This window comes from Xanthocytophaga flava, assembly GCF_030068545.1.
Taxonomy (GTDB): domain Bacteria; phylum Bacteroidota; class Bacteroidia; order Cytophagales; family 172606-1; genus Xanthocytophaga; species Xanthocytophaga flava.
This window is the reverse complement of the sequence record NZ_JASJOR010000021.1, coordinates 1-57,671: the sequence shown is the minus strand read 5'-3', so window position 1 is coordinate 57,671 and position 57,671 is coordinate 1. Positions and strand designations below refer to the sequence as shown.

Here is a 57,671-nt window from a genome sequence, read left to right as displayed (position 1 = left end):
TATTTCCACTCAAATTATGAGTAATCTGACTCTTTTGAGGGAATTTATGATATGTCTGTTCTCAATCTGTTCTGTTATTTATTTATACAACTCTATGGAAATATATTTCGATAATGCAGCTACAACACCTCTCGACTCGCAGGTATTAGAGGCTATGTTACTTTATTTAGGCCGGCATCATGGTAACCCTTCATCAACACACCAATATGGAAGGATAGCTAAAGAAGCTGTGGAATCTGCCCGAAACAAGATCGCAAACCTGTTACAGGCTTCACCTGAAGAAATTTTTTTTACCTCTGGAGCCACAGAGGCAAATAATCTGGCATTAGCAGGAAGTATACACACATTGCGTTTTCGCCATTTTATAACAAGTCCTTTAGAACATGATTCAGTGTTAAAGAGCCTGGATTTTTATCGGAAGAGTTACCAGATACGTGTTAGTCTGGTGGAAACAGATGCATGGGGTAGAGTTAATCTTGGTCACCTTCAATACTTATTACAAAAGAATCCTGCATCCTTTGTAAGTCTGATGCATGGAAATAATGAAATTGGGAATCTGAATGACATAGAAGAAATTGGAAATATATGCCGCACTTATAAAGCTGTATTTCATTCTGATACGGTTCAGACGTTAGGGAAACGGCGGTTAAATCTGTCAAAGATTCCTGTTCATTTTTTGGTTGGCTCTGCTCATAAGTTTCACGGCCCTAAAGGAATAGGCTTTTTGTATGTTAATAAACAAATTCATTTACAACCATTAATACATGGTGGCTCCCAGGAAAAAAGTTTGAGAGCAGGAACTGAGAATGTAGCAGGTATCGTAGGACTGGCAACAGCTTTGGCTCTAGCTTATGAAAACCTGGATGACACACAACATTATCTGCAAAAATTAAAAGGGTATCTGATTCGTAGATTGAAAGAAGTATTTCCTCAACTGGTTTTTAATGGTGATAGCGATCAATTAGATAAGAGTCTTCCCTCTATAGTGAATATTGGATTTCCTGCCTTGGGTGATAGAGCATTGGTGGATATATTAAATGAAAAAGGTATCTATGTATCAGGAGGTAGCGCTTGCTCAAACTTGGTTGAGCATGGCTCACATGTACTCCGGCAGCTGGGCCGTAATCTGGATCTGGAAAATATTCGTTTTTCGTTTAGTAAGTATAATACACTTGCAGAAGTAGAGTATCTAGTTAAAACTTTGTCTACTATTTATAAAAACCAAAATGTATTGCAATATGCTGTTGTGTCTAAGTAATTGTTTTTTAGGTTGTTAGAATAGTTTGAAAATTTTTTATCTTAATCTCTATAAATTCTATAGGAATTATGTATTTTTGTGAGGCAGAATCAAAAGATCTGTTTTGAATGCCCTGAGCAATGGCTAAATGGAATAAAAAATATATGGTGGTAAATGTATTCTTCTTATTCACGGGCTGTTGCCAGGGTATTAAAAACCGTCAAGAAGAGTATCTGCATGTATTACTAAGGCCTTGTTTACTATGAAATTAAATTATCTGGCATTTGCAATTCCTCTTTTTTTGTTGTTCACAGCATTGGAGTATTGGGTCGCAAGAAGACAGCAGAAAGAAGACTATTTCCATTTTGATCGGTCTATTGTCAATATAAGTATTGGTATTGCAGAAAGACTTGCGGATTTATTTACAGTTGGCATTTTCTACTATTTCTACACATACATTCATACTCACTTTGCTGTATTCACTATTAAGCCAAGTGTTTTATTGTGGCTGGCATTGTTCTTATGTACAGATTTTGTGTGGTACTGGTATCATCGCTTAGCTCATGAAATCAGCTTGTTATGGAGTGTGCATGTAGTACATCATCAGAGTGAAGATTTTAACTATACTGTTTCGGCCCGTATTACTGTTTTTCAGGCATTGGTTCGAGTTGTTTTTTGGTCTGTACTTCCCTGGATCGGATTTCCACCAGAGATGATTACAAGTATTTTATTAATTCATGGTGCATATCCTTTCTTCATTCATACACGCACTATTGGCAAACTGGGAATACTGGAATATATATTGGTTACTCCATCACATCATCGGGTACATCATGCTTCAGATGAACATTACCTGGACAAGAACTATGGAGATGTTCTTATTATCTGGGATAAGATTTTCGGGACTTTTGTTGAAGAAAAGGAAGAACCTCATTATGGTTTAACGAAGCCATTGAACAGTCATAGCTTTTTATGGCAGCACTTCCATTTTATACTGGAACTATTGTATACAGTCAAACATACCCAAGGGTGGGGCAATAAAATAAAAATCATTTTTGGTGGTCCTGATCTGGTTCCTGAATATGTAAGAGAGAAATTGGAACAAAGATTCCTTTTTAATAAGTCAGTAAATGCTAGTGGTATACGATTTAAAAATTATGTCATATGGCAGATTGGATCTGTACTACTTAGCTTATTTCTGGTGACTTTATTTGAACATCAGATCTCGCTTAGTATACAAATTGGAATAGCATTTCTAATCCTGCTGACACTTATTAACTGTGGAGCAATTCTGGAACAACGGAAGTGGGTTTTTTATCTGGAATACACAAGGTTAATCACTGCTATATTGTTTGCCTATATTTATTTTGGATCAACAACTATTGTAGTGTTCGGTTGGGTGTTTGTAGTGGCTCTGATTTGTTTCTTTACATGGTTTGAAAAACAGTATCTGCGTTTAATTTATGGTTCTGCTGTTGCAGCTTAATTCTTGTCTGAGGTTTATGTTACATTATTTTGCCTCTTATGCTTGTTATTGTTGTTGGTGATTACCAACGGACTTTAACATTAATTTAAACAGTTTATCTGAGGGAGTTTGGGAAGAACTGTTTTTCAGTCCTATATCTGAGGACATTATTTATAAACTTATCTGTAGACTTTAAAAAACGACATATATGCAATCTTATATAAATGCCCGCTCTCTTCCTTTTATTCCTGATTTTCAACCTGAATTTGCATTTGAAAATTCAATAGCAGATTATTCCACACGTTTTTTTGCTGAAAAGACTTTTATTCCTCAGCCATTAACAGTTGGAGAAAAGGCTCCGTCAGCTGAATTATCGCGTCAGCAAGGTGTATGGCAACAGCTACCTGGACACTTATTCTCGCATTCAACAGTATCTATTGCTGATTTGGTTGAGTACAAACCACTGGTGATTAGCTTTTATACTCCGGCTTGGGGAGAATATAGCAAGTTACATCTAGATTTATTAGATAGATCACATCAGAAAATTTCAGGGCTTGGAGGACAATTGCTTGTATTAACTCCTTTGGAGACAGATGAAATATCAAAGCTTATAAAGGAGACCGGATTACAGTTTAACTTCATTCATGATCAGAACAATCAGGTAGCAGAGCGATTTGGGGTATACTCCTCTACTTATCCTTTCTGGCAACGTATTTCTGGTATTAATGGAGAAGTACCATTTCCGGCTACATTTGTAATTGCACCAAACGGAGCTATTGTACATAGTTTCTATACAGAAGATCTTAGTAATCTATATGATATTCGAGAGGTCCTTACTGCTATCTATACAGTGAGAGATATTCGACAAAGTGCCTGATAAAAAGGGAATTAGGCCTTTTTATTTTTAGGGATGTTTTGCGCTTAGTAAAACCACAGATGCCTCATCTGTGGTTTTATTTATTTAGAAGCATAAAATGCTGTAAAATAGTTAATTGTGATTTTTTCATGATCTATAGGAATGTGAATTTCTGTGCTTTATATTGTGGATTTGAACAATTGCACGTTTCTTTGAAAGCTGAAAGTCTTACAAATTCTTTGTCTATACGTAATGACATAAAGTCGTTGAGAAAATATCAAACTAAAAACCACTATCAATTTTATTTCTGAGTCTTATTCTATGAATGCAGAATCGTACTTAAACTATCATCTGACGCAGCTTCCTGAAAGATCTGTAAAGCCTCGTGAGGCAGGTTTGACAATGGTTATGGATAAGGGATTGAGTTTGCGGGAAGCAGGTGACTTTATAGAAAAAGGATCTGAATTGACAGATCTTGTAAAATTAGGTTGGGCTACTTCTTATCTGACACCTAATTTGAGGAAGAAACTGGCTTTATACAGAGATGCAGGATTGCCTGTCTATTTTGGGGGAACTTTATTCGAAGCATTTGTAATCCGTAATCAGTTTGATGATTATCGACGATTACTGGATGAGTTTGGAATGACACACGCTGAAGTATCGGATGGTTCTATTGACATGCCACATCAGGAAAAATGTTATTATATTGAAGCCCTGTCTCAACAGGTAACAGTCATCTCTGAAGTAGGATCAAAGGATGGCGAAAAGATAATTCCACCTTATAAGTGGATTTCGATGATGAATGCCGAAAAGCAGGCAGGAGCATGGAAAGTGATTGCAGAGGCCCGAGAATCTGGAACTGCAGGTATTTTCAGAAGTAATGGTGAGGTTCGTCCTGGTCTGGTAGATGAAATTTTATCTCAAATTCCACCAGAATATATCATCTGGGAGACACCACAAAAAGCACAACAGGTATGGTTTGTCAAGTTGTTGGGTGCAAATGTAAATCTGGGAAATATTGAACCCAATGAAGTTATCTCTCTAGAAACAATCCGATTAGGGCTACGAGGTGACACTTTTCTTACGTTCATTAATTAATATGAAATAATTACACTAAATGCAAAAGGTTAAGTAGGATCCTACTTAACCTTTTGCATTTAGTGTAATTGATCAATCCATTTGGTGACAAAGAAAAAGAGTGTACATATAACCAGAGATATTGTCAGATTTACAACAGCCATAATAATTGTGTACTGTATTATATTGGACAGTATATAGCCTTCAGATATATCCAGTGTAATTACCAGATTATAGATCTGGAAGAACAATAGAGGTAATATTGAAAGATGAATAGTGAACAATACTACTACCTCGTAGGTAAGAGCAATTCTTTCCTGTTTTTTTAGATAATATAATCCTATTAACAGAATTAGAGAGAATGAAGCCAGCATAATAATTAACCTGCTAGCACCTTCCATTTGAGCTAAAAATCCAGTTCTCAGATAATTGAATATAATAAGTATCAAAGTATCTGCAAGAACAAATCCCCATCCTTGATTCAATACTTTTGCGGCAAGCAATTTGCGCTCAGCTAAGAATTTCAAAACCAATCTGCGTTAAATAGTAGAGTAGAGCCATAAGGCCTTCTTTTCCTGAAACTTACGTATGAAACTTTGGGCTGGTTTTGTATGGGAAATATGTCTTTACAGACTAAAAGAATATTTCTTTGTGAAAAGTGTTTGTATAGGACTACAGACAGCAATTTCTATATATATGGATGGATTTGCAACGTTATGTAAGATATTATTTCTTTTTTATGATTTTTTTGGAAAAAATAAGGACAGATGCTTGCTAACTGATATTGGTGACAGTACTAGCAATAGAGGAGATGTAAGATGAGTCCCTACTAATAAGCTAAAGAATAGTATATTGTTACTGATGATGCTAATGTTGGTACACTATCTGCATCATCAGTAACAAGACTCTTATCTATCTTTTATGTTAGCTATGTCTGTTTGAAGTTGATAGTCCATTCTTTGATGTGAAATAGATCGTATCGAAAGTTCGTACACAATGCTTTTTTGTTTTGTGTGAATCAAAAGTGAGTATTCTCCTGCTGGTAAGGCGCTTATATCCAGTTTCTGATTAAAGGTGGTATCAAATAAAGACTTCTCAAAAAAATATTCCTCTTTATCATTCATTAACCTCATATAGATGCGTTTACTGGCAGGATTTCTGATTTGAATATATAACTTTTTGTTTGAGGCTAGAAGGCAGTCAATTTGTTGAAATCCTTTAGATGTATTGGTATTTTGTTGATTCACAGCTTTGGTCCGTTCATTTGATTTGTGTCGCGCAGATATCAACTGATCAGATAATAAATGACTATGCAGTTGTTCGCCTAGTAACTTATTTCTTACCAACTTATGGAGTGTGCTATCCAATAAACGAGTGTTGTGCGTGTTAAGTTTGATATACTGACCCTTCAAAATCTCTCTGTAAATCAGATTATCATCTTCATCAAAAAACTTAATTGTTGTAGTAAGAGTTTGGGCGTCCGTCTTTACTTCCCAATGTGCTCCTGTTGAATCTATGCGTGCCCAGTCAAGATCTTTTTCTTGTGCATAGGAAGTTATAGAGTAGATAAATAGAAATGCCAGCATAAGCCAGCCAGAAAGGAGTGTTTGTTCTATAGTTTTCATAGTGTAAAATGATGGGAAAGTTGTAGGTATTTACTATTCAAGATGGCAAAGGATTTGCCAAATGCTTGGAAAAAAGAAAAAATGAGGTGAAAAGTTGTTTTTAGCGAGTAGTATAGAAGACTTTTCGCTAAAAAGTGAATTCGACAAATGTTTTTCTTGTAAACTGTCTCTATTTTGATAGATATAAATGGAAGCCTTTTTTGTCTGATTTGAAAGCTCCGTTGGTAGTTGTCCGCTAGTGAACGGTTTGTTGTTCATTAGCGGACAACATTCTTTATATAATTTGCTGTATATGCGTGTTTTAGCCTTAATAGAAGGCTGTTCTCATTTTGGCAAGGCATTTGTTTAGCAAATATGAAGATAATAAATCTGGAGCCATGAATAGAGACTATCTGGGTGAATTTGAAGAACTGATATTATTGACTGTTGCTTTTATGGATGGGGCAGCTTATGGAGCCGCAATCCACCAGGATATCCGGCAACGAACAGGGCGATCCGTTCAGTTAAGTGCAGTGCATATTGCCTTGTATCGGTTGGAAGAAAAAAAACTGGTTACATCTGAGATTGGTGGAGCTACTGCTCAGCGAGGTGGCAGAAGGAAACGGTTCTTTACAATTACGCACGAGGGGAGGCATATTCTGAGTGAAATCCGTCAGGTGCGTGAACAACTCTGGCAACTGATTCCCAAGATGATCTGATCCGTTACTATTTATGGAAAACATACCACAGCCACCTAAATGGGTTGATCGCATTGTCAAATGGCGTTTATCTGACTCTGACTATGAAGATATGCTGGGCGATTTGCATGAGCTATATGAGATATGGGTTGCTGAAATGGGTGTAAGGAATGCACGCTTTCAGTATCTACGTCAGGCAATGGGATTCATACGACCATTACCAGTCAGAACACAAAAGCAATTACCAGAACTTCCGCCTTCTCCGATACACACATCATTTAACCCAAATCCAATGAATATGCTTCGTAACTATTTTAAAGTCACATTTCGGAATCTGACCCGAAACAAGGGATATTCCTTTATCAACATTGGTGGACTTGCTATAGGAATGGCTGTAGCTATGCTTATTGGACTATGGGTCTATGATGAAATATCATTTAATTCATATCATAAAAATCATCATTCTATTGCTCGGGTACTTCGAAACGGTACTGCCAATGGAGAAACATTTACAGTATCGTACTTGCCCTATGCACTAGGAGAAGAACTCAAAACCAAGTATGGTGCTAATTTTAAACAGGTTCTTATGGCCTGGGCTGTGCAGGATCATATTCTTTCTCTTGGAGATAAGGTGCTTTCACAAAAAGGCGAATTTATTGATGCTAGTGCACCGGAAGTATTTTCCCTGAAAATGTTAAAAGGAAACTACAATGGATTAAAAGACCCCCATTCGATTTTTCTCTCTGAGTCGTTTGCCAAGGCCTTATTTGGAGGACAAGATCCTATGGGAAAGGTATTGCAGATCAAGAATTATAGTCTAATGGATGTAAAGGTAACGGGTGTATACAAAGATCTGCCTCACAATTCTCATTTTGCCGGAGTTCAGTTTTTTGCACCCTGGGATTTGTTTGTCTCCGCTAATTCCTGGATGACCACACAAGGGTTTAAAAATAACTTTCTGGATATTTATGTACAGCTTGCTCCTCACACTACATTCGAAAAAGCTTCTCTTTCCATCAAAGATGCTATTCTAAATAATATCAGAGATGATAAAGAACATGTAAGCTTTAATCCGCAGATCTTTCTTCATCCAATGGACAAATGGCATCTGTATTCGGAATGGAAAAATGGAGCAAACATAGGAGGTATGATACAATATGTGTGGTTGTTTGGTATCATTGGTGTATTTGTATTGGTATTGGCCTGTATCAATTTCATGAACCTGTCAACTGCCAGAAGTGAGAAACGCGCTAAGGAAGTAGGAATCCGTAAAGCAATTGGTTCTGAGAGAACACAGCTAATCTGGCAGTTTTTTAGCGAGTCGTTTCTGGTTGTAGTATTGGCCTTTGTGATTTGTCTAGGTCTGGCAAGCATCGCTATTGGTTTCTTTAATGATTTGGCTGACAAGCAGATTGTCATGCCTTGGAGAAATACATGGTTTTGGCTGATCTCACTGATATTTATTCTGTTTACAGGCCTGATTGCAGGTAGTTATCCTGCTCTGTATTTATCTTCCTTCCATCCGGTTAAGGTATTAAAAGGAACATTTCGGGTAGGAAGATTTGCCTCTATTCCACGTAAAGTCTTGGTTGTTGCACAGTTTACAGTTTCCATCACTCTTGTTATAGGAACCTTGATTGTGTATCAGCAAATCCAGTATGCTAAGAACAGACCGGTTGGGTATAAGCGGGATGGTCTCCTGATGGTTCAAATGAAGACAGCTGAATTCTATACTAAGTATGATGCAATTAAAGATGAATTAAAGAGGACAGGGGTTGTTGCTGAAATGGCTCAATCTTCCAGCCCTGTTACAAATATCTGGTCAAGTAACGGCGGATTCTCCTGGCAAGGTAAAGATCCTTTTTTACAAACGGATTTTGCAACGTTGACAGTTGCTCCTGCCTATGGAAAAACAGTAGGCTGGCAATTTGTAGCTGGCCGGGATTTTTCTCAGGAACTTGCTAGCGATTCTACCGGATTTGTGATCAATGAAGCTGCATTGAAGTTTATGGGACTGAAACAACCCATTGGAGAAGTTGTTACCTGGGCACCTTCTAGTAGTGAAGCAAAGAACTATCGCATTATTGGTGTTATAAAAGATATGGTGATGGTTTCCCCTTTTGACCAAGCGGTCCCTACTGTTTTTTATCTGGATGGAAATCTGAATTGGATCAATATCAGATTTACCCCTCATGCAAATACAAGTGAAGCATTGAGTAAGATAGAAGCTGTTTTTAAGAAACTCATTCCTTCCGCTCCATTCAACTATACATTCGCTGATCAGGAATATGCATTGAAGTTTGCAGTAGAAGAACAAATAGGAACATTAGCCTCTGTATTTGCGAGTCTAGCCATTTTTATCTCCTGTTTAGGTCTATTCGGCCTGGCTTCTTTTGTAGCCGAACAACGCACTAAAGAGATTGGTATTCGTAAGGTATTAGGAGCCACTATTGTCAGCCTATGGCAATTACTTTCCAGAGAATTTGTATGGTTGGTGTTGATTGCCTTTGCAATTGCTACGCCTTTAGCCTGGTATTTTCTGAATGATTGGCTGGCAAAGTATCAGTATCATACTCGGATATCCTGGTGGATTTTTGCAGTGACAGGTATGGGGGCTTTGCTGATTACCTTGCTGACCGTGAGTTTCCAGGCTATCAAAGCAGCACTTATTAATCCAGTGAAGAGTTTGAGAAACGAGTAAAAGAGAAATAGAATTTCTTTAGCAAACTAACTTACCTATACCCATGAGTTCTGAACAAAAACCACAGCCTCCCCGATGGGTACAAAGGTTGCTTCAATATCGCTTACCTACAGGATTGTCCGAAGAGGTTCAGGGCGATCTGGATGAACTCTTTGACTTGTGGGTAGATGAAATGGGTATTCAAAAAGCTCGCTGGAAATACATTGGGCAGGTTCTCGGATTTCTCAGACCCTTGCCAGAAAGAAAACAATCCTATATACCAAGAGATGTTTTGCCACCATCTCTTTTAACCACACCCTCACCTATAACTCAGATAAGTATGTTCCGTAACTACTTCAAAATCGCATTTCGGAATTTGACCCGCAACAAAGGATATTCTTTTATCAACATTGGTGGACTCGCTATAGGGATGGCTGTGGCTATGCTTATTGGGTTATGGATTTATGACGAAGTTTCGTTTGATAGATATCATAAAAACTATGATCGCATTGCACAAGTAGTACAAAATCAGACTATTGATGGACGAGTGCAAACCTGGTTGGGACAGGCAATGCAATTAGGACCTGCCATTGAAAGTTCTTATGGAAATTACTTCAAACATATAGTCCGAACTTCATGGCCTGGCGATCATATCCTTAAGGCTGGAGATAAGACACTGGTGAAGAGTGGTATGTATATGGAACCAGGTGGTCCGGAAATGCTTAGTCTGGTTAAGATAAGAGGATCGATGGATGGTTTAAAAGATCCTTATTCTATCTTATTATCTGAGACTGTTGCTCAAGCTATTTTTGGAGATTCAGATCCTATAGGTAGGTTAATAAAGATTGACAATAAGATGGATGTAAAGGTAACAGGAGTATATAAAGACCTTCCTGTCAATTCTACATTTGCTAACATAACTTTCATTGCTCCCTGGGATCTGCTTATTAGTAGTGAGAACCTGAAAGACAAGGTAGGTTGGGGGAATAGCTGGTTCCAGACATTTGTACAAGTTTCTGATAAAGTGGACATGAATCAGGCTTCTGAAAAGATTAAGTACGTGAAGCGGGATAATATAAAAGTGGATAGAGACGATCTTCGGTTTAAACCAGAGATGTTTCTGCATCCTATGAGCCAGTGGCATTTGTATTCAGAATTCGAAAATGGTGTTAGTGTAGGAGGAAAGATTCGGTTTGTATGGTTATTTGGCATTATCGGAGCATTTGTATTGATACTGGCCTGTATCAATTTCATGAACCTGTCCACTGCCCGTTCTGAAAAACGTGCCAAAGAAGTGGGTGTTCGTAAAGTTGTAGGTTCTGAGCGAATACAGTTAATCTGGCAGTTTTTAGGTGAATCGCTACTGGTGGCATTTTTTTCTTTGGTTATTGCAATACTTTTGGTAGTCCTTACTTTGCCTTTGTTTAATGAGATAGCAGATAAAAAGATATCCATTTTATGGGTAAGTCCCTGGTTCTGGCTGTCGTGTATAATTTTTTGTTTGTTTACAGGTCTGATTGCAGGTAGTTATCCTGCTCTGTATTTATCTTCCTTCCATCCGGTTAAGGTATTAAAAGGAACATTTCGGGTGGGAAGATTTGCTGCTGCTCCACGTAAAGTGCTGGTCGTGTTGCAGTTTACTGTCTCAGTATTTTTGATTGTAGGCACCTTGGTTGTATTTCGGCAAATTCAGTTTGTGAAAGATAGACCACTAGGTTATGACCGAAACGGGCTGTTGACTATTCCTATGAAAACTCAGGAGAGCCATGATCATTATAACGCTTTCCAAAATGACTTAATGAACACCAGAATGGTGAGCTCAATGGCACAATCCGAAAGTGCTATTACAAACGCATGGGTTACCAACGGAGGATTTCAATGGAAAGGAAAAGATCCAGGTTTACAGGATGAGATTGTCACCGTAGGAGTTACCCATCATTTTGGAAAGACAGTAGACTGGAAGATAAAGTCAGGAAGAGATTTCTCAGAGGCATTCTCTACAGATTCTTCCGGATTTATCCTCAATGAAGCGGCTGTAAAATACATGGGATTTAAACAACCTCTTGGAGAAGTAGTCAAGGCGTTTGGAGGAAAGTATACTGTCATAGGAGTTGTAAAAGATATGGTTACCCAATCTATCTATGATCCCGTTCGGCCAACTATTTTCTATATTGATACCTTCAAACGACTAAGCTTGATTGATATTAAAATCAGCCCGCAAGCCAATACGTCTCAAGCTATTGATAAAATTAAAACGTTGTTTCTGAAACACAATCCAGCTACTCCTTTTGACTATCGATTTGCAGATGAAGAGTTTGCTGCTAAATACAAGGAAGAAGAACGTATAGGTAAACTAGCCTCTATATTTGCTACGTTAGCCATTTTCATCTCCTGTTTAGGTTTATTCGGATTAGCTTCATTTGTGGCTGAGCAGCGCACAAAAGAAATAGGCATTCGTAAGGTATTAGGAGCTACAGTGATCAGCCTATGGCAATTACTTTCCAGAGAATTTGTATGGCTAGTGTTGATCGCCTTTATAATTGCTACACCTCTAGCCTGGTATTTCCTCAATAGTTGGTTACAGGATTATCAATATCGTACCAACATTCCCGGATGGATCTTTGCCGCCACTGGGTTGGGTCTTCTCTTGATTACCTTATTGACAGTAAGTTTCCAGGCTGTTAAGGCGGCTTTAATCAATCCAGTGAAGAGTCTGAGAAATGAGTAATTACAGACACTGCTTCTAAGCAATTGTATTATGGCGCATGAACACAAACCACAGCCACCTCTTTGGGCGCAAAGATTACTTCATTTCCGTTTGTCTGAGGGCTTATCCGAAGAGATACAAGGTGATCTGGATGAACTTTTTGACCTATGGGTAGAGGAAATGGGTATTCAAAAAGCTCGCTGGAAATACATTGGGCAGGTTCTCGGATTTCTCAGACCCTTACCGGAAAGAAAAGAGCAGTATGTACAAACCAGGAATGGAAAATTGCCACCTGCACAAATAGACGTATCATCCAACTCACTCCAAACTTTTCAGGTTATGCTACAAAACTATATCAAAATTGCCTGGCGTAATTTGCTTCGCAATCGAACTTCATCGGCTGTTAATATCATCGGGTTAGCTGTTGGGATGGCTACTTGTTTATTACTTGTGTTGTTTGTTTTGAACGAATTAAGTTATGATCGCTATCATACAAATTCAAGGCAGATGTATCGGATGACCATGCATGGACAAATGGGTGGAAAAGAAATCAATACAGCCTTTGTTAGTGCTCTTGCTGGTATTGTACTGGCAAAAGAATATTCTGGGGTTGAGGCGGCGACTCGTTTACGAACAGAGGGTTCTGTTATTATTAAGTCAGGCAATGAAAGCTTTAAGGAAGAACATGTAGCCTTTGTGGATTCCAACTTCTTTCAGTTTTTTACCATTCCGTTAGTGAAGGGAAACATAAGAACAGCTCTGACAGAACCTAATGCTTTGGTTATATCAGAGACAATAGCATATAAATATTTTGGCAACGAAGATCCTATTGGAAAAAGCCTGACTTTAGGAAGGATGGGATTATTTAAGATAAGTGGTGTGTGTAAAGATGTGCCAACTAACACCCACTTTCATTATGATTTTTTTGGCTCTTTTCTTTCTATCAATCCTGGCAATAAATGGTTAAACAGTGGTGCCTACACCTATTTAAAGATAGAAAAAGGATATCCGATTGATAAACTACGTGCTCAGAGTGCAAAAATGGTCGAAAAATACATCGGTCCGGAAATCAAAGAGTTTGTAGGTATTGATCTGAAAGAATTTATAAAGACTGGTAATCGGATCGGATTTAACTTTCAGCCTGTTACAGACATTCATTTGCATTCAGATCTGGAGGGAGAACTGGAATCCAATGGGAATATTAATTATGTGTATATCTTTTCTGTAATAGCAGGTTTTATTCTGTTGCTTGCCTCTATCAATTTTATGAATCTTTCTACGGCGGGTTCTTCTGCCAGAGCCAGAGAAGTTGGGGTGCGAAAAGTGCTTGGTTCAGTACAAAGACAACTCATTGGTCAATTTCTGACAGAGTCTGTCCTACTGGTATTTCTGTCATTGGGTGTTGCCTTGGGGCTAGTGCTTCTGTTGTTACCAGGGTTTAATCAGTTATCCGGAAAACAATTTGGTATACTAACATTGGTAAGTGGCTGGATGCTACCTGGTATCATACTGTCTGCATTATGTCTGGGATTGATTGCGGGTAGTTATCCTGCTTTATTCCTATCTTCTTTTGCACCCATACAAGTACTGAAAGGGAAGTTGCAAACAGGATTAAAGACAGGAGGGTTACGAAATGTTTTGGTTACCATTCAGTTTGTGGTTTCAGTCTGTATGATTATCGGAACCATTGTTGTATATCAGCAATTGTATTTTATACAAAGTAAAAAAATAGGCTTTGACAAAGAGCAAGTTCTGGTCATAAACGATACCTATGTATTGAAGTCCGGGATCAATTCATTTAAGAATGAAATCGAAAAGCTGGCTTCTGTAGAACGAGTAAGTCTGGCTGGTTATTTACCTGCAGGAAGTTCCAGTTGGGGTGTTGAAGGGATAAAAATAGAAAACCATGCTTCGCAGTCAGAAGTTTTTAGGTCAAAAGCATATTGGATTGATGAAGACTATTTGCCTACGCTAGGTATCCAATTGGCTCAGGGACGCAATTTCTCGAAGGATTTTCCTTCTGATAGTGTTGGTGCACTCATTAATGAAACTGCTGCTCGTATCTATGGACTTAAGAATCCAATTGGTACAAGAATTTCAACTGTAGGAGACAGAAGTAATACTTATACCATCGTTGGCGTAGTAAAAGATTTTCACTTTGAATCAATGCACCAGCAGATTGCTCCAATGGTGATATTTTATGGCGGGGACAACGGGCAGATTGCCATTCGACTGAAAACAGCTAATATCCCTGATCTTTTGTCTCAGATTGAAGAAAGATGGAAAAAGTATTCTGATAATCCATTTTCATATTCTTTCCTGGATGATAGATTCAATGCTATTTATAGTTCGGAGCAACGCATAGGTAAGTTGTTTGGTGTATTTGCCGGACTAGCTATTTTCATTGCCTGTCTGGGATTGTATGGTTTGGCTTGGTTTGTCGCTGAGCAACGTACCAAAGAAATTGGCATTCGCAAGGTGCTGGGAGCTACAGTATCCAGTATCGTAGTTTTACTCTCCAGGGATTTTATAAAGCTGGTAATCATTGCTATGCTTATAGCTACTCCAATTGCCTGGTATGGTATGCATCAGTGGTTGCAGGATTTTGCCTATCATATTGATATCCAATGGTGGATCTTTGTAGTAGCAGGATTGCTGGCTATAAGTATTGCATTGTTCACAGTGAGTTTTCAATCCATTAAAGCTGCTTTAACCAATCCTGTAAAGAGTTTGCGATCAGAATAATAAAAAACTGATAGGGTGTAACAATGAAAGAACTCTAGTGTCTTATCAAAAAACGCTGGTTATTTTACTGTTATACCCAATCAGATAAGTATGCTCCATAACTACTTTAAGATCACATTTCGGAATCTGATCCGAAATAAAGGATATACCTTCATTAATATTGGAGGTTTGGCCATCGGGATGGCAGTTGCTATACTTATTGGACTATGGGTATACGATGAATTGACTTTTAATACCTGTCACAAAAATTACAATCGCATTGTTCAGGTAATGCGATTGCAAACCAGAAATGGCGAAAAAGAGACGAGTACATCAAATCCAGTCCCTATAGGAGATATACTCAGTACCTATAAAGCAGATTTTGATTATGTAGTTAAGGCTAGAAAGCCCGAAGAACATGCCATTTCATATTCTGATAAATATTTCACCCGAACAGGTATTTATATTGAGCCGGAAGGCGCAGAGATGTTATCCTTAGAAATGACCTATGGAAGTTGGAATGGGCTAAAAGAACTGCATTCCATTTTGATCTCGGAGTCTCTGGCAAGAACTATCTTTGGGAATATAGAACCTATTGGTAAACAAATACGAATTGACAATAAAGTAGATGTAACTGTATCTGGTATTTATAGAGACCTACCTGCTAATTCCGACTTTAATGAGGTGATGTTTATTGCCCCCTTTGATCTATATATTTTTTCTACTAACACGGATCCTATCAACTGGACAAATTACAATACCAGAATATATGCAAAACTTGCAGATCCGAAGGATCTGGACAACGTCTCAGCCAAAATAAGAAATAAACTTTTACAGTATGTAACCCCAGAAATAGCTGCTCGTAAGCCAGAAATATTTCTTCATCCTATGTCGGATTGGCATTTGTATTCCACTTTTGAGAATGGGGTACAAGTGACTAGCGTGCAACTAAAATTTATCTGGTTTTATACTTCTATTGGTCTTTTTGTCTTAATTCTGGCCTGTATCAATTTCATGAATCTGTTCACTGCTCGTTCTGAACAACGTGCCAAAGAAGTTGGTATCCGTAAAACAATGGGATCTGTACGAAGTCAACTGGTAAAGCAGTTTTACATAGAATCATTATGTGTGACAGGTATTGCTTTTCTTCTTTCTATCCTGATTGTTCAACTACTCTTACCATGGGCAAATCAAGTCTCTGGTAAGAGCATGGTTATTTTATGGATAAACCCGTTTTTCTGGCTTGTCGCTGTTGGATTTATACTCATTACAGGATTATTAGCAGGAAGCTATCCGGCTTTATATCTATCCTCTTTCAGGCCTGTAGCAGTTCTAAAAGGAACTTTTCATACAGGACGGTTTACCAGTCTTCCTCGCAAAATTCTGGTGGTAGTCCAGTTTACAATTTCTGTTACATTGATTATTGGGACATTAATTGTATATCAGCAGATTCAATTTGTTAAGAATCGGTCTGTAGGGTATAATCAAAACGGATTACTCATGTTTCGGATTCCATCTGTCAGTGTTAAAGAAAAGTATGAGGTTCTAAGACGTGAATTGAAAAACACAGGAGTAATAACAGAAGTAGCCAGATCAGGAAATTCTCTTACCGGGCAATCTGATCAGAATAATGGATTTGAGTGGGAAGGTAAAGATCCAACCCTGGAAGATCCACTTTTTAACTTGCTGCCTATTACCTACGAATATGGAAAAACAATAGGCTGGCATGTTCTGGAAGGGCGAAATTTCTCGATTGACTATTCTACAGATTCTTCTGGGATTATCATCAATGAAGCTGCTGCAAAACGGATAGGTTTGATTAATCCTGTTGGTAGGGTAGTAACAGGAGAATTGGACTTTCGGGGCAGGAAGGATTTTAGAATCCTTGGAGTTGTACAAGATATTGTAATGCAATCTCCTTTTGAACATGTACCACCTGCAATCTTTTTTTTGGGAGGAGGTAATTATATATTGGTTAGAATTAATTCTACTACTAGTGTCCATAATGCTTTGTCAGAAATAGAAGCTATATTTAACAAGGTTATACCTGGCAGTCCCTTTGATTATCATTTTGTTAATGAAGATTATGCCCACAAGTTTGTTGCTGAAGAGCAAATTGGAACTTTGGTGGGTTTCTTTGCAGGTCTGGCGATCTTTATTTCGTGTCTGGGGTTATTTGGGTTAGCCTCGTTTATTACAAAACAACGTACCAAAGAAATTGGCATTCGAAAAATACTAGGTGCTACAGTAATACAGCTTTGCCAGTTGTTAGTAAAAGAGTCTATCAGTCTGGTTATTGTTGCTAGCTTTATTGCTGTTCCCATTACCTACTACTGCATGAGCAACTGGCTTCAGAATTATACTTTTCGTACAGAATTATCCTGGTGGATTTTTGGTATTGTAAGTACAGGAGCCTTGCTGATAGCAGTATTAACTGTAGGCTTTCAATCCATTAAGGCTGCCATGACTGATCCAGTAAAGAGTTTAAGAAATGAATGAATGTAGATGAAGTCACTATCAACTTCATCTACTTATAGATACTGATCAACTCGTTATCCATTTATTTAACCTTAAATCTTCTTTTAATGCTACGCAATTATATCCGCTTTGCCTGGAGAAATCTTGCAGGCAATAAAGCATTTTCTGCTATCAACATTCTGGGACTAGCTTTGGGCATCGCTACCTGTCTGACGGTTGCTTTACTGGTGATTCATGAGGAGAGTTATGATAGTTATCATTCCAAAAGAGAGAGAATCTTTCGGGTTGAGGGCCGAAATGTTAGAGAAGGACATACCTATCCGGGTAATTATACAGGATTAGTGCATGCCTTGCGTAATGATATACCAGAAATCGAGGTTGTAGTACCTATGTACAAAAGGGGTGGTGTAACTATTCAGGAACCCATATCTGGAAAATTGTTTAAGGAACCAGTTGTATTTGCTGGAAATGAGTTATTTCGAACCTTTGACTATACATGGATTGCTGGTAATCCTAAAACTGGCTTATTTCAGCCCAATACTATCATCATAACCCGTTCACAGGCCGAAAAAATATTTGGTACAACTCAGGTATTAGGTAAGATACTACAATATGATAGCAAACATAATCTGATGGTAACAGGGGTAGTGGAAGACTTTCCTATTACAACCAGTTTTCCATTTGATGTGTTAATCTCGTTTGCCTCTATTCCAGAAATAATGCCTGATTTTGACCTTAACAAATGGAATGGGTGGGGTGATGATTTTCAGATATTTGCTCTATTGAAAGAGAGTGTTGACCCACAACAGGTAAGCCGACATTTTCCTGGGATCATTACAAAATATATGGGGAAAGAAGCTGTGGCTGAAAAACAGTTTTTATTAGCTCCTCTCCATGAATTGCATTATACATCCAGTTTCAGTGGGCACACTGCAAATCCAACATTTCTTAAGACTTTATTTTGGATAGGTATTTTTGTTTTGTGTATTGCCTGCATCAATTTTATCAATCTGACTACTACACAGGCTATTAAACGGGCTAAGGAAATTGGAGTACGTAAGGCTGTAGGTAGTAATCGATTGGCTCTTATATATCAGTTTCTGATTGAAACTGCACTAATTGCCGACATTGCCATCTTGTTTGCAATTCCTATTGTATATGGGTTGTTACCTCTGATAAACTCCATTCTGGGTGTAGGGCTTTCAATTACAGATCTGTTCTCCTGGCAGACAGGAACTATTTTAAGCTGCTTGTTTGTCGCAACTGTGTTGCTGGCAGGCGCCTATCCTGCATTCTATTTGTCGGCAATGGCTCCAATATGGGCTCTAAGAAGCAATAACAAGGCGATTACAAATCGTGGATTTACTTTACGTCAGGGGTTGGTAATAGCCCAATTTACAGTATCTCTGGTTCTCATTAGTTGTACATTGTTGATCCGGCAGCAACTTTCTTTTTTCCAGAATGCAGATCTGGGATTTAATAAAAACGCCATCCTTACAGTAGGATTACCTGATAATAGCCCTGCAAAGCTTCAATTGTTACGTACACGGTTACTGCAGTCAGCGCAGATTAAAAACGTGAGTTTTTCCTTCAACAGTGCCTCTGCAGAAAGTAACTGGATGCAAATGATGGAGTATCGACTGAAAGATACTGTGGTCCGGATTAAAACCCAGATGAAAATGGTTGATGCGAATTATATTGATACGTATGGCATTCAGTTGCTGAAAGGAGAAGTTTTCCGTGAAGGAGATACATTGCCTAAAGTTATTGCTAACGAAATATTTCTTCATCGGATGGGCGTACAGCGGCCTCAGGATGCAATCGGACAGGTTGCTTTTTATGGAGATGGTCAGGAATCGGTGCCCATTGTAGGTGTAGTAAAAGACTTTCATGTCAATTCCCTGCACCAAAATATTGATCCTACCTTGATGATGGTGGTTCCCAAACATTTTTATCAGGGAAGTATCAAACTGCAAAGTGAACAACTGAGTAGCCAATCTATTAAGGAAACACTAGCATATATTGAAAATATCTGGACTGCTACTTTTCCCAATCAACTATTTGAATATAAATTTTTGGATGATACACTAAGTCAAGCCTACCAGAACGAAATCCGTACTGAACAGATGATAGAGGTGTCTACCTTTCTGGCAATAGTGATTGCATGTCTAGGTTTGTTTGGATTAACTCTTTTTACTACACAGTCCAGAATCAAGGAAATTGGAATTCGCAAGGTGTTGGGAGCTACAGTATCCAGTATTGTAGTGTTGTTATCCAGAGATTTTGTAAAATTGGTTGCTATTGCTTTATGTATTGCTACTCCGATTGCCTGGTATATGATGAGTCAATGGCTACAAAGCTTCGCTTTTAAGATTACGATTGTCTGGTGGGTATTTGTAGTAGCTGGTGGAGGTATACTGATTATCACACTTATAACCATAAGTTTTCAGGCTATCAAAGCTGCCTTAACTAATCCTGTCAAAAGTCTGAGGACAGAATAATTATTGTAGTTAAGTGGAGTTTTGCTGTAGAGCCACATGTTAAGTTGATTCTTTAATCCCTGATAGTTAAATCCACAATAAGTTCTCGTGTATATTCATCCAAATAAACTATCCTGTCATTCTTTGTCTTTAATTATACAAGAGTAAATGGCAGGATAGTTTATTTTAAAATACTCCTTCTTTCTCAGTTATGCTAAGAATCCGGGAAATGGTGAAAATAGTATTAAGACAGATTAATACTGTATCACTATTTTATTGGGTAAATAGCTTTATTTGATAAGGATAGTACCTTGTCCAACCATTACCTGGTTAGTATTTTTTAGATCTGTATCTATCAGATTAATGTATTCACTACATTATAGGTTCTGGCTTTAATCTGTTTCTTATTTTATTATATTTCATACTTCTGAAGATAGGCTTAGAGTAATAATTTCTATCTGTTACAGATGAGTATGGCTGTTTTCATTTGCTATGAGAATTTTTATTATCAGTCTTATTACTCTGTGTTTAGTTATCCAGGGGCAGGCACAACAAATCGCTAACCATCAGGCACCAGGGATAGGGAACCCTATCATTCCAGGCTACTTTGCAGATCCTACTGTCAAAAAATTTGGTGATACCTACTACATCTATGCTACTACAGATGGAAACGGGGGCGGTTTTGGCCCTTCACAGGTATGGATGTCAAAAGATTTTGTCAACTGGACTATGCAGCCTATGAACTGGCCTACTACTCCACATTTCTGGGCTCCGGATGTAACACAAGGCAATGATGGAAAATACTATATGTATTATTGCCAGCCTACAGTTGAAATCTATGGTGCATCCGGAAAAACGCCTGTAGGACCCTGGACGCCATTGTATGAAGATGAGAAGCCTATTGTCAAAAACTATGATGTTCCTGATGTAATTACACTGGATGGACAAACTTTTCGGGACGATGATGGGAAGTTTTATATGTTTTGGGGAACCTGGGGTATTTATCCTAATAGCGGTTGTGGAATAGGCTTGCTGAATGATGATATGAAAACCTTCAGTAAAATGATCAAGTTGCCTAACACTATCGCAAAAGATTTCTTTGAAGCCCCTTTTATGTTTAAACGTAATGGGATCTATTATTTACTGTATTCTTCAGGCCGTTGCGAAGATCATACCTACCGAGTACAATATGTTTTTAGCAAAACGGGACCTATGGGGCCATTTGAGTATGGCAAGACAAACCCAATTCTGGTAACTAACACTGATGGCACCGTGCATGGACCGGGACATCAGTCTGTGATTGAGCATAAAGGAATTTATTACTTAGTTTATCACCGTCATAACAATCCCCATTCCAATGGTGGATATCACCGTCAGGTATGTGCTGACAAACTGGTATTTGATGCTGAAGGAAACATTGAGAAAATAGTACCTACTCATACAGGCATTGGCCCCCTGGGGCCATTAGAAGAAACAGATCCTAATCTGGCTTTTGCAAAGTCAGTAACAGCTTCCTCTTATTATGATGCAGATTTCAAACCAGAGTTTGCGGTAGATGATAACAACGGTACTTTATGGAAACCTCGTGATAATACCAGTGATGTATGGTTACAGATTGATCTGGGAAGTATACAGCCTGTAAAGCGTATTCATATCCAGTTTGAATATGCAACTTGGTATTATCAATATCTATGGGAGTATTCAACTGATGGAAAACAATGGAGTGTGTATACCGATCAGCGGAAGAATACCAAGGTAGGTAGCCCAGTGGTAGATGTAGGAAGTGTAAAAGCTCGTTATCTAAGATTAACAATTACAGATACCCAATATCCTGGTTTAAATAAAGCTGTCTGGAATATCAGAGTATATTCTACCGATAGACAGGTACTAACGCCTAGTCAACAACCTGTTATGGATGCTCATCAACCAGTGACCCGGAAAGGGTTGTTGCTGGATTTAAGTGCAGACTCATTACCATTAGGAAAACTAGTCCATGAGTGGAGCAATACAGGAAATCTGGAAGGTACAATAAAGGTTGCCTCAACCCGTATTCCGCATGTAGACCTGATTGCAGGACGAAAGGCCCTTATATTTTCAGGGAAAGAATATTTTCAATCAAGTGTGAATGCACTGCCCTCATTAGCTGGAAATAGCCCATGGACAGTAGCGATGTGGATATATAACCCGGAAATAGGAGATGAGGAGCCTGTTGTTTGCTGGACACCACGAGGTGGACGTGATCTGAGTAATGTATCAATAGGGTATGGTCGTAACCGGAATTGGGGAGCTGTAGCACATTGGGGGTGGCCAGATCTCCCATATAAAACTTTACCAGAAGCAGCTCGCTGGCATCATATAGCCATTACGTTTGATGGTACCATGGAACGTATATATGTGGATGGTAAACTGGATCAGGAAGATCGCCGGATGTTATTTTTACAATCAGACCAACCATTGGTAATTGGTACGAATGGAGATAAAACTGCCTTCTTCTCCGGTGCACTCTCTTCGTTGAAAGTCTATGATACCCCTTTATCCAAAGATGAGTTAATTGCATTGTCACAACAGAAAAATGAATCAACTGTATTGGCAAGTTTAATGACGACCAAATTGGTTTATGGCTCTACCTCCAAGATTGTAAACGAAGGATATGGAGCAAGTGAGTTCATTGTGAATAAAGGATTTGTGGTTGTAAAAGATCTCAATGAAAAGATAACCCTTGTAATACCTCCTGGCACTTCTTTGGACTGGAAAGGACAGGCAATTTCCAGATTACAGAAGGGCTATTCAACTATAATGGTTGTTATGTCTGGTAAAGAATGGATACAGCAGATTGAAGTACAACAGAATCAGACAATAAAAACATATATCAATGGAGTTCTTACTAAAACACAGTCTATTTCTAGTAGTGAAAATTCTTTGTCGGGTATTTCGCTAAGCAATCTAATTCTCACATCTTATCAGATATATGATTACCCATTTGTTGAAGAAGAGATTAAAACATTTTTTACAGAATGGAAAAACTCTTCTGTTAAAATGGCAAAACCATTCTTCCAGTTAAAGCCAAGAGCTATCAGTCCTCAAATAGTTCAAATGTCTGCAAGTAATACAGCACCTGGACTACAATACTGGTTTGAAGAGATTGGTACTAAAAAAGCCAGTGGCTGGCTTGATGACCCTGTGTATATGGCATATGGGTTACAACCTAACCGGAAATATAACTACACAGTGAAAGTACGGGATGCGTTTGGTAATGTATCATTGGCGTCAGATCCTGTTTCTGTAAATACAATGACCAACCAATTTATCATTAAGCAGGATGTATTTGAGAAGGAGAAAGATTTTCTGAAAGAAGGAGTTAATACTACTATATGGGATGGATATATAGGAAAGAACTTGGATGAGACTGCTTTGGCTATTACTAGTAAAGCTGGTCACTTACATTTGGAATCAAGTGACTCCAGATGGGATGAAACAACTCCTAAGGGGCCATTTATGTATACGAATGTGACGGGAGACTTTGTGGTACAGGTAGAGATTGCCGATGTGAGTGGATTAAAAGAGAAAAAAGCAACTGGAGCCAATGATGTAGGACTTATGGTCCGCTTGCCTCAAGAAGACAGAAAGACTGGAGAAAGTCTGATCCAGAGCAGTATTTTTCCGGGATGGGGAGTAGGCAATATGGTCACCAACCTTTCTGTTAAGGGACGAGAACAAACCAACAATCAGTCTGCTTGGGCATTTGACCGATATTTACAGATACAACGTATAGGGGACTATTTTTACTTACGTAGTAGTAAGGACGGTATTCTATGGAAGGATTTACCTGGGAGCCCAATACAACGCCCTGACTGGACTGGCAAGTCAGTTCAGGTTGGTTTATATCAGGCTACCTATGGAAAAAGGCAGGGATATGGGGAATTTCAGAAGTTTGAGTTAACCACTCCTGGAAAAACTCCATAAAAGTAAAAGACTATAAACTGAAAACAGGGTAACATATCTAGTTACCCTGTTTTCAGTTTGTGACTCATTCATATTTTTTCAAAAATGTAAGTCGCTGGCTTACTTGTCTGATCCACTCCCGTGCCATAAGTTCATGTCCGGGAACAGTCGGATGTATACCATCCCACATCCAATAATCCATAGAGGCTCTATGAACTGCCTGATCGAAAACGGGCTGGAAGTTTACCAGAACTGCCTGATATTCATTTGCCAGTTTTTCTACTACTTTTTGCCGGGCCCGAACATCTTCATGCCATCGTGTCCATTGTTCTTTGACTTTTTTGAGCGGTAATACAAATGGAGAGCATAGTACAAAAATAACATCTGGAAATTTTTCCTTGGTTTGAGTTAGTAACATACGATAGGTACTCTCAAATTTATCTATCGTAATGCCTGGTTTCTGGCCAATTGCTGCATAGCTATCATTGATTCCTATCAGAATGCTAAGTACATCTGGCTTTAGATCCAATGTATCAGTTTGCCAGCGGAGGGCTAGATCTGCTACTGTATTGCCACTGATACCTCTATTGAAAAATAGCAGGTTTTTATCTGGAAAATCGGCCCCTACACGGCTGGCAATAGAAAAGGCATACCCATGTCCCATGATATGATTAGGATCATCATTACGGCCACGATTGCCATCTGTAATCGAGTCTCCCTGAAATAGTATAACTAATCCTTTTTTAGGAGGTATATGTCTGAATGCGTTTTCGGATGCGAGAGAAATAGGCGAAAGGCCAGAGGTTAAGCCTACTCCTGCAAAGGTTATTTTCTTAAGAAAGCTTCTTCGTGTATTGGTTGAAGTGGTACTAATTATATCCATAAAGGTAGATTTTCTATTGAGACAGAATCCTGAAATGTATTTTTATTCTTTATCTGCTTGGCAAACTTGTGTATACATATTATCAAAATCTTTGTTTTTGAGTTCTATTGCCAACTTGGAATGCTTCTCTTCTATACCTTTCAGTAAATGAATACAAAGTTGAATAGAATCCTCATCCAGATCTCCTAAAACCATCTCACTGGCTTTTGAGGCATACTCGTAGCAATCTGCCAGCGTCTTTCTTCCTTTCTCTGTTAAACTAATGAGTTTAGCTCTTCCATCTCTTTCATCTGCACGTTCCTGAATCAGGTGTTCTTTCTGTAGTCGGGTAATGGCCTCCATACCTGTTGTATACTCCATCAACAAATAATTAATCAGTTCTGTTTTACGTACTTCACCTAAAAATGCGAGCCCGTTAAGAAAATAAAACAAGTCAGGAGAGGGTAAATTTGTCTTGTTCATTGCTGCCTTGTGATAAAGGCTAAATGCACTGGTTATACGTCCTAGCGTCTTAAGCAACAGACCTCTGCTTTGAACACCTGCTGGTTGGGGTTGCTTGTTTTGAGAAAGGAAAAATCTGCAAAAGTCATCCAGATTTGAATTTGGATGCTTCTCTTCAAATGCATCCCAGGCTATTAGAAGTTGTACTGCTTTATTCATATTACTAAAGATATATCGAAAACGATGTAAATATACGAAATAAATAGTGAAAATATTGTGTTTTATATCTAAATAGATGTATATTTGTACTTTATACATCTATTTAGATATAAAAATGAGCCGTAAACTAATTTTTGGTATTTATCCGGGTGGGACTTCCGGTACAGAAGCAGGATTAACTGTAGCAAAGCCAGATAATGCTAGTCTAGTAAATGATGCTTTGGCAAAGTTGCAGGGTAGTCTTTCTCTATTTTTGGTAAGATGTTATACTAGCTTTGGCAGTACGAATAAATGGACTCCTGCAAATCCGTTACAATATCTTAATAATGGAAGGAAGATGGATTTGGTAGTAGGATACCAATCAAAGGAGGGAGATATAGAGGGATGGATAAATTTTATAAGAAATATAATTAACCAATATGGGAGACATTTAGCAAAAGTGCAGATTACAGAAGAGCCGAATCTGCACAATATCCCTGTTGTGGATGGGGACTATCCTAGAGTCAGGGAAGCGGTGGTTAAGGGGGTAATTGCAGCAAGAGAAGTAATTCGAAAAGGAGGGTTACCTATTGAGGTTGGCTTTAATGCTGTTCCAACATTTGATCCTGCAAATGATTTCTGGAGAGAGATTGGCCGATTAGCTACACCTGTATTTTATGAGTCACTGGATTATGTGGGATTGGATTTCTTTCCAGATGTATTTCGTCCTGTGGCTCTCGATGAATTGAAAGAGGCTGTTCGGTTTGTGTTAAATCATTTCAGGTACATCAGTCTGGCAGAGGCAAATATTCCATTTGTAGTACCTATACATATTACTGAGAATGGATGGGCAACTTCTCCTGAACGTTCAGCAGAGAAACAGGCAAAGGTACTTGAATGTGTAATACGGGCGATTCATGAATACCAGATAGAAATGAATGTGACGCATTATGAGTTGTTTGGCCTCCGAGATACAGATTCTCAGAACCCTAACATATTTCATCAGTTTGGTATTATGCAGGATGACTATACACCAAAACCTGCCTTTGCTATGTATCAAAAACTTATAGCTGAATTGGGCTAATAGAGATATTTCTTTGTGATAAGCATACTTGCCAGATAATTTTGTCTGACAAGTATACAGGCTGGGTTATGTAGTAGGATTCTGGTTAAATTTATCCAGCAGATAGGTATAAAAGTGATCTTTGGTAACTCCTGTCGCAATCGTAACCCACTGTCCGGAACCTGGTTTCCGATAAGTTCTACCTGCACCAGGTCCGGAAGATAAAATGTCTATTTCAATAGTTTCTGTAGTAAAGGCTTCCGGAATAGCCAGATAGCTAGTCGCTAATACATCCCACATAAAATAGGTATAGTCATAAGATGGGATGGTATCTATAGTAGTTGCCCAGAATTGACCAGCCAGGTCTGAATAAAAGTGATTGGATTGTAATGCCAGACGTTTTAAAAAATCAAATGTTACAGGAACTGCATTCGTCGCATCCAATGGAATAAATGTGAGCGGCAAAGAATATTGCAGAAGCTTGGCAGAAGAAATAGGGTCCCAGAATACATTCCATTCGGCTGTTCCATCATGGTTAAAGGTTCTTACGTTTCCAACCACATCTATTGCTCCTGCCATCCATACTACACTACCTATTTTTTGTGCCAGAGATGGATCTTGTGCTAGCACCTGGACTAGGTTGGTACAAGGACCTGTCAGCAGTATGCTTACAGGAGCTTCTGCCTCTTTTAACTTTTGAGTGAGCAATACCTGGCTTGATACAACTGTAGATACAGAAGCCGTGGTATCAATAGTGATAAGTAAAGGAAGCGCATTTAGTATTTTGGGTCTGGCCCTCCACTCTGAAGGAAATGCATTAATACCATGTAAATTGCCCAAGCCAACAGGTATATCTAATCTACCTGCTTTTGACAATAGTTTTAATGTGGTTTCTACTGCATTTTCTCCATAACAATCTGCAGGTGTGATAGAAACCCCTATTAGGTCTACATTATCCATCAAAAGTAGTAATACCATAGATAAAAAATCATCAGCAGAGCCATCGTGATCTAATAGAACAGAAATTTTAGCAGAAGTTGTCATGCTCATTGAATAAGTTGGTTCGTAAAGTGGAATGATATATCAATTAGTAATAGGCAGACGTAAATAACTTAGCTAAATAGGAAAAATAATTGATAGTATTCTTATCTTTTTCTATCTGTGGATCTGTATAAGGTTAATTGTAGATTCTCTTTTCTCTAAAAAATAAAATCGCCTTACCGATAATCCTTAAGTAAAGGGTGTTCCTGTATTTTCTATTGCAATTATTCTATAGATTATAGTATTTATTACTTGGCTGTAGAGAATGGCTATCTGAATAAGATCTAAATTCTATTAAGGCAGATTATTTATATACTATAAAGTTTGAGGTAAGGTTTTATATGAATAAGAGGTTGTTATTTATATAGAAAATATGAAATTGAAACATGAAAGAGTCTAATCTCTTTGTTGTACAGACAAATTAAGTAAATTTGCTAAAAGTAACTGTTGGTATAGTAGTCCAAATGCAGTTGTTTTTTAAGTCACACTACCTTTCCTCGCTGTTACTATGATTATTATGCAGAAAATGACAATCCATCCGGGGCTGATCATAAAAAGTTATTTAACTCAGGGACAGATTTCTTCATCGTTCGCAGCTCAGAAAATGGGTATGCACGCAAGTCAGTTTTGTGATATACTGAATGGGAAGAGAGATTTGAATAGCCGTGTTGCCTTATTATTGGAACAGGAGTTCGGTTATTCGGCACGAGAGTTAATGCATTTGCAGGCTGAATATGATCTGGAAAAAGAACGGAACCTGTTGACTAAGCAGGGATTATTACCCTAACTTCATCTTTGTTTAAAAGAGAACCCTCCCTTATCCAGTCATATTGATCGGATAAGGGAGGATATAAATTTTGGGGATTATTTTAATTCTTTGATTTTAATATTTCTTAGATAGATAGGTGCTCCTGCATGTTTACCTTGAAAACCAATATGACCTTTTAGTGGTAGTTCTGCCAGCGGATTGCTTAACCAGGATGGGATTTCGCTGCCATCTGGATTGGTTTTACCAGAAGTGAATTTACTCATATCACATTCATTTACCAGTTCTCCATTTAATACTACCCAGATTTTTCTCCCCACACAGGTTACCGTATAGTGATTCCACTCACCTGCTTTCTTTACTGCTTTTTTGCTCGCTGCCTGATGCCCAAATACAGCTCCACATTGCCAGTTGGCAGGGGCTTTAGACCATTGTTCTGAATAATCATCCGCTATTTGTATTTCTACGGAATTTGGTATCCAGTCTTCCAGATTACTGGTGTGCACAATTACTCCACTGTTAGTTCCGTCTGCATTTTTAAATTCGAGATCCAGTATAAAGTTCTCATACATATTTTTGCTCCAAAGGGCCTGATCTTCCGTTGCAGTAAACACTCCTTCTGATACACTCCATACGCCTTTTGGATAAATAGCATTGGTAAGGTCTGAGGTAAATAATTCATGCCAGCCTTTTTGAGAGGTATTTGGATGTTTGGTGTAGGATTTCTGTGCAAATGACGTGTACACACTGCATAGCAGTAGGACAATAAGAAAGCTTTTTTTCATGAAAGTAAAGTAGAAATTAAGTTAGTGCAACAAAAATAGAAGTCCTTTTACTATTTGAGAAAAGAGTTTACACTTTTGTATATAGCTTTTTAATTTTTGGCACTATTCCTGTGTAGACTTATATAATTTATTGAGGTATTGACGATTTAAGTGGGTATTTGGTTTTTTATAGCGATCTGAGAATAGACTTGCAGTGATTTTGGATTCACAAATAAGTAAATAAATGCAGCAATAATAATTACCTGAAAGTTGCTTGATTATTTGTTTGGCAAGTTTGAGAGCTGAAGGAGAAAAAACTATAAATAGGGATAATGCTAATAAAAAATATAATAATCTCTGATAATTCTTCTATTTGATGTATCTTTCGAGGAAATAGGAAATTTTTTGTTAACATCTTCTCCGCCTTTCCAGGTGAGGCAGGTAAGATTAACAAAAAAGGATATTTCTGTTACGAAAGACATTTTGGAGTGTCTGAACAAGGCCTATATTAAAAGCAATCTCTTTATTACAACTCCTAAACAATGAAAAGAAGAGCAGCCCTGAAAAATGTGGCAGTGGCTTTTGGCGGACTGGTAAGCCTTCCTGCCTGGGCCGAAAATTGGAACGAAAGATCTGTATCCCTTAGTTCATCGTATTTTTCTCCTAAAGAAAGTGTATTACTGGCTGAAGTGACCGAAACAATCATTCCGGTTACAGATACGCCTGGTGCAAAAGAATTGGGTGTACACAATTTTATTCAGAAGATCGTGGCCGATTGTATGGATAAGAAGAACCAGGAATTTTTCTCCAGTGGTTTGGCTGCTGTAGATACAGCGGCGCAAAAGAAGTTTACCAAGTCATTTGCTTCCTGTGATACCGGACAACGAATCAGTGTATTAAACGAAATGGAAGCCAGCCCTGATCAGAAGGGTTTTTATTCAATGGTAAAAGGGCTGACCATTCGTGGATATCTGACTTCTGAATATGTGATGACTAATCTTACCCACTATGAAATGGTTCCAGGTCATTATTATGGCTGTGTTCCTGTTTCTCCTAAAAAATAATCTACCAAAGAAATGGCAAATATCGCAATAGATGCAATAAAAGAAGTTACCTACGATGCTATTGTAATCGGATCAGGTATTAGTGGTGGCTGGGCTGCAAAAGAACTAACAGGTAAAGGTCTTCGGACACTGGTATTGGAACGTGGAAGAGATGTAAAACATATAGTGGATTATCCTACTACAGTGACTAATCCATGGGAGTTTGAGCATAGAGGACAATTGCCTCTTGAAATTCGTGAACAGAATCCTATCGTGAGTAAGTGTTACGCTTTTTATGAGGGTACTACACACTTTTTTGTAAAAGATGCTGAACATCCGTATGTACAGGAAAAACCGTTTGACTGGATAAGAGGCTATCAGGTAGGAGGGAAGTCTTTGCTTTGGGCTCGCCAAACACAACGGTGGAGTGACTTTGACTTTGAAGGTCCGGCTCGGGATGGATTTGCTGTAGACTGGCCTATCCGATATGCTGATCTGGCTCCTTGGTATAGTTATGTAGAGAAGTTTGCAGGTATCAGTGGAAACAAAGATGGATTGGCTACATTACCGGATGGAGAGTTCTTACCTCCTCATGAGTGGAACTGTGTAGAAAGCTATTTTCAGAAGCAGATGGCTGGCCATTATAAGGATCGTCATGTAATCATGGGACGTGCGGCTCATATTACCAAGCCTCAACCTATTCACTTTCAACAAGGTCGTGCTCAATGCCAGCATCGTACCATTTGTGAACGTGGTTGTCCGTATGGCGGGTATTTTAGCAGCAATGCTTCAACTATTCCGTGGGCTGCTAAAACTGGTAAAATGACACTACGCCCTAATTCAGTAGTACACTCCATTATCTATGATGAAAAAAAAGGTAAAGCAGTAGGAGTAAGAGTGGTAGATGCTACTACTCATAAAATGATGGAATTTTATGCTCGTATTATCTTTGTAAATGCTGCTGCATTAAATACCAACCTGGTTTTATTAAACTCTACTTCCAGTCGTTTCCCGAATGGATTAGGTAATGATAGTGGTGTATTAGGTAAATATGTGGCTTTCCATAACTACAGAGCACGTATCTCTGGAGAATATGATGGAATGCTGGAATCTACTACAGATGGCCGTCGTCCGAATAGTCCTTATATCCCGCGATTCCGTAATGTCTATAAACAGGAGATGGACTTCCTGCGTGGATATGCGGCAGGATTTAGTGCCGGACGTATGAGTCATACCAATCAGGATGGTATTGGGGCAAGCCTGAAAGCGAATCTGGTGAAACCTATTCTGGATGGATGGTATGTAGGCTCTCACATGATGGGAGAAACCATTCCAAAAGAAAGCAATTTTGTGGCACTAGATAGCAATCTGAAAGACCCATTTGGCATTCCTCAATTGCGTATTTCTGTAGGATATGATGACAATGATGATAAAATGGTGAAAGATTATATTGAGCAGATGACAGAGATGTTCACCATTGCTGGTTTCAAAAACATCAAAGCTTCAGACTCAAAGCAGGCAGCAGGTTTGGACATTCATGAAATGGGAGGTGTGCGTATGGGTAAAGATCCTAAAACGTCTATCCTGAACAAATGGAACCAAATGCATGCCTGTAAGAACGTATTTGTAACAGATGGAGCCTGCATGACCTCTACTTCTACACAAAATCCATCATTGACCTATATGGCTATGACTGCTCGTGCTGCTGACTATGCCGTAAAAGAAATGAAAAAAGGTACTATATAAGATAAAAATAAAATCCTTAACAAAACGTCCTGCCAGTACTATAGTACTGGCAGGACGTTTTGTTTTATCTGTTTTTTCGTACAGGCTCCAGATGTACTTTATTCTGATAGTGCTTCTGAAATAATAGCTTAGTGATTTCATCTCTGGATTATCAAAGTTTTAGTCGTCTTGTCCGTTGAACAGAACTTCGCTCAACTACTTTTATGACCAGAATGTTTTTTGTATAAACGCCTTGGTTGAAAAGTAAAGAAGTATTTTAACAAGATAGTTTGTTGGTCAGATAAAGGATGGATTCGTCCTTCTACTTGCCGGTTCGATAACAGATTCTCATTCCATACAAGGTAGAGATCGTGTCCATCTCCAAAATTATATCGGAAGCGGGCATTGGTAAAGAACTTTTGTTCATTGCTATTGTATTGAATATTTACACTCGCTGAAAAATGAAGATCCAGAGCATAATTAACTTTCAATCTTCCAATGTGAATGGTGTTGTATAAATCTTTATCTGGAAAACGAAGGTAGGTAAGATCATATCCTGTCTGTATCTCCAGATGTTTGCCCATGCTGAAAATAGGGCTGAAGCTGAAGAAAAATTTACGACCCCCATAAAAGCTACCTTCTCCTATTCCAACTGGCAACCTAATCTTATGGGCAAGTGGAGGTAAAATAAGCAAAGATGCTGAGGAGAAGTTATAACGCCCCGGTACAATAACTACTTTTTTGCCAAACTCTAATGTGTCTGTAAGATACTCATAATAGGTAGCAACAGATACATTCCAATTGGTTCCCAGAAATGTATTGGCATTCCATGACATTCCTGCTGTAAGACTTTCTAATTTCCCTGTTTGTGCATTCCAGTAGCTATTACCTTGAGCCAGTGTCCATCTCTGGTACTGGAACAAACCTTTTCGACCCTTGGAAAACTTGCCAAAATGAAGTGCACCAGCTATTGCGTGAAAGTTCGTTCGATCTACAAATCCAACTTCCGGATTGAAGTCTTTTCCTGAGAATATATAATTGAGACGGTGTATCCATCTTGTTCTCTTCCGATTTTCCCACAGTACAGATAATCGGCTTTGGCCTATGGCATTTGCTTTTGATTTACCTGAAGTATAGGTTACTGCATTAGCAAGTGAAAATAAGAGATACTGATTTTTGATAATGTTTAGCAGTGCATCTGCTCCATAGGTATAATTCTGTTCTTTGGCACCAATACGACTGGTAAACATCATTCCTGCAAAGCTTCGATCATTTACTACTTTATGTCTGAGGCGAAATACACCAAAATTCTCCGTAGCTGATGTGTTGGCAGCCTCTGAGGAAGGAGATGCTGATTGCATTGTCAATAAACCAATATCTGTTCGGGTTCCTAACTTGCCTGTAAGACGAAGGCCGCCATAAATTTGAGTAAGCTTACCATCATCGATTCCAATGCGTCTACTGTAAAATAGTTGGCTTGCATCACCCAGATTAAATTCAAATAACCCTGCTTGTTCCTGAAAGAATAACCGTCGTTCAGGAAAAAAAAGGCTAAACCGACTTAGGTTTACCTGTTGTATATCTGCTTCTGCCTGGGCAAAGTCCGGATTAATAGTTGCATCAAGTGTCAAATAAGGCGAAACTCCAATTTTAGCATCAAGGCCAAGTTGTATAGTATTTTTTCGATCTGGTATAAAGTTATTTTTAGTTTTATTCCATAGTTGTTGTCGGGAGGTACTTGTAGCTATGTATGGAGTGAGCAGAAAAAGAGAAGGATGGGGTAGATCCTTAAATAGGACGGGTTGTTTAACAGATGGTTTGGTAATCGCATCAATGACATTGCGTGAAATCGCAGGAAATTGATGATATTCTTGTATGTATTGAATGGCACGGGTAGCACTAATAGCCATTTTTACTTCCCCATTGGCTCCTTCACGAAAACGAAGATTATATAAAGGAATCTTTAATTCAAAGAACCAGCCTTCTTTGTTTATTACTGTTTTTGCTTCCCAAATCATATTATAGGCACTGTTAAACGTACTGCTTCCCAGTTCGATTGCGTCTTTTGAAACCGCCATATCATAGCGACTCCCCAAGGGATAAATAGAAAAAACGAGTGCGTTCTGATGGTCGAAGCGAGAGTCAAACTGAATAGTTACCCAGTCATCTCCACGCCAGCCATCACGTGTTAATGTACGGGCTACAATGGTGCTGGAGTCTTTGGTGTAACATCTGCCAGCAACATAGACAAACTGGTTGTCGTGTGTAATAAGCAGTTCTGTTTTTTCAGTTAGCGAAGTACCCCATACAGGTTCAAACACTACAAATGGAAAGGGAGGAATAGTTTGCCAGGCAGCTTCATCACTGAGACCATCCAGTATAATGGATCCTTCCAGTTTTTGAATCTCTAAAGGAGGTTTACTAAGATAGGTTGTGTCCTGAGCATATAATACTCCTGTGAACTCTATTAGAAAGAGTGTAAGCAGATAAGTTGTAGTATGCATTGTTTTACCGTTTTTCAGCAAAAGAATGCGTCATTTATGGCTCTGAAAAATCAGACAGGGAGAGAGGTTGCAATTACAGGGTATTCGGTGAAATGGTTTTGTAACGACGGCTCATGCGAAGCTGATCACCGGTGGTTAGGGTGACTAGTGCATCTCCACTGGACTGGGCCTGTATTTTATGAACATACTTGCGATTGACAATTATAGAACGATGTATTCGTTGAAAATCGACAGGATCAAGTTGTGTTTCCAGTGATCGAAGAGATTGGTAATTGACAAATTTTCCAAGTTCGGACACAAATGTTACAGTGTTGTTGTCAGACTCTATCCAGAATATCTTCTGTGTAGGTATATGTGTGGTGACAGATCCATTTTTGACAGAAACAGTAGTTATAAAGGAAATGTTTTCAGAATGGGATTCAGATTGAAAATTTATAGAAGAAGTTGTATCATAAGATGCTTGAAACTGCAATGATATGTAGGTAAGTCCAACTATACACCAATAGCAAATGAAGTTAATCAGGATGTTATTTTGAAGTACATTAAATGTCCAACTTGTTTGATTGTCTGTGCACCCAAAGACTAAGCATAAAATTGCATTGATACTAAATCGCACAAAAATCTGATTGATAATGCATACCACAAGACCTGCCAGCAGACTTTTTACCCAGAGGAATTGTTTGCTAAAGTAGTGTTGGGTTTGTTTGCTAAGGAAGGGTATTGCTAGAGTCCAAAAGATCATACCACTAAGCCAAGTAACAAAGGTTCTGACTGTGCAGATATCACCTATTTTTACCTGAAAGATATACGCAAGTCCAGCAGAGAGAGACAAAAGGATGGCAATGATTCCCAGACAGTTACGGGATATAATATTTGAAGGAACCGGGTGACTGTTTGCTAACATTGGCTGAATATAGAGTAGAACAAGGTAAAAGGAATACCCTTCAAAATAATAGAAAATAGTACTGGATTTTTGGGAAAATGAACAAACGGTGCAAACACAGGATGAAGAATAAATGGAGTGTCTGATCTCCAGATAATAGAATTATAAGGGAGCAGTTATTCAATAAAACGTAAGAAGTATTCTAACTTATTTATTTTATAACAAACATAAAATAAATAAGTTAGAATACATGTAAAAGAGAAAATGTCTACCTTATCACAAGGTAGAAGGACATGTATAACTAGTCTTGGGTATGTTGGTTTGTGCAATAGCTTTAAATCCACCAGCTACATCAATGATATTGTCATATCCTCTGGCTTTGAGAATCGAAGCGGCAATCATAGACCGATATCCTCCTGCACAATGAATATAAACAGGCTCTGCTTTGGAAAACTCAGCCATATGTTCACTCAGATAGGCTAACGGTACATTCTCTGCTCCTTCCATATGCTCTGCTTCATATTCACTTTGCTTACGTACATCTTTTACCTGTAAGTTACCGTTCTGAAAGCGGGAAGCAAATTCATCGGCAGAGATTGATTCAATCTGATCGATTTCTTTTCCAGCTTCTTTCCATGCTTGTATACCTCCCTGTAAATATCCCAATGTATGATCATACCCTACTCTGGACAAACGGGTGACCACTTCTTCTTCTCTGCCTGCTTCCACTACCAGCACAATGGGTTGATTGATGTCAGTGATCAATGTGCCTACCCAGGGCGCAAAATCGCCATCAATGCCAATGTTGATCGAATTGGGGATGAAATCGTCTTTGAATACCTGAGGCTTTCGTGTATCGAGAATCAGAGCATGCTGTTCGTTGACGACTAGTTCGAATGTATCTGCATTCAGAGGAGTCAATCCTCGCGATACAACCTTTTCTACACTTTCATAGCCTTCTTTATTAAGCTGCACATTCTGTGGGAAATAGTAAGGAGGAGGCAATAATCCATCGGTTACTTCTTTGATAAACTGATCCTTGTTAGTAGCTTTCAGAGCATAGTTGACTAGTTTCTGATGACCCAGTGTATCAGACGTTTCCTTGCTCATATTCTTACCACAGGCACTGCCTGCTCCATGGGCTGGATAGACAATCACGTCATCAGGTAAAGGCATGAGTTTGGTATGTAATGAATCATATAGATAACCAGCCAGATCTTCCATGGTCAAACTTGATTTTTGAGCCAGATCCGGGCGTCCTACATCCCCAATGAAAAGCGTATCCCCGGTAAAGACTGCCTGATAGTTGCCTTGTGAATCAATCAATAGAAAACAGCTCGATTCCAGGGTATGTCCGGGAGTATGCAGTACCCGAATGGTGAGTTCTCCGAGTTGAAACTGCTGATTATCTTTAGCAATGATGGCTTCAAAGGCAGGATTGGCATTCGGACCATAAATGATAGAAGCTCCGGTTTGTTTGGCTAAGTCCAGGTGACCAGAGACAAAGTCTGCATGAAAGTGGGTTTCAAAGATGTATTTGATGGTAGATCCATTTCGTTTGGCTCGTTGCAGATAGGGTTGCACTTCTCTGAGCGGATCGATTACAGCCGCTTCTCCCTTGCTTTCGATGTAATAAGCTCCCTGAGCTAAACATCCTGTATATATTTGTTCGATTAGCATGGTTAGGTTTTGTTTGATGAAGAATGACACATTGGGATATCTATAAATACTATGACCAAAATACTCTCAAACCATAGATAGCTATTCTCAAATTGATTTATCGTTTACTAAAAGTCGTTATGATTCTAAGCCTGTTTATGTAGTAATTATCATTATTTCAGAAATAATTCTTTTACAATTATGTAAAGACCCATTACTAGCACAAACCAGCCAAAAGCAGGTTTAAGCTGTGTACCACTAATTTTAAAAGAAAGCCGGCTCCCAATCAGAATTCCAACCAGTGAAATAGTTGAGAATACAAGCAAAAATTTCCAGTCAATTACATCGCCCCAATGAAGACTGCCTATAAAACCAACTAATGCATTTAATGCAATAATGACCAGAGAGGTTCCAATAGCTTGTTTCATGGATAGATGCGTTAACAAAACCAGAGCAGGTACAATAAGAAATCCACCACCTGCACCTACCAAACCTGTTATTCCACCTACCAGTATCCCTTCTAATATAATTACTGGATAACGCAAAGATGCCTCTTCCTGTTCCTCTTTTTGCAATAGCCTTGGTTTATGTATCATAGAATAAGAAGCTAGTAGCATAACTATAGCAAAGAATATGAGTAGAAAAATAGATTTTGTTACTATAAAGTGACCTATAGTTCCCAATGTTTCAGGGATCAGTGGTACTATTAGATGTCTGGTAGTATAAACACTCAAAAGAGAGGGAATACCAAACAACACTACAGCTCGCCAATGAATATTGCCACGCGAAATATGACTAAATGATCCTATCAGACTGGTCAGGCCGACAATGAATAATGAATAAGAGGTTGCTACAACACTGTCTATGGCAAAAAGATATACCAGAATAGGAACAGTGAGAATCGATCCTCCTCCTCCAATCAATCCAAGAGACATTCCCATTAATAAAGCACCCAAATAACCAATGGTTTCCATGCTTATACAGCAATATAGTATTAATTAAAAATAGACAGCAGTATCTACACTAATTTTATAGAGATTATCTATTATATGAAGAAACCTTCATATACAAAGTCAAAAAAAACAGCTCTTTTCATAGCTGTTCTTACTCTTTATAGATTACTTACAGAGAACAATCACAATTTTCAATACAGGCAATCAATTTCAGGATATCCTTATCTTTAAGAGAATAATAGACATTCTGTCCTTCTTTTACATAGTGAAGAATTCCTCGTTGTTTCAGCACAATCAAGTGGTGCGATAAAAGTGATTGCTCACAGTTCAGAATCTCACACATGTCATTCACACTCATACGTTCCTGTGTGCCTAATAAATCAATCACTGCCAGACGTGTAGGATGCGCAACTGTTTTCAGAATCGTTGCCACTTTTTCCAGTCTTTCTCTATTGATCTGAATAGTTGGTTTCATCTGTGTAATCATTAGTCTGACAAAGGTATATAGTTGAACGTATAGGAAGAAATATTCGTGAATATTTTGTGAATGTAGATAACTGGCATAGTATTTTAAATATAACCTGTCAGAGAGCTTTTGATTAATTATCTAAACTGAGGAACGACTATGGCAGCAATTATTATTATCCTCTCTATACTCACTGTAGGTGTGTATATAATAAACGTGAGTTTATTGTCTCATAAAGACAACTATAATCAGTCAGATTTTAAAACATATTGGAATGGAATGAGGGAAAAGCAAGGCCGCTACACTACTGCTACTCGCAGAAGATAATACCCACAAAGAAATAAATATGGTAGAGGGGAAATACTGGCAGTTTGACTCTTGTTAAAAGAGAGTCAACTGCCAGTTTTGTTTCCAGCGGGATTGAGTTGATAATTTTATAATACCTTCTTTATAAGGAAGTTGTTGATTTGTTGATACAGGGTCTGCTATACCACACCAGGGTTCCAAGCACACAAAGTTCGCATCTTTAGCTCCCCAGATTCCAAAGAAAGGAAATCCCTCAAATGCCATTTCCAGCCCATGCTCCGTTTTAGCAGAAAGTAACGATATACGGGATGACTGCAAATGCTTGAATACCAGAGCATCTTTGTAGAATAAAGATTTTTTCAGAGGTAATGCATCAGTCTCTCCTAAAAACGGTTCGGGCCTGTCTTCTATTAAACCGTCAGCTGTGATAGGCCACACATTTAACATCTCTGTTTTTTCAAATTGCAGAAAATAATCCTCATATGTAGTGTCAGGAACCAAAGGGACATTAAAAGCAGGATGGCCTCCCACAGAAAAATACAGATCTTCACTTGCTGGGTTTACAACCTCATAGGTAACAAGTACACGATTATCCTGAAGTTGATAGTGTATTAGAAACTCGAATACAAAAGGGTATATTTCCAATGACTCCATATCAGAAGTCAACGCGAACGTAATGGCATCTTCCTGTTGTTGGGATACAATAAAAGAACGATCTCTGGCAAACCCATGGCGGGAGAGATGATATGCTTTATTATTAAAGTAGTAAGTGTTTTGTTTGAGCGTACCTACTATCGGAAACAATACAGGCGACTTTTTGGCCCAGTAGGCAGGATCTGCCTGCCACAGGTATTCCAGTTTATATTGTTTATGAAAAATACTGCTTAGCTCGGCACCTTTGGGATTAATAGTTATTTTGAGTAACTCATTTTCAATTGTATACATAGATAGTTAGTATTAGTGATAAAGACAGATTGGCGCTAAAAATAAGTAAATCTTTGAGCATCTATGCCACCTAACTGTATTTTTAACCACAATGAAGTGGATTTTTCAAGGTACGGCATATGAAGGGTATGTTTTTTTAATTGGTCTACAGACTGTACCTTTGCAGAATATTTGTGTCCTTCTCTTATTTTGACTTTTATTTCCATTCCTGATTGTGAGTCGCTCTTTACTTTGGATTAAACGACTATTTCTTTATGGCGGTAGTACACTAATAGGATTAGCCGTACTGCTAACTATAATTATACAGGTTTATCAGGATGATATTATTCAGAAAATTATTGTAGAGGTTAACAAGGGTCTGAAAACCAGAGTTGAAATTGCGAAGATAGAAGTGTCTCTCTGGCAAAATTTCCCCCATCTTTCCATTGTCTGTCAGAATATTCGTATACAAGGATCTCTGCCTGCCCGTTCTCAACAACTGGCTCAGGCAGGAAACTTATCCTTTTTGTTTAGTTTAAGTAACTTGTTTGGAGATGATCTGGCTATAGACCAGATTATACTTCAGGATGCAGAAGTACAGTTATATACAAATGCAAAAGAGGAAGTGAACTATGATATTGTTAAGTCTTCTTCTGATAAACAATCTTCCTCTTCCAATGATGTACAATTTGATCTGAGACGTATTCGTCTTCAGAATGTGAAGTTTTCATATATAGACCAAAGTATAGCACAGGATCACAGATTTCTTATCCAGAAAACAGATGCCCGGTTATTTGTAAAAAATGAAGATTACCTGATTTATCTTAAAGGAGATCTGCAAAGTCAGTACGTGCGGACTGGAAAAGACGCTTATTTTGTAAATAAACAGTTACATCTTAACAGTGAGATGCAGTATGATTACAAAAAACGTAAACTTCTGATTCAGCCTTCACAAGTGTTTGTCAATTCTTCTGAGTTTCAGGTAATGGGTTATCATGCGGCCAAACCACACTCTTTTATTGATCTTCAGATTGAAGGAAAAAGGACAGATATACAAACTATAACCTCATTGCTACCTGAATCTATTTCTAAAACTTATGCATCTTATCAGAGTCAGGGTGAGATATACTTTAAAGGGTCTGTAATAGGATATACAGAAGGACGTTCTATTCCAAAAGTAGATGTGCAGTTTGGTTGTCGTAATGCATCTATATATGAAACAAGGCTAAAAAAGCGAATAGAACAGGCAAACCTGACTGGTGCATATAGCAATGGAAATAAGCAAAACCGATCTTCTTCTTCACTGACATTGAAAAATATAAAGGGTAAACTGGATGGAAGGTCTTTTTCTGGAAATGTTTCACTGCAAAACTTTAATAATCCACATCTGGCGTTTGATTTTAGAGGAACCTTAGATATAGGTGCAGTTACTGCATTTTTTCCCTATGGCATTCGGGATGGCTCCGGATTACTTACCGCCAATTTCAGATTTGAAGGTAATCTAAGTGATTTGCGTAGTCAGTTGCAACGACGTTTTGTCAGAACTTCCGGAACCATTCAGTTAAACAATGTGGCATTTACATTGACTCAACGGCCACTTCGTTTAACCCAACTTTCTGGTGATTTCTCCTTTAATCAGAGCGATCTGGTTATTCAACGTTTTTCAGGGTATGCCGGGAACTCTGATTTTCAGTTAAAAGGTAGGTTTGAAAATATCTTATCCTATTTGTTGCTGGATGATCAGGCATTAAGAATAGTTGCAGATCTTCAGTCTGGGTTATTGAATCTTGACGAACTGCTTGCCGAAAATCCTACAAAAGTCGCACAATCTACTACTCAGTATCGTTTTCGACTTTCCCGCCAGTTAGATCTGGCATTGACATATCAGGTAAATAAAATGCATCTTCGGCGTTTCCAGGCTCAAAATATACAGGGAGATCTGGATGTACATGACGGAGTAGCCCGCAGTAAAGGTATACAGCTTCAGTTAGCCGATGGAACTATGAATCTGAGTATAGGTATGGATGCCAGGGAGCCGGAACAGGTACAACTGAGTACTAATGCAGAACTGAATAATATTCAGATTGACAAAGTCTTTTACATGTTTGAAGATTTTGGCCAGGATTTTATTCGTTCACAACATGTACATGGGAAGGTAAATGCACATATACAAACATATCTGGTGTTAAATGAACATCTGATTTCTGACAACAAAAAACTGGTAGCAGAAGCCTTTACCACTATTCGGGATGGGCAGCTAGTCAACTTTGAGCCTATGCAAAAGTTGTCCCGATTTATCAAGGCAAGTGAACTGGCTAATCTGAGGTTTGGGGAGATGCAGAACAATATTCACATAGAAAAAGGGAATGTGTTTATTCCCTTAATGGAAATTAATTCCAACATCGCTACTATATCTGTACAGGGTACACATTCGTTTGATAATGTAATGGATTATCATTTACGTATACCTTTAAAAACATTTTTTCAAAAAAGGAAAACAGTGGAAACCTCTTCGCAGACTTCTGGTGGCACCAATCTTTTTCTACGTATTAATGGCACCGCCGATAATTATAAAATTGGGTATGACAGCAAAGCTATGCGGGACAAAATGAAAGTAGACATGCAGGCCCGAACCACAACAGAAGAAAAGAGTAACACCCGTCAGAGTTTTCTGACTCCAGCTAAACCTGCTAAAGTTTCTGCTCCCAAACCTAAAGAGGAAGAATATTTTGATTTCTGATGGAATGTTTCTGAATAATTAATTTTCAGGTTCTTACTGTTGATGTAAAAGATGAAATTTGACAAAACTGTCAGGTTACTGAAACTAAATTTGGCCATCAACCTGTGATATGATAGCTTTGCATACTATTCGAAAACTTTCGACCATTCAAAACCGTTTTTTTAAAGTCACATTTAATTTTCTCCAATGAACTTTGAAGTTCTGCTTACTACTGAAGGATTGGTCAGTCTGTTAACTCTGACAGCGTTAGAGATTGTACTAGGGATTGATAATATTATTTTTATTTCTATTCTGGCTGACCGTTTGCCTCGTGAAGAGCAAAAGAAAGCTCGGTCGACAGGTATTATACTGGCACTTTTTGTTCGTATCGCACTTTTATTCGGCATATCCTGGCTGGTAAGTCTGAAAGACCCTATAATTACCTTATTAGGACACGGATTTAGTGGCAGAGATTTGATATTGTTATCAGGAGGGTTATTCCTTCTGTATAAAAGTACAACTGAAATCCACGAAAAACTGGAGGGAGAGGAAGAAACTGTATCTGACAGTAAACGCAGGCTGAGTTTAGCTTCCGCTATAGTTCAGATTGTATTAATAGATATTGTTTTTTCATTCGATTCTATTCTTACCGCTGTTGGTTTGGTAGATCAGGTAATCATCATGGTTACTGCTGTTGTCATTGCATTAATCATTATGCTTATTTTCTCTGGTGCCATTGCCGACTTTGTGAATAAAAGGCCAACTATTAAAATGCTTGCTTTATCATTCCTTGTAATGATTGGCGTTTTACTTGTTGCTGAATCTTTTGGTGCACATGTACCTAAGGGATATGTATACTTCTCTATGGCTTTCGCTTTAGGTGTTGAAATTCTAAATCTGCGTATGGCTAAGAAAAGTGGACGTCCTGTACGATTACACAGTCCATACCGGCAAACAGCTCAAGAAGAGGAGGATAGCAGGGAGATACCCAAAAAAGGTAAAGATCCAATTGAAGCAAAATGATATGAAAAAATCCCTCTAAGAATAAATTCAGAGGGATTTTTTATATCTGAGCTGTTTTATTCCTCATTTTCAATTTTACCGATTTTAAACCGGAGTACTCCAAAAAGAGCTGATACATAAGGATTCTTTTCTGTCAGCCAACCATTAACACTGCGTGTGCCAAATCCAAATTCGTATGCTCCAAAGTCAAAGTTAATGCCAGCTGGTACATTTACTCCATAGCCGGCTCCTGAGGTAACCCCTGTGTTGATTCGAATAAAAGATGCAGGTTTGTATCCAATGCCTACACCTGCATAGTATTCAGGCAGATTACCCGCTACATCATTTAAGGGAAGAGCAACGTCAGCTCCCAGATCTAACTTTTCGTTTGGCAAAAATCCTATTCCTGCACGAAGTTGTGTTGGCAATGAAGCCGTATAAGTACCTCCTGACTGATAAGTAAGCATTCCATCTCCCAAAACTGTAGCCGCCTGGCTAAAAATATTAAATGTTTGCATGCCATCTGACTGGATAGGTCGCAGAGGTTGATCCTGTGCCTGTAACAGGTTATTTTTCCATTTGATACTTCCCAGGTCGGTAACAGACAAGCTGGCTTTCACTTTCTCTCCAATGTCTGCAGATAAGCCAATATCAAAGCCATGTCCTGTACCCGCAGGCTTGTAAAAAGGGAAATTTCCTTTCTCTGATACGTAAGTGAAATTTGGATCACTTGTTGGCAAATCTCCATAATCAACGCCAAAGACAGCTGACATCGCATTGTAAGCCCGCAATTTACCATCCTGTGCAACAAAGTCTAGAACGCCGATTCCTTGTATATACTTATATCCAAGGCCAACTGCCAGTTTCCAGTCATCCTGTTCAAGTACTGTTATGCCATAGGCAAGATTCCATTCATTGAATGCTGCAATTTGTAGTTTGCTTCCTGAAAACGCACTGGATACAATAGGTTCATTGCCCAGTACCTTATCCTGAAAGGTGGGATCTTGATAGATAGAAGCATCTTTCCCCAAAAAAAGGATTTCTGCAAACGTTTTATTGAGGCCTATATGAGTGAGTACTCGCTGTCTGTTACTAACCGCAAAGCCACCAACTTTAGGTATTTGAATTGAGAAACCCCAAAGAGTTACATCTGTAGTTAAATTGAGTGCATTTGTATTGGCAAAGGCATCTACAAACGATTGTCTTTCTTCAGATGTCGGAGTTTCATCAATAGCTGTAATAAACTTGTTGAGTTGAGACTGAGTCAATGACCTGGAGCCAAGGCCTGCACCAAGTTCTCCAAATGAGAAGGCCACTTTGTAAGTGTGTTTGATTCCGAGATTAGCAGGGTTAATTCCAATACTTTGATAATCTCTGGCAAATGCATTTACAGCTCCTGCATGAGTTGTAAATACGCTTTTTTCATTCTGAGCCCAAAGGGTGACATGAGCAAAAATGAGAATGATTACCAAAAGTAAAATGGATTTCATGGAAGAGGCGGTTAAAATGAGTGAGTAGTATTTGTTTTCTCTACTGTGTAACTTACAGAAAGAGTGCATTTCTATTTTTGTCTGTGTTATTTTAAAAAGTAAACACAGGGATAGAAAAGCAAAAGCCTCGATTTGGGCGAGGCTTTTGAATACTTTAAAAGAGTGAACACTACTGTGGGAATACAGGTTTCACATTCATGTTATAGAATATAAATGAATAAATATCTGCCGTAGTTTCAATATTCTTTTGTGTATTGGATGCTCCATGTCCTGAGTTTACATCTACACGAATTAGAACAGGCGCAGTGCCTTTTTGTTTTTCCTGTAATGTAGCCGCATATTTAAATGAGTGAGCTGGTACTACCCGGTCATCATGATCTGCTGTTGTAATCAAAGTTGCGGGATAAGCTGCTTCTTTTATATTGTGGATAGGAGAGTAACCATATAACACTTTAAACTCCTCAGCATTGTCCGCAGATCCATAGTCTGCAATCCAGTTCCATCCAATCGTAAATTTGTGGAAGCGTAACATATCCATTACACCTACCTGAGGAATAGCAACTTTAAATAGGTCTGGTCTCTGATTGATTACCGCACCAACAAGTAAACCTCCATTTGAACCTCCCCGGATCGCCAGTTTTTCTTTTGATGTATATTTTTCACTAATCAAATATTCCCCGGCACTGATAAAATCATCAAAAACATTTTGTTTTTTAAGCTTCATGCCTTGTTCATGCCACTTCTCGCCATATTCTCCACCACCACGTAAGTTAGCCTGTGCATACACACCTCCCTGATCCAGGAATGGGATTAGGAATGGGCTGAAAGATGGGTTGAGAGTCACGTTAAAACCACCATATCCATACAGAAGGGTCACATTGTTACCATCAAGCTTCATCCCTTTTTTATAGGTAATGAACATAGGTATTTTGGTGTTGTCTTTACTTGGATAAAATACTTGTTTGGTTTCATAATCTTCTGGATTAAATTGTATTTCAGGCTTTCTGAATACCTCACTCTTTTTAGTTGCAATATCATATTTGTAGATAGTGGGAGGGTAAGTAAACGAAGTGAATGTGTAAAACACAAAAGTATCATCTTTATCCCCTCCAAATCCACTTGCTGTACCTGGACCTGGTAACTGGATCTCATTTTCCAGATTACCCATCAGGTCATACACATACACATGGTTGGTTACATCCTGCAGATAGGACACAAACAGTTTACCACCTGCAATAGTAGCATTTGTTAAAACGGCACTTTTTTCAGTAATGATGGTTTTCCATGCACTGGTTTCTGTATTAAACCGGACAATTTTGTAATTAGGAGCTCCATCATTGGTCAATACGATCAATTCTTTGCCATCATTATCAATTACACCATAACTGTTATTGGTAATTTCCTGAATCATAGGTTCAAACCGACCTTTGAAGTCATCCATATAATAAACAGCATTGCCATCTAACCCTTTGCTTCTGTCACTGATAGTAAGTATGACAAACTTTTCGTCTTCTGTTGTTTGAACAGTATGGAATCGCTGAAGATTGTTTTTGTCTTCAAATACCAGTTTATCTGCAGATTGTGCTGTACCTACCTGATGAAACCATACCTGATGATTTTCATTCTTTGCTGCTAGTTCACTGCCTTCTGGTTTGGGATATCGGCTATAATAGAAGCCATTCCCCTGCCATGCCATTCCAGATACTTTTACCCATTCCAGCTTATCTGACAGATTTTGTTTGGTTTTTGTATCCATTACATAATATTCCTGCCAGTCAGATCCGCCTTTCGAAAGGCCAATACCGGCATAGTTTCCATCTTTGGATAAAGAAAATGCACTAAGACGTGTAGTGCCATCTGGAGAAAGTTTATTTGGATCAATCACCATTTCAGGAACTCCAGTAAGACCCTGCTGCCGATAAAGAACAGACTGATTTTGTAATCCATCATTCTTGTAAAAGTAAAACCATTCTCCTTTGCGAAATGGTGCAGAATATTTGGGATAGTTATATACTTTTTCTATCGCTTTCTGAAAGTCTTTTCGGTAAGGAATTTTATCCAGATAACTGAAGGTTACTTTGTTCTCTGCCGTAACCCAATCTTTTACAGCTTTGGCTGTATCATTCTCAAGCCATCTGTAAGGGTCAGCGACAGTAGTACCATGATATGTATCTGTATGTTCAATCTTCTGAGTTTTGGGATATTGAAGTTTATCGGAAGAAACAGGAGTAGTCACAGGAGTTTTTTTTGTTTTTTTTGCAATTGGCTTTTTTTGTTGACTATACGCCGCAAATATAGTAGACAGCATTACCAGAGTGAGAAAGAGTCGTTTCATATAGTTTGGATTAAAGATGGAATGCAGGCGGGAATATAAATAGCTTTGCCAGATTTGAAAAGGAAAATTATACGAAACTGCAAATATTGTCGACAGAACAAGTGATGTTTGCAGATCTGTAAATTGCCTGTTTTATCAAATATTAATTTGTAAAATAGGTCTGAAAGAATAAAAAATGATGTTAGCGTAAGATTTTCCTGTCTACTGAGTAGAAATGTTTCTACATTTTTTCAGTTGCATCAGAACAGTTACTTGTATAAGTAGAAACAGGATAATTCTTGTAGAAAGTGTGACAGATATATCATTAATGTGTTTTTTAGATAAGAATACAGGTGGTTTAAGGTAAATAGAGAGTTCTGGTGGAATACTTTTTTCAGGAGCTCATGTATCAAAGATTGAGAGTACAATCTAATTTATTAACCTTAAACTAAGGAATAATTATGAAAACGCAAATCTTAGTAACAATGGCATTGGGAGGGTTATTATTTGCATGTGATCCATCACCCAATCGTGAAGATACAAAGAAAACAACTGAAGACCAGAATGAAGAACGGATTGAAGCTACTTCTTCTGGAAATGTAGCTGACAAAAAAGAAGATGATGCAGAATTTATGGTAGAGGCTGCCAGTGGTGGAATGCTGGAAGTTCAATTGGCGAATATAGCACTTCAGAAAGGCTCTTCTCCTAAAGTAAAGGAATTTGCACAAATGATGATTAAAGATCACGGAAAAGCCAATAAAGAACTAAAAGCGTTGGCTGCTTCCAAAAATATCTCTTTGCCAACAGCATTGATAGACAAACATCAGCAAGTAATAAATGACTTGAAGGATAAATCAGGTAAAGACTTTGATGATGCGTATATCAGCAAAATGAAAAAAGATCATAAAGAAGATGTAGAAGAATTTGAAGAAGCTTCTCAAGAAGCTACAGATCCTGAAATCAAAGCCTTTGCAACAAAGACGCTTCCTGTGTTGAAGAATCATTTACAACATGTAGAACAGATGGGTGTAACCAGAGAAAATATGTAGTAAATAGTAATCAGTTATAATCATTTTGGATCGTCTCTTGTACCTCTAGTATAAGAGACGATTTGTTTATAGTGATTTCTAAACTTAGAGGTAACAGATGGAAATATAGTGAAGACTGGATAGTATTTAGAAAAAGGATGTATAAAGAAATGGCTGCTCAGATCGAAAACTTCTCTCTGGCAGCCTGAAAAAATGGCAAAAGAATAAGTAACTTAATTCTTAGAAAATATAGAATCTGTATCGTAGATAAAACCTGTAAAAATAGAATGTTTACAACCGGATACCGGGAGAATATGACCTTTTTCTGCACTAAGACTGGTAAATTGGTTAGACATATCAGAAAATAACTCTGTTATATCCATATTAGTGTACTGATGGGCAAAGCAAAGCAGGTCGAAATGTTTTGATAAATAGTTTGGTACATACAATAACCACAAACAGTTTTCTCCCATTACTACTTCACTTACCAGAAAGTATACATGGAAACTTCCTTTCTCATATGTTACCAATGATAACACATTTGCTTCCTGTTCCGAAGATTCAAGAATTTTTTTATAGAGAGAGGGGTGTTGAAACAGCCAGTCTGCTATTTGTTCTTGATTCTCACAAGCATAATATCCTTCCTGAACCTCGTATAAGTCCAATACTTTGTTACAGACTGCCATGTTTATACCTTGGGAAAAAGTTTTTTACACTACACTAATGTATTTTTTATATATAAAAAACTGTGCCACGTATACGGAGCAAAGGCGAATAACTGGTTTTTCTATACTGTTTAGTCAGGTAAATATGGTTTTTTATTTGTAAGTTATTGATTGTGAGGATTAAAAAAATGTAACTAAAATATACTGCTTTCTTAGTAATGTGAGATGAAAAAGATAAATAGATTAATGTTAAATATCTTCTTCAAGGAATAATTTCTACAGTCTACAAAAATGATTTACTATACATAAGAGCATTTATCCATAGATGGGTAAAGTACTGAATGATAACCTATGCGATCTGAATAGGATGAAAGTGTACTATGTGTTGTGATTTACTATAGGTAAGTTTTGCTAAGTTTATTGTTTTGTATCTACTTTGTAGCTGAGTATATATCTTTTTCTGATACAGAAGCTTTTAACTGTCTAACCAGAGTTTTTGTATCAATTTCTGATCCTTTATGTCTTTATCTGCCAGAAGTGACTATGATGCGTATGTTGTTTTGCGCAATCATGACTTTAGATTATTTCTTGCCATGCGGTTCTTTTTAACCTTAGGAATTCAGATTCAAGGTACTGTTGTTGGCTGGCAAATATATGAAATGACAAAAGATCCCCTTTCTCTGGGACTTATAGGACTAACAGAAGCAATTCCATTTATGGCTCTTATTTTATATGGAGGACATCTGGCAGATTTGTATAGTCGGAAAAAACTAATTGTGTATACTCTAATGGGGTATCTGGTAGGGGCGGGATTACTATTTTTATTTACATTACAACCTGGTGACTTCCTTCATCAATATGGTACATTTCCTATTTATGCCGTTATCTTTATGACAGGAATTGCCCGTGCCTTCAGTGGTCCGGCAGTAAGTTCTTTTATGCCTGAACTGGTAGAAAAATCTCAGTATGCGAATGCTGCTACATGGAACAGTACTTTCTGGCAAACTGCTGCTGTTTCTGGACCTGCTTTGGGTGGATTTATTTATGCTATTGCACAGAAGTGGCTTCCTCATGTTTTTCATTCCAGTAAAACAGCCTCTAATTTTAATTATGGTACAGTAGTCTCCTATGGGGTAGTCGTTTTATTGGTGATTGTGTCAATTATCTGTGTATTGTTTATCACTAAGAAGCCAATAGAACATAAAATTACACAAGAGACCTTACAGGAACGTCTTGTGGCTGGGTTGCGCTTTGTCTTTCGGAATCAGATTATCATGGGGGCATTATCATTAGACATGTTTGCCGTATTTTTTGGTGGAGCAGTTGCTCTCTTACCCATATTTGCCGAAAAAATTCTAACAGTTGGATCACAGGATTGGGGTATTCTTCAGGATGGTGCCACACGACTGGGATTGCTTCGGGCTGCACCGTCTGTAGGAGCTGCCGTAATGGGATTAGTGCTTGCACATCGACCTCCTCTGTATAATACCGGAAAAAGATTGTTTGGATATGTAGCCGGCTTTGGTTTATGTATGATCTTATTTGCTTTATCTAAAAATTTCTATTTATCTTTTCTGATATTAATTGTGAGTGGCGCTTTGGATGCTATGAGTGTTGTTATAAGAAGTACTATTCTGCAACTAATGATTCCCTATGAAATGAGGGGGAGGGTCTCTGCTGTAAACAGTATTTTTGTTGGGTCATCCAATGAAATTGGTTCTTTTGAATCAGGATTAGCAGCCAAGCTTCTGGGGCTTGTTCCATCTGTTGTTTTTGGAGGAACTATGACGCTGGGAGTGGTTGGCGTAATGAGCCGCGTACTACCTCAATTGCGTGATTTTGAATTAGTTAAGTGTACTGTTTCTGAGATAGATGAAAATAAACAATCTACATGAGAAGTATTTTTACTTTTAGTAAACTAATAATATTTTGGATTATATATATTGGACATATTGATTTATTAAAAGCTACTGATGTCCCTATTGTTTTAACTAATACAAAGGAGTCTGTCAGGATCTATAAGAATCTATCTTATCTGGAAGATGTAAATCATGTATTTACCATTGATAGTCTTCTACAGTCCCCTCATTCTTTTTCTTTTACTCCCTTCACAACAGACCGACTCCCTGATCTGGGTTCTACTGCATCTGCCATCTGGTTAAGGCTCACAGTTGTAAATCAAAGTAACAAAGACTGGGCATTGGAGATTAGCAATCCTTTACTGGAGGAAGTTAACTTTTATAAAACTTCTGGTGCTACTATTATAGATGAAAGGCAGGCCGGCTTTTTTTATCCGGATGCAAAGCAGGATATTAAAAGTAACTTCTACATATTTTCTCTTTTTTCTCCTGAGTATGCATCGAAAGATACTATCACATGTTATCTACGTATAGTGAATAGTATGCCGATGCAGTTTCCAATGCAAATTGCAACGATCCGAACATTATATGAGGAAAATCATCCTATCGATGTGGCTAATGGGGTATATCTGGGTATTATACTGGTTATGGTCTTATACAATCTGTTTATATATGCCAGTGTTCGGGATAAGACTTATTTGTTTTATGTAGGGTATGTGTTATGTTCGGGTGTAGTTATTGCTGATTTTCAGGGATATGTATTTGATTTGGTATGGAAGCATACATTCAAGTTGTTGCCTCTGTTTGATTATGTACCTGTGATGTTGGCTAATATTCTGGGGTTATTGTTTGCCTGGAATTTTCTAGCTACTCCATCCAATACACCCAAAATGCATAAAGGAATACAAATATTGTTGATTGGTACTGTATGCGTATTGATCATGGGGTTTGGAATTACAATTTTCAGACTTTCATTCTATAAAGTATGGTGTGAACTGGCTATTCAGGTAGTTGTTTTTTGTTCATCTGTGTATATGTTAGGAGTTGGTGCACTTTTGGTTAGCAGAAACAAACGCCCAGCAGTTTTTTATGTATTGGCTTGGACAGTTTTTCTAGTAGGTACGATAATTTTTATTCTGCAGATTGATGGTTTTATTCCAAACAATTTTTTTACTGAACATGCTATTCAGATAGGATCAGCTGTAGAGACTATTTTATTGTCGCTGGCTTTGGCAGATCGGATTAATACATATAAAAAAGAGAGGGAGGATGCACAGCTACAATACATTAAACAATTGCAGGAGAATGAACATGTAAGAAATCGTATTGCTCGTGATTTGCACGATGATATTGGATCCACGCTAAGCAGCATTGCTATATTAAGTCAGGTCGCCAGACAACGGTCACTAAAGTCTGAGTACTCTGGGGATATCCTGGAAAAAATGAGTAACAGTGCGCAGAAGATGATGGACTCTCTGCATGACATAGTATGGACAACACAACCTGCCAATGATTCGCTTAACAGCATTACAATACGAATGCGAGAGTTTGCAGGGGAAGTATTAGAGGCAAAAAATATTTTATATGAAATCAGGGTTGATGAAATTCTATTGCCCTTGAAGTTACCAACTAAGCGGCATTATGACTTTTATATGATTTTTAAAGAATCTATCAACAATGCAGCTAAGTATTCGGAAGCTACACACATATTGGTAAATCTGGACAAGGTTGATGGTCATCTCAGATTACAGATACAGGACAATGGCAAGGGATTCGATATAGATCAGATAAAGCCAGGTAATGGACTGAAGAATATGCAGAAAAGAGCTTTTCAACTGGAAGGTAATTTACATCTGTCTTCCAATCTGGGTAAAGGTACTTTTATCGAGATTTCAATCCCAATCACCCAATGATGTGATAGATTGGTAATACGGAGATGTGTACTTTTGTAACCACAAACAACTAATTGACTAAGGGTCCAAAGTTTGTGATTTTGCCTCTCTAATAGAAGAAAGTATATAGTTGATTTTTATCTTTTTATTGTGCTACTGCCGAGTTTATCCACCGCTATGCCTGTTCGTGTCGTTTTATATGAAGATAACCTGGATTTAAGGGATAGTCTTACCGTTCTTTTGAAAGGGACAGACGGTATTGAATTCATGGATGCATTCCCTAATTGTGAACATGTGATTGCACAGATTGGAAAATTGCGGCCAGACTTGATCCTGATGGATATAGATATGCCTGTAGTAAACGGTTTGAGCGGTCTACGGACAGTTAAAAAGCATTTTCCAGAGATAAATGTACTGATGTTAACTGTTTTTGAAGACAATGAGTATATTTTTGATGCTATTTGTGCGGGTGCAGTTGGTTATCTTTTAAAGAAGACACCTCCTGCACGTTTGATTGAAGCTATACATGAAGCCCAAAGTGGAGGTGCCCCTATGACATCAAGTATTGCCCGGAAGGTATTACAGATGTTTCCACAGACTCCTGTCAAAAATGAGGTAGATAATCCACATAATCTCACAGATAGGGAAAGAGAAATACTGGCTTTACTGGTCAAAGGCAATAGCTATAAAATGATTGCTGCCGCTTGTTCTATTAGCCTGGATACAGTGCGGTCTCATATCAAGAAAATTTATGAGAAGCTACATGTGCATTCTCAAACTGAAGCAGTTGCAAAAGCAATTCAACAACGACTTGTGTAGATTCGTACAGTTTTTATTTTGTTCTGCGCAATATTATCCCCTTCTTTATATCCTCATTTATTACATATTAGGCAAAAGTATATTGCTGTCAGACAATATACTCATTGGCTCAAGTTAAGAGTTATAGTATGTTATAATATCACCCGAATATGTGATTGACAGCCAGTAATTTTTGTTTTTGTTTTGTATTGTGCATGAAGGCGTTCAATTAACAGAACTATATCTGTATTCAGGATTTGCATTTGAGTTTGTTTATATAATGTTAATAAAAGTAAAAAAACTTACATAGATCGGGTTACATCTGTTGACGCTTTTTTTACCAACCTACATAAGCTATTTATCAAACACTCATTTCACTACACAAAAACTATGACCAGCCAACAAACCCTCTCAATAACAACAGAAGTTGAACCGAGTTCTATGGACCTTCAATACTGGGACCAGTTCTATGTCTCACACAGAAGTGAATTCTTAAAATGGGCATACAAACACTATCATTTACTTCCTGAAGAAGCCGTAGATGTTTATCAGGATGCTATTGTAATTCTTTATGAAAATGCGACAAGTGGTAAACTAGACCATCTGCAATGCAGTGTGAAAACCTATTTCTTTGGAATTGCAAAGAATCTTATCAGTACCTACCTGAAAAAGAAAATCAAGGAAAAAGAAAAATATGAAAAATTACCTGAAAATCTGAGTTTGCTGGAATCATTGGCTGTGACAGAACGTAACAATGACTGGATGGAATATTCTATTGAAGTAGTCGGAGATGCCATTAAAAAGCTATCAGGCAAGGGACAGGCTATTTTGCATTTGTTCTATTATGAAAAAATGTCTCTTAAGGAGATCACACAGGTATTGGGTTATAAGAGTGAGGATGTGGTAAAAACTACTAAGATGCGTTATATGAAAATTTTGAGAGAAATTATAGAATCAGAAATTCAATATTCATAAATAATCCCGAAAAAGAGAATAGTTGTACTGCTCATATAGGATTTGGTCGAAAACACAAATTCAGCTTGGGTTGTATTTAGTGAATTTTATTACATTTGGTAGCTTAAGCGAAAGGCAACGTCGATCGTTTAGCTACCATTTTTATTTTAATTATGGCTTACATAAGCCTTTGTTGTTGAGAAAATTAAATAAAGATATGTTTTGTGTTGGCCTTTCCAATATCAAACAAACGGATGCGTTTTTATTATAAATGTTACATATATTCTCTAAGTCGTATCAATAATCAGCTTTGACTCTGTAATTCCTAATGAGAAAACTCTACTTCCTCAGTTGCTTCCTTACCTTCTTTCTTGTAGGGTTGAGTGCTTCTGCACAAACAGTCTCTAATATCAGGGCCGAAAGTATTGGCAACCTGGTAATTATATCGTATGACCTTACAGGTAGCATCAGTGGGCAATTGTATCGGGTAAGCGTATTTAGCTCAAAAAACGATATGCAGGAAGCTCTCTTGTATGTGAGAGGTGATGTTGGAGAAAATATTGTTCCTGGTAAGAACAAGCGTATTGAATGGGGGGCCAAAAAGGAAATAGGAAATTTTGATGGGGCTTTAAACTTCAAAATAGAGGCCGTACTGACCTTTTCTCCTATGGTACTGAAAACTCCTTCTAAAGAGACAATTGCCAGAAGAGGGCGTAATTATGAAATTACATGGGTCGGAGGAGTGGAAAAGGAAAACCTTCAATTAGAACTCTGGAAAGACAGCACATTACGCTTTATCATAACCCGTATACCCAATGAGGGAAAGTATACATGGGAGATTCCAATTGACCTTCTACCTGATGATGTCTACAAAATCAGGTTAATGAGTGTAAGTGCTCCTGCTAATTTTCGTTTTAGTGAACCCTTTGAAATAAGACGAAAAATTCCTCTGGCGTACAAACTTGCTCCTGCTGGTGTACTGGCAGGGGTAGGAATTTACCTTTTGTTACAAAAACCTGCAGAGGAAGAACCTATTGAAATGCCAGACGGTACTCCCACCAAATAACATACGAGTCTCGTTATAAAAATCTGATCAGAATCTATTGCCAGGCCATGGCAGCAACCTATGAAAAAATATTTACTTCCTATATTAATTTTGCTTTTGAGCTATATACCATCCTTGGCTCAAAAACCAGTTGTTTCGACCTATAGTCCTGCTAATGGTGCTACCAATGTACAGACTTCTCAAAATCTGGTATTGACCTTCAATACTACCATGAAAAAAGGAAGTAGTGGGAAGGTTATACTATATAATGGTTCTACCAAGGTAGATAGTGTTGATGTACTCTCTTCTGCAGTTACTATATCTGGCTCTCAGGTTACCATCAATCCTGCCAATGATTTACCTAAAGGACAAACAATTGCTATACAAATTACACCTGGGACGTTCCTAAGTACTGTAGATTCTGTTTATACAGGTATTACAGATACTAATACCTGGAAATTCACTACTGATGGAACCAATCCTGCTGCTGTAACTTTTACTCCTGCAAATAATTCAGTTAACGCTGCTGTAGATGCTAATCTGCGTATCGTTTTCAGTGAAAAGATTCGTAAGGGTACAGGTACTATTACTATCGGTCGACAGATATTGTTGTTAAATCAAACACTAGAAACAATAAATGTCGCTACTGCTCCAGATTCGGTGGTGAGTATTGTAAATGATAGTATTCTGGTCATTAATCCTGTGAATAATTTTCCATCACTGGCTCAAATTACTGTTGGAATTCCTGCTAGTGCAATTCAGGACTTATCCGGTAATTCCTATTCCGGGCTCTCAGGTTTGCAATGGACTTTTCTGATTGTCGATATCAATCCTCCCGGACGGTTAACCTATACTCCTAAAAATGGGGCGACCAATGTACTGGCAAGCTCAAATCTGATTTTAAGCTTTGATGAGAAAGTTAAAAAGGGGACAGGCAACATTGTGATTCGCAATGGTGCCACTACAGTAGAAACAATCAATGTAGCTAGTGCTCCTTCAACGGTTCTTTCTATTACAGATAGTATTGTTACAATTAATCCTGTAAACAATCTGCCTGCAGCTGGAAATATTACAGTGACAATTGCTTCTGGTGCTTTTTCGGATTTAGCAGGGAATAACTATGGAGGAAATTTACTGGATAGTTGGAGCTTTACAATAGATAATACAGTTCCGGCTTTGATCACTTCTAGTTTGTCTCCTGCCAATAGTGCAACAAATGTTTCCTCTAATGCTAATCTGGTTTTCAGACTTTCAGAGAAGGTACAAAAAGGAACCGGTAATATTGTTATAAAAAACGGAGCGACAACTGTTGAAACTATCGCAGTAACTGCTTCGAATGTAACTATTGCCAATGACAGCATCATCACAATTAATCCTGCCACTGATTTTCCATCTTCTGGGAATATCAGTATAACACTAGAAGCTGGAACATTTGAAGATCTAAGCGGAAATAAGTTTGCAGGCATCTCTACTTGGGCGTTCCAGGTCGCAGATATTGTGGCTCCTACTCTGATCGCTTCTAGTTTGTCTCCTGCAAACAATGCTACTAATGTAGCGGCTAACTCTAATCTGGTTTTTCGTTTGTCAAAAAAAATACAAAAAGGAACAGGAAATATTGTGATCAGAAATGGATCAACTGTGGTAGAGACCATAGCAGTAACTGCCTCGAATGTAACAATCACTAACGACAGTATTGTAACCATCAATCCTACCAGTGATTTTCCATCTTCTGGAAGCATAAGTGTGAGTATTGGGGCAAATACATTTGAAGATTTAAGTGGGAACAAATTCGCTGGTTTTTCAAGCTGGTCATTTCAGGCTGCTGATATCATAGCACCTACTTTAGTAGCCAATAGTTATAGTCCTGCTAATGGAGCTACGAATGTGGCTGCTGATGCTAATCTGGTTTTTAGACTCTCTGAAAAAGTACAGAAAGGAACTGGCAACATTGTGATTAAGCAAGGTAGCACAGTGTTGGAAACTATTGCCGTAACAAGTGCATTGGTCACAATCTCTAATGACAGTATTGTGACGATTAATCCGGTGAACAACTTTCCATCTTCAGGTAGTGTGAGTGTTGAAATTGCTGCTAACACATTTGAAGATGTAAGTGGAAATAAATTTGCAGGTAATACTACTGCTATTTGGACTTTCCAATCTGCACTTGTAGACGCTACCATTCCTGTCATTATAGCAGGCAGTTACTATCCGGCACAAAATGCAACAGGTATTCCAGTAGATACAATTCTCAGATTCCGTTTTAGTGAAAAAGTAAAAAAAGGAGCGGGAAAAATAACGATTCTCAATGGATCAACCGTTTACGAAACCATCAATGTCA

Annotated in this window: 40 protein-coding genes; 25 read left to right on the top strand and 15 right to left on the bottom strand. The window is 38.1% G+C overall.

The window, feature by feature from the left end; all coding sequences use genetic code 11:
- Positions 1-94: 94 nt before the first annotated feature.
- From QNI15_RS26125 to QNI15_RS26110, 4 genes are all read left to right on the top strand, one after another.
- Positions 95-1,258 (top strand): cysteine desulfurase family protein, encoded by a 1,164-nt coding sequence (locus QNI15_RS26125; protein WP_314001818.1) that lies wholly within the window; start codon positions 95-97, stop codon positions 1,256-1,258.
- 241 nt (positions 1,259-1,499) lie between these two features.
- Positions 1,500-2,723 (top strand): sterol desaturase family protein, encoded by a 1,224-nt coding sequence (locus QNI15_RS26120; protein ID WP_314001820.1) that lies wholly within the window; start codon positions 1,500-1,502, stop codon positions 2,721-2,723.
- A 187-nt stretch (positions 2,724-2,910) separates the two neighbouring features.
- On the top strand, positions 2,911-3,579 hold the full coding sequence (locus QNI15_RS26115) for a peroxiredoxin family protein (protein ID WP_314001822.1): 669 nt from the start codon (positions 2,911-2,913) through the stop codon (positions 3,577-3,579).
- Positions 3,580-3,879: 300 nt separating this feature from the next.
- Entirely contained in the window at positions 3,880-4,656 is a 777-nt protein-coding gene (locus QNI15_RS26110) for a phosphosulfolactate synthase (protein WP_314001824.1), read from the top strand.
- A 59-nt stretch (positions 4,657-4,715) separates the two neighbouring features.
- On the opposite strand, the gene QNI15_RS26105 is transcribed toward QNI15_RS26110, so the two are convergent.
- Both QNI15_RS26105 and QNI15_RS26100 read right to left on the bottom strand, forming a co-directional pair.
- Complete coding sequence (locus QNI15_RS26105; protein WP_314001826.1) at positions 4,716-5,162, bottom strand: hypothetical protein; 447 nt, start codon at positions 5,160-5,162, stop codon at positions 4,716-4,718.
- Positions 5,163-5,543: 381 nt separating this feature from the next.
- Positions 5,544-6,260, bottom strand: a complete 717-nt coding sequence (locus QNI15_RS26100) for a hypothetical protein (protein ID WP_314001828.1) — start codon at positions 6,258-6,260, stop codon at positions 5,544-5,546.
- Between the two features lie 377 nt (positions 6,261-6,637).
- Here QNI15_RS26100 and QNI15_RS26095 point away from each other — a divergent pair, with 377 nt between their 5' ends.
- The 7 genes from QNI15_RS26095 (at position 6,638) to QNI15_RS26065 (ending at position 23,969) form a co-directional block, all read left to right on the top strand.
- Positions 6,638-6,958, top strand: a complete 321-nt coding sequence (locus tag QNI15_RS26095; RefSeq protein ID WP_313986485.1) for a PadR family transcriptional regulator — start codon at positions 6,638-6,640, stop codon at positions 6,956-6,958.
- Between the two features lie 13 nt (positions 6,959-6,971).
- A complete protein-coding gene (locus QNI15_RS26090; protein WP_314001830.1) occupies positions 6,972-9,638 on the top strand; it encodes an ABC transporter permease in 2,667 nt (888 codons plus the stop codon).
- A gap of 43 nt (positions 9,639-9,681) precedes the next feature.
- Positions 9,682-12,345 (top strand): ABC transporter permease, encoded by a 2,664-nt coding sequence (locus QNI15_RS26085; protein WP_314034530.1) that lies wholly within the window; start codon positions 9,682-9,684, stop codon positions 12,343-12,345.
- A gap of 30 nt (positions 12,346-12,375) precedes the next feature.
- Complete coding sequence (locus QNI15_RS26080; RefSeq protein WP_314034528.1) at positions 12,376-15,069, top strand: ABC transporter permease; 2,694 nt, start codon at positions 12,376-12,378, stop codon at positions 15,067-15,069.
- Between the two features lie 90 nt (positions 15,070-15,159).
- Positions 15,160-17,547, top strand: coding sequence for an ABC transporter permease (locus QNI15_RS26075; protein WP_314034526.1), 2,388 nt, complete (start codon positions 15,160-15,162; stop codon positions 17,545-17,547).
- A gap of 86 nt (positions 17,548-17,633) precedes the next feature.
- Positions 17,634-20,027, top strand: a complete 2,394-nt coding sequence (locus QNI15_RS26070; RefSeq protein WP_314034524.1) for an ABC transporter permease — start codon at positions 17,634-17,636, stop codon at positions 20,025-20,027.
- A 471-nt stretch (positions 20,028-20,498) separates the two neighbouring features.
- The gene (locus QNI15_RS26065; protein ID WP_314034523.1) at positions 20,499-23,969 is read left to right on the top strand and encodes a family 43 glycosylhydrolase; all 3,471 of its coding nucleotides are present in this window, start codon (positions 20,499-20,501) and stop codon (positions 23,967-23,969) included.
- Positions 23,970-24,033: 64 nt separating this feature from the next.
- Here the strand turns inward: QNI15_RS26065 and QNI15_RS26060 are convergent, their stop codons facing one another.
- Both QNI15_RS26060 and QNI15_RS26055 read right to left on the bottom strand, forming a co-directional pair.
- On the bottom strand, positions 24,034-24,831 hold the full coding sequence (locus QNI15_RS26060; protein WP_314001840.1) for an SGNH/GDSL hydrolase family protein: 798 nt from the start codon (positions 24,829-24,831) through the stop codon (positions 24,034-24,036).
- Positions 24,832-24,873: 42 nt separating this feature from the next.
- Entirely contained in the window at positions 24,874-25,491 is a 618-nt protein-coding gene (locus QNI15_RS26055; RefSeq protein WP_314001841.1) for a MarR family winged helix-turn-helix transcriptional regulator, read from the bottom strand.
- Positions 25,492-25,606: 115 nt separating this feature from the next.
- Between QNI15_RS26055 and QNI15_RS26050 the strand changes: the two genes are divergently transcribed.
- Positions 25,607-26,554: a hypothetical protein gene (locus QNI15_RS26050; protein ID WP_314034521.1), complete on the top strand. Its 948-nt coding sequence runs from the start codon at positions 25,607-25,609 to the stop codon at positions 26,552-26,554.
- Positions 26,555-26,620: 66 nt separating this feature from the next.
- Here the strand turns inward: QNI15_RS26050 and QNI15_RS26045 are convergent, their stop codons facing one another.
- Positions 26,621-27,577 (bottom strand): nucleoside hydrolase, encoded by a 957-nt coding sequence (locus tag QNI15_RS26045; RefSeq protein WP_314034519.1) that lies wholly within the window; start codon positions 27,575-27,577, stop codon positions 26,621-26,623.
- 514 nt (positions 27,578-28,091) lie between these two features.
- On the opposite strand from QNI15_RS26045, the gene QNI15_RS26040 reads away from it, so the two are divergent.
- Entirely contained in the window at positions 28,092-28,361 is a 270-nt protein-coding gene (locus tag QNI15_RS26040; RefSeq protein WP_314034517.1) for a HigA family addiction module antitoxin, read from the top strand.
- Between the two features lie 77 nt (positions 28,362-28,438).
- Here QNI15_RS26040 and QNI15_RS26035 read toward each other — a convergent pair whose 3' ends face one another.
- Entirely contained in the window at positions 28,439-29,125 is a 687-nt protein-coding gene (locus QNI15_RS26035) for a 3-keto-disaccharide hydrolase (protein WP_313986505.1), read from the bottom strand.
- Between the two features lie 521 nt (positions 29,126-29,646).
- Between QNI15_RS26035 and QNI15_RS26030 the strand changes: the two genes are divergently transcribed.
- Positions 29,647-30,168, top strand: coding sequence for a gluconate 2-dehydrogenase subunit 3 family protein (locus QNI15_RS26030; RefSeq protein ID WP_314034514.1), 522 nt, complete (start codon positions 29,647-29,649; stop codon positions 30,166-30,168).
- Between the two features lie 12 nt (positions 30,169-30,180).
- Positions 30,181-31,893, top strand: a complete 1,713-nt coding sequence (locus QNI15_RS26025) for a GMC family oxidoreductase (RefSeq protein WP_314001851.1) — start codon at positions 30,181-30,183, stop codon at positions 31,891-31,893.
- 191 nt (positions 31,894-32,084) lie between these two features.
- Here the strand turns inward: QNI15_RS26025 and QNI15_RS26020 are convergent, their stop codons facing one another.
- From QNI15_RS26020 to QNI15_RS26000, 5 genes are all read right to left on the bottom strand, one after another.
- The gene (locus tag QNI15_RS26020) at positions 32,085-34,376 is read right to left on the bottom strand and encodes a carbohydrate binding family 9 domain-containing protein (protein ID WP_314034512.1); all 2,292 of its coding nucleotides are present in this window, start codon (positions 34,374-34,376) and stop codon (positions 32,085-32,087) included.
- Between the two features lie 73 nt (positions 34,377-34,449).
- Complete coding sequence (locus QNI15_RS26015; RefSeq protein WP_314034510.1) at positions 34,450-35,280, bottom strand: LytR/AlgR family response regulator transcription factor; 831 nt, start codon at positions 35,278-35,280, stop codon at positions 34,450-34,452.
- A 255-nt stretch (positions 35,281-35,535) separates the two neighbouring features.
- Positions 35,536-36,939, bottom strand: a complete 1,404-nt coding sequence (locus tag QNI15_RS26010) for an MBL fold metallo-hydrolase (protein ID WP_314001855.1) — start codon at positions 36,937-36,939, stop codon at positions 35,536-35,538.
- A 152-nt stretch (positions 36,940-37,091) separates the two neighbouring features.
- Positions 37,092-37,892 carry a sulfite exporter TauE/SafE family protein gene (locus QNI15_RS26005; RefSeq protein WP_314001856.1) on the bottom strand — a complete coding sequence of 267 codons (801 nt, stop codon included), beginning with the start codon at positions 37,890-37,892 and terminating at the stop codon, positions 37,092-37,094.
- Positions 37,893-38,040: 148 nt separating this feature from the next.
- Positions 38,041-38,346: an ArsR/SmtB family transcription factor gene (locus QNI15_RS26000; protein ID WP_314001858.1), complete on the bottom strand. Its 306-nt coding sequence runs from the start codon at positions 38,344-38,346 to the stop codon at positions 38,041-38,043.
- 150 nt (positions 38,347-38,496) lie between these two features.
- On the opposite strand from QNI15_RS26000, the gene QNI15_RS25995 reads away from it, so the two are divergent.
- Entirely contained in the window at positions 38,497-38,664 is a 168-nt protein-coding gene (locus QNI15_RS25995) for a hypothetical protein (RefSeq protein WP_313986515.1), read from the top strand.
- Between the two features lie 54 nt (positions 38,665-38,718).
- On the opposite strand, the gene QNI15_RS25990 is transcribed toward QNI15_RS25995, so the two are convergent.
- Positions 38,719-39,588, bottom strand: coding sequence for an aldose 1-epimerase family protein (locus QNI15_RS25990; RefSeq protein ID WP_314034508.1), 870 nt, complete (start codon positions 39,586-39,588; stop codon positions 38,719-38,721).
- Between the two features lie 214 nt (positions 39,589-39,802).
- On the opposite strand from QNI15_RS25990, the gene QNI15_RS25985 reads away from it, so the two are divergent.
- Entirely contained in the window at positions 39,803-42,307 is a 2,505-nt protein-coding gene (locus QNI15_RS25985) for an AsmA family protein (RefSeq protein ID WP_314034506.1), read from the top strand.
- A gap of 186 nt (positions 42,308-42,493) precedes the next feature.
- A complete protein-coding gene (locus tag QNI15_RS25980) occupies positions 42,494-43,309 on the top strand; it encodes a TerC family protein (RefSeq protein WP_314001864.1) in 816 nt (271 codons plus the stop codon).
- A 56-nt stretch (positions 43,310-43,365) separates the two neighbouring features.
- Here QNI15_RS25980 and QNI15_RS25975 read toward each other — a convergent pair whose 3' ends face one another.
- Both QNI15_RS25975 and QNI15_RS25970 read right to left on the bottom strand, forming a co-directional pair.
- Positions 43,366-44,778 carry a DUF5723 family protein gene (locus QNI15_RS25975; protein WP_314034504.1) on the bottom strand — a complete coding sequence of 471 codons (1,413 nt, stop codon included), beginning with the start codon at positions 44,776-44,778 and terminating at the stop codon, positions 43,366-43,368.
- A gap of 169 nt (positions 44,779-44,947) precedes the next feature.
- The gene (locus tag QNI15_RS25970) at positions 44,948-47,113 is read right to left on the bottom strand and encodes a prolyl oligopeptidase family serine peptidase (RefSeq protein ID WP_314034502.1); all 2,166 of its coding nucleotides are present in this window, start codon (positions 47,111-47,113) and stop codon (positions 44,948-44,950) included.
- Between the two features lie 440 nt (positions 47,114-47,553).
- Between QNI15_RS25970 and QNI15_RS25965 the strand changes: the two genes are divergently transcribed.
- Complete coding sequence (locus QNI15_RS25965; RefSeq protein ID WP_314001870.1) at positions 47,554-48,141, top strand: DUF4142 domain-containing protein; 588 nt, start codon at positions 47,554-47,556, stop codon at positions 48,139-48,141.
- A 212-nt stretch (positions 48,142-48,353) separates the two neighbouring features.
- Here the strand turns inward: QNI15_RS25965 and QNI15_RS25960 are convergent, their stop codons facing one another.
- Positions 48,354-48,806: a hypothetical protein gene (locus tag QNI15_RS25960; protein WP_313986526.1), complete on the bottom strand. Its 453-nt coding sequence runs from the start codon at positions 48,804-48,806 to the stop codon at positions 48,354-48,356.
- 497 nt (positions 48,807-49,303) lie between these two features.
- On the opposite strand from QNI15_RS25960, the gene QNI15_RS25955 reads away from it, so the two are divergent.
- The 6 genes from QNI15_RS25955 to QNI15_RS25930 form a co-directional block, all read left to right on the top strand.
- Positions 49,304-50,680, top strand: a complete 1,377-nt coding sequence (locus QNI15_RS25955) for an MFS transporter (RefSeq protein ID WP_314001872.1) — start codon at positions 49,304-49,306, stop codon at positions 50,678-50,680.
- A complete protein-coding gene (locus tag QNI15_RS25950; RefSeq protein ID WP_314001874.1) occupies positions 50,677-52,557 on the top strand; it encodes a sensor histidine kinase in 1,881 nt (626 codons plus the stop codon). The genes QNI15_RS25955 and QNI15_RS25950 overlap by 4 nt, the downstream gene beginning before the upstream one ends.
- Before the next feature lie 156 nt (positions 52,558-52,713).
- Positions 52,714-53,355 (top strand): response regulator transcription factor, encoded by a 642-nt coding sequence (locus QNI15_RS25945; protein ID WP_313986533.1) that lies wholly within the window; start codon positions 52,714-52,716, stop codon positions 53,353-53,355.
- A 369-nt stretch (positions 53,356-53,724) separates the two neighbouring features.
- Positions 53,725-54,309: an RNA polymerase sigma factor gene (locus tag QNI15_RS25940; protein WP_313986535.1), complete on the top strand. Its 585-nt coding sequence runs from the start codon at positions 53,725-53,727 to the stop codon at positions 54,307-54,309.
- Positions 54,310-54,616: 307 nt separating this feature from the next.
- Complete coding sequence (locus tag QNI15_RS25935; RefSeq protein ID WP_314001876.1) at positions 54,617-55,354, top strand: Ser-Thr-rich GPI-anchored membrane family protein; 738 nt, start codon at positions 54,617-54,619, stop codon at positions 55,352-55,354.
- Positions 55,355-55,414: 60 nt separating this feature from the next.
- The coding region (locus QNI15_RS25930) for an Ig-like domain-containing protein (RefSeq protein ID WP_314034500.1) at positions 55,415-57,671 on the top strand (2,257 nt) is incomplete at its 3' end.

Bases quoted from the DNA above. Each gene is read 5' to 3' on its own strand.
- QNI15_RS26025 (WP_314001851.1), top strand. From the start codon at position 30,181: ATGGCAAATATCGCAATAGATGCAATAAAAGAAGTTACCTACGATGCT.
- QNI15_RS25935 (WP_314001876.1), top strand. From the start codon at position 54,617: ATGAGAAAACTCTACTTCCTCAGTTGCTTCCTTACCTTCTTTCTTGTA.
- QNI15_RS26010 (WP_314001855.1), bottom strand. From the start codon at position 36,939: ATGCTAATCGAACAAATATATACAGGATGTTTAGCTCAGGGAGCTTAT.
- QNI15_RS26075 (WP_314034526.1), top strand. From the start codon at position 15,160: ATGCTCCATAACTACTTTAAGATCACATTTCGGAATCTGATCCGAAAT.
- QNI15_RS26065 (WP_314034523.1), top strand. From the start codon at position 20,499: ATGAGAATTTTTATTATCAGTCTTATTACTCTGTGTTTAGTTATCCAG.
- QNI15_RS26095 (WP_313986485.1), top strand. From the start codon at position 6,638: ATGAATAGAGACTATCTGGGTGAATTTGAAGAACTGATATTATTGACT.
- QNI15_RS26045 (WP_314034519.1), bottom strand. From the start codon at position 27,577: ATGACAACTTCTGCTAAAATTTCTGTTCTATTAGATCACGATGGCTCT.
- QNI15_RS26000 (WP_314001858.1), bottom strand. From the start codon at position 38,346: ATGAAACCAACTATTCAGATCAATAGAGAAAGACTGGAAAAAGTGGCA.
- QNI15_RS26035 (WP_313986505.1), bottom strand. From the start codon at position 29,125: ATGAAAAAAAGCTTTCTTATTGTCCTACTGCTATGCAGTGTGTACACG.
- QNI15_RS25975 (WP_314034504.1), bottom strand. From the start codon at position 44,778: ATGAAATCCATTTTACTTTTGGTAATCATTCTCATTTTTGCTCATGTC.
- QNI15_RS26085 (WP_314034530.1), top strand. From the start codon at position 9,682: ATGAGTTCTGAACAAAAACCACAGCCTCCCCGATGGGTACAAAGGTTG.
- QNI15_RS25970 (WP_314034502.1), bottom strand. From the start codon at position 47,113: ATGAAACGACTCTTTCTCACTCTGGTAATGCTGTCTACTATATTTGCG.
- QNI15_RS25980 (WP_314001864.1), top strand. From the start codon at position 42,494: ATGAACTTTGAAGTTCTGCTTACTACTGAAGGATTGGTCAGTCTGTTA.
- QNI15_RS26115 (WP_314001822.1), top strand. From the start codon at position 2,911: ATGCAATCTTATATAAATGCCCGCTCTCTTCCTTTTATTCCTGATTTT.
- QNI15_RS26070 (WP_314034524.1), top strand. From the start codon at position 17,634: ATGCTACGCAATTATATCCGCTTTGCCTGGAGAAATCTTGCAGGCAAT.
- QNI15_RS26080 (WP_314034528.1), top strand. From the start codon at position 12,376: ATGGCGCATGAACACAAACCACAGCCACCTCTTTGGGCGCAAAGATTA.
- QNI15_RS26125 (WP_314001818.1), top strand. From the start codon at position 95: ATGGAAATATATTTCGATAATGCAGCTACAACACCTCTCGACTCGCAG.
- QNI15_RS26110 (WP_314001824.1), top strand. From the start codon at position 3,880: ATGAATGCAGAATCGTACTTAAACTATCATCTGACGCAGCTTCCTGAA.
- QNI15_RS25990 (WP_314034508.1), bottom strand. From the start codon at position 39,588: ATGTATACAATTGAAAATGAGTTACTCAAAATAACTATTAATCCCAAA.
- QNI15_RS26005 (WP_314001856.1), bottom strand. From the start codon at position 37,892: ATGGAAACCATTGGTTATTTGGGTGCTTTATTAATGGGAATGTCTCTT.
- QNI15_RS25945 (WP_313986533.1), top strand. From the start codon at position 52,714: ATGCCTGTTCGTGTCGTTTTATATGAAGATAACCTGGATTTAAGGGAT.
- QNI15_RS26120 (WP_314001820.1), top strand. From the start codon at position 1,500: ATGAAATTAAATTATCTGGCATTTGCAATTCCTCTTTTTTTGTTGTTC.
- QNI15_RS26090 (WP_314001830.1), top strand. From the start codon at position 6,972: ATGGAAAACATACCACAGCCACCTAAATGGGTTGATCGCATTGTCAAA.
- QNI15_RS25995 (WP_313986515.1), top strand. From the start codon at position 38,497: ATGGCAGCAATTATTATTATCCTCTCTATACTCACTGTAGGTGTGTAT.
- QNI15_RS26030 (WP_314034514.1), top strand. From the start codon at position 29,647: ATGAAAAGAAGAGCAGCCCTGAAAAATGTGGCAGTGGCTTTTGGCGGA.
- QNI15_RS25940 (WP_313986535.1), top strand. From the start codon at position 53,725: ATGACCAGCCAACAAACCCTCTCAATAACAACAGAAGTTGAACCGAGT.
- QNI15_RS25950 (WP_314001874.1), top strand. From the start codon at position 50,677: ATGAGAAGTATTTTTACTTTTAGTAAACTAATAATATTTTGGATTATA.
- QNI15_RS25965 (WP_314001870.1), top strand. From the start codon at position 47,554: ATGAAAACGCAAATCTTAGTAACAATGGCATTGGGAGGGTTATTATTT.
- QNI15_RS26060 (WP_314001840.1), bottom strand. From the start codon at position 24,831: ATGGATATAATTAGTACCACTTCAACCAATACACGAAGAAGCTTTCTT.
- QNI15_RS26055 (WP_314001841.1), bottom strand. From the start codon at position 25,491: ATGAATAAAGCAGTACAACTTCTAATAGCCTGGGATGCATTTGAAGAG.
- QNI15_RS26050 (WP_314034521.1), top strand. From the start codon at position 25,607: ATGAGCCGTAAACTAATTTTTGGTATTTATCCGGGTGGGACTTCCGGT.
- QNI15_RS26015 (WP_314034510.1), bottom strand. From the start codon at position 35,280: ATGTTAGCAAACAGTCACCCGGTTCCTTCAAATATTATATCCCGTAAC.
- QNI15_RS26040 (WP_314034517.1), top strand. From the start codon at position 28,092: ATGCAGAAAATGACAATCCATCCGGGGCTGATCATAAAAAGTTATTTA.
- QNI15_RS26100 (WP_314001828.1), bottom strand. From the start codon at position 6,260: ATGAAAACTATAGAACAAACACTCCTTTCTGGCTGGCTTATGCTGGCA.
- QNI15_RS25955 (WP_314001872.1), top strand. From the start codon at position 49,304: ATGTCTTTATCTGCCAGAAGTGACTATGATGCGTATGTTGTTTTGCGC.
- QNI15_RS25960 (WP_313986526.1), bottom strand. From the start codon at position 48,806: ATGGCAGTCTGTAACAAAGTATTGGACTTATACGAGGTTCAGGAAGGA.
- QNI15_RS26020 (WP_314034512.1), bottom strand. From the start codon at position 34,376: ATGCATACTACAACTTATCTGCTTACACTCTTTCTAATAGAGTTCACA.